The organism is Streptomyces sp. NPDC020996, from assembly GCF_040641355.1.
Lineage (GTDB): Bacteria > Actinomycetota > Actinomycetes > Streptomycetales > Streptomycetaceae > Streptomyces.
Window position 1 is genome coordinate 1 of record NZ_JBFADM010000016.1, and the last position, 56,225, is coordinate 56,225.

The window sequence follows — 56,225 nt, forward strand, 5'->3', positions numbered from 1 at the left end:
CCCCGCGTCGGCCGTTGGCTGGTGGCCCTCTCCCGCAACCCCGTGGGTCCGCACCCGCCTCCGCCGCCCGGCCCCCCCCGCTGCGGGGGGAAGCACCTGAGCGATCTGTTACGACGGGGGAATCGCGTCAGGCACTGCGGGGGGTGGCTGAGATGGTCCGTGGATTGGGGGTTTCCGGTTCCACCAGCCGATGGTCTCGTCGGTCGAGGTTCACAAAGATCATTCCGTACCGGATGGCACACCGTACGGGCTGCGGCGCCCCCCGAGGCCGCCGCAGACACAGGTACGCCCTCACGTCCTCGTCCTCGTCCCGCGTGACGACGACCGGCTCCCCGAAGACGGTCACCATCAGCGAGTCACCAGGATGAGGAATCGCGGTGACCAGGTCGATGAAGTGCCACCCCGAGCGATAGGCGGTGGCCATTTCGCGCCGGAAGGACCGGTCGTCGGGTGGCGTGGTCATGCGTCCGCGCCCGCCGGAATCGACCAGCCGACGTCCTGGGCGCCGTCACCGCCGGTGACCACCCAGCCGACGTCCCCCGAGCCGGCGGCCGAGATGTCCCAACCGACGTCCAGCGCGGCGGTCTTCGCGCCGGCGGGGCTCGACCAGCCGACGTCAAGAGGACCGGCCGCACCGCTGGCCAGCGCGACTACGAAGGCAGTGGCAAGCACTGAGCGAAGCATTCTCTTATTCATGGTCGGCTTCGTCCTCACTTGATGGCTTCCTCTCCCCCGTGAGACAAGACGATGGCTCATTCAGGCACGTCAATGCCACACAGGAGATGCATCATGTTCCTGCACGTTCAGGACCCTGGGGGGTGGAGATTTGCCAACGAAGAGCACAAAACCGACACATCCTCATGGCATCACCGATCTGTGTGCCGACGGCTCCCGTCTCTACGCCAGTGCTCTCAGTTCCGGACGTATCTCCCGCGGCGAGGTCGAAAGCGCCCCCTGTCTGCTCGAGTTCGCCCTGCTCCACCCCGATCCGGACGACGCGGGCTGGTTGCGCCCGGTTCCGCCCTCCGTCGTGCTCGCCCAGCAACTGCAGCCCCTGGAACGGGAGATACAGGACCGACGGCGCCTCACCCTGGATCTGGCGGACACCTTCCAGCCGTTCCTGGACATCAGTGCCCAGAAACCGGCGACCACCCACGCGATCACCGTGCTGGAGGGCATCGACCGCATCCACGCGGCGCTCGACGTGGCGATCGCCGAGGCCCGTACCGAGGTCCTGACGGTACAGCCCGGCGGCAGCCGGCCGGAGCACATCCTCAGTCAGGCCCTCAAGCGCAGCAAGCCGCTGATAGAGCGGGGCATCTCCATGCGCACGCTCTACCAGCACACCGTGCGGCACAGCCAGAGCACCTACGCGTACATGGACCAGATGGCCGGCGCCAAGGTCGAGATCCGCACCCTCGAGGAGCTCATCGAACGGCTCATCATCTGCGACACCACCGTGGCCTTCATCCCGGCCCAGGACGACCGCCAGGTCGCCCTGGAACTGCGCCACCCCGGCCTCGTGCAGTACCTCATCAGGGTCTTCGAGCAGCTCTGGCAGCGGGCCACGCCGCTGCTGGAGGAGGTGCCCTACGAGTCCACCCCGGAAGGCATCACCGGCGTCCAGCGGTCCATAGCCAAACTGCTCATCGAGGGGCACGTCGACGAGGCGATCGCCCGCCGGCTCGGCATGAACGTCCGCACCTGCCGGGCCCACATCGCCAAGCTGGCGGCCGCGCTCGGCAGCGGCAGCCGGGCGCAGCTCGGCTTCCTGATCGCCCAGGCGGGGATCCTGGACCGCGACAGCTGACCACCGACCGCCCAGGCATCAGAAGGCTCCCGGGTGACGGCCGAAACGCACCACCGGACCACGGGCGACGGACCCGAGGCCGAGCCGGGCCGGCCGGCCGGCGGCGCACCGCCGCGCGCCCACACGCACGGCGTCGAGGACCTGTGCGAGGAGGGCCGCCGCCTGCACTCCCGCGCCCTGCTGGAGGGCCGTGTGCCGCGGCGGGACGCGCGCCGGGCGGCCCCCTGCCTCATCGGCCACGGGCTGCTGCAGCCCGACCGTGAGGACGACCGCTGGCTGCGCCCGGTGGCCCCCTCCGTGGCCCTGCCCCGGCTGCTGCGCACCATCGAGGACAGCATCTCCGTCCAGCGCCGGCGCGAGGCCAGACTGGCGGACCTCTTCGAGCCGTTCATGGCCATCGACGCCCAGATCGTGCCCGGCAACGACCCCCTGGCGATCAGCGTCCTGGGCGGCCTGGAGCAGATCAACGCCGCCATCTGCGAGGCGACCGCCCGCGCCACCCGCGAGGCCCTGGCCATCCAGCCCGGCAAGCGCTCCGACGCCGCGATGGCCGCCTCGCTGCCCATGGAGCAGCGCCTGCTCAGCGCGGGCGGCCGGATGCGCACGCTCTGCCAGCACACCCAGCGCCACTCCCTCGCCGTCCAGGCCCACTACGAGCAGCTGCGGGGCGACTTCGAGGTCCGCACCCTGGACGAGCTCACCGAGCGGCTCATCGTGCTCGACCGGACCGTCGCCTTCATCCCCGCGAACGCCGACCGCACCCTCGCGCTCGAGGTACGCCACCCCGCCCTCGTCGGCTACCTGGTGACCGCGTTCGAGCGGCTGTGGCGGCCGGCCACACCGATGCTGCCGGAGCCGGCCGGGCTGCCCGCCCGCGGCGGCGTCACCCCCCGTCAGCACGCCGTCGCCGCCCTCCTCGTCGAGGGCCACACCGACGCCGTCATCGCCGAGCGGCTCAGCATGAACGTGCGCACCGTCCGCGTCCACATCGCCAAGCTCGCGGCGACGCTGGGCAGCGAGAGCCGGGCCCAGCTCGGCTACCTCATCGGACAGTCCGGGATTCTCGACCGCGAACGGTGACCGGGGCGGCGCCGGGCGGCCGGCGGGGGCCGTCCAGGCCCACCTGGGCGATGCGCACGCCGAGCTGGGTGCGGCTGGCCGCGCCGAGGGTCTCGGACAGCCGCGCGATGTGCGCGCGGCAGGTGCGGACGCTGATGCCGAGCCGCTCGGCGATGACGGCGTCCTGGTGACCCTCCGCCAGCAGGGCCGCGATGGACTGCTCCCGGTGCGAGATGCCCTCGATGCCGGTGTCCGGCAGCGGCGCGGTCAGCGGGATCGCCAGCCGCCACAGGCGGTCGAACACCGTGCCCAGATAGCCGACCAGGGCCGGGTGGCGCAGTTCCAGGGCGAGGGTGCGGTCGGCGTTCGCGGGGATGAAGGCCACCGTGCGGTCGAAGAGGATGAGCCGGTCGATGACCTCGTCGAGGGTCCTCGCCTCCACCGCGTCGCCCATCAGCTCCAGGTAGTTGAGCAACCCCTGGCCGTGCCGCGCCACGTGCGTGTACAGGTCCCGCATCCGCACGCCCCGGCCGCGCAGCGCGAGGGCCCGGTGCAGGCCCTCCGTCAGCTCGTGCTCCGGGCGGATGCCGCCGGGCTGCACGGTCAGCACCTCGGTCGTGCACGCCTCGGTCGCCTCGTCCATGGCGGCCTGGATGCGCGAGAGGCCGTCCAGGACGCGGATCGCCGAGCCGCCCGAGCCTCCCGAGCCCTCGCGCGACGCCGTCGGCACGGGCGGGCCCAGCCCGGCGTACCGCTCGACGGCGGCCACCACCGCGCCCACCCGCCGCTGGCTGGCGCTGACTTCGTCGTACACCCCGCGCAGCAGCCGGGTCATGACCTCCTGCGGGGAGGTCGGCACGAGCCAGTCCATGTCGTCGGGGTCCGGGTGCAGCAGCGCCAGTTCGAGCAGGCAGGGCACCGGTCCGGCGTCCCGGCGGGGCACCCGGCCACGCCGTACGGCCCGGGAATACACGCGATCCCCGGCCTCGCACAGTCGGTCAGCACCGTGTGGATGCTCGTCCGTCCCGTGCCCGGCCATCGCCCGTTCCACCCCCGGTTCCGCCGTCTTCCGCAGCGCAACTATGCGCGGACCGAACCGGCTCCGCAACACGGCTCCGGCACGGGTGACCGCCGGAAAGCACCGGTATGCACGCCTATGACCAGGGCTTCTTCCGTACGGTTGCAACAAGCTGATGCCGCTTCCGCCGGACGCCGCTCCACCGGGGGCGGGAGCGGCCCGCCCGGGCGGGCCCGAACGGGCGTGAGCGGACCGGAGTTGGCCGGATATCGCCGTGGCGTCAGTTCAGGCCGATGGCGGCGCAGGCCGACTTGTACTTGCCGGTGCAGATGTCGGAGATCTTGTAGATGCCGTCCGCGACGACGGTGGACCTGATGTTCTTCTTCGTCAGGGCGGTCACGGTGACGAGCTGCGCCGGGATGTCCTTGTCGGTGGGGCTGTCGACGGTGTCCTCGGTGAGCGCGTCGAACTGGATCTCGTGGCCCTGGACCTTGGCCACCGCCATCTGCGCGGCGGCCGCCGCCTCGTCCGGGTAGGACTTGTACACGCTCATGTACTGCTCACCGGCGACGATCCGCTGCACGGCCGCGAGTTCGGCGTCCTGGCCGGTGATCGGCGGCAGCTTGGTCACCCCGGCGTTCTCCAGCGCCTTGACGATGCCGCCCGCCATGCCGTCGTTGGCGGAGTAGACGGCGGCGATGTTGTCCTTGCCGATCGCCTCGATCGCGGCGGTCATGTTGGCCTGGGCGTTCTCCGGCTTCCAGTCCTTGGTGTCGTAGGACTTGGCGATCGTCACCTTGCCGTTGAGCTCGGACATCGCGCCCGACTTGAACTGCTTCGCGTTCGGGTCGGTGGGCGAGCCGTTCATCATGACGATCTTGGCGGAGCTGTCGGCCCCGCTGCCCAGGGCGTCCAGCAGGGAACGCCCCTGCACCTCGCCCACCAGCTCGTTGTCGAAGGAGATGTAGGCGTCGATGGGGCCCTCGGCGAGCCGGTCGTAGGCGATGACCGGGATGCCGGCGTCCTTGGCCTTCTTCACCTGGGCGGCGATCGCGTGCGAGTCGACGGCGTCCAGCAGGATGATGTCGACCTGGTCGTCGATCATCCGCTGCATCTGCGCGGCCTGCTTGTCCGCGTCCTGATCGGCGTTGGCGTAGGAGACCTTGCCGCGGTTGCCGGTGAGAGCGGCGACCTGCTTCTTGATGATGGGGTAGTCGAAGCTCTCGTACCGCGTGTTGGCCTTCTCCGGGAGCAGCAGACCGACGGTGACATCGTTGCCCTTGGTCGGACTCGCCGTGCTGCCGCTCGACGACGCGCCCAGCACCCCGCAGGCGCTCAGCGACACGGACAGGGCGGACGCGGCCACGGCTATGGCGGTACGACGCATGGGGCTGCTCACTTCTGATGCTTTCCGGACATGGGCGCACCCTTGCGACCCAGGTGTCTGAAAAGACAACGCTTCCCCAACCCTCAGCGTCAAGCCGAACCACTTAACGAGTGCGCAACACCACGCTCCGCTTGCGCTGTGAAGACCCGGCACATCGGCCTCCCCAGCCTGTTCACAAACCCTCCATGCAACGGCGGACCACGAGAAGGCAAAGATCCGCACAACCAACCGCTTTCCTCGCGAGTCGTGATCACGGCAGCCCTTATCAACCGTTCCCCGTTCGAGCAGAGGACCGAATGAACCCAGCCAGCCGCACGACCGTCGTGGCGGCCACCGCCGTCGTGCTCGCCACCGCAGGTGCCCTGCTCACCGCCGCCGCCCCCGCGTCCGCCGCGACGAGCTGCGCCTCCCCCGTCTACCAGCGGCAGTTCTACGCGAACACCACGTTCTCCGGCACACCGAAGAAGACGGACTGCGACTCCGCGGTCAGCGAGAACTGGGGCACCGGCGCGCCCGCCTCCGGCCTGCCGTCGAACTACTTCGGCGTCCGCTGGACCGTCACCCGTGACTTCGGCTCCGGCGGCCCCTTCTCGCTGCCGGTCTCCGCCCAGGACGGCATCCGCGTCTACCTGGACGGCGTCCGCAAGGTCGACCTGTGGAAGAACGTGTCGACGACCGTGAAGAAGACCGCCGACATCACCGTCCCCGCCGGAAAGCACACCCTCCGCGTGGACTTCGTCAACTGGACCGGCCCGGCGAACGTCGCCTTCTCCTATCTGCCGCGCACCTCCGCCACCGTGGACACGGTCAAGCCCCTCGCCCCGGCGGGCACTTCGGCCGCCTACGACAGCGCGACCGGCAAGGCCAAGCTCAGCTGGGCGAAGAACAAGGAGATGGACCTCGCGGGCTACCGCGTCTACCGGCGGCTGAAGGGCGCCTCGTTCGGCGCCACCCCGCTCGCCACCACCACCTCCGCCTCCTACACCGACAGCACCCTGCCGGTGACCGGGGCGACGTACTACTACGAGGTCCGCGCCTACGACAAGGCGGGCAACGTGTCGACGGGCAGCGCCGACCAGCCCGTCACCACCGCCGACCGGGTCGCGCCCGGCGTGCCCACTGTGGTGAGCGCGAGCGGCGAGGTGACGCCGACGGGCGGCACGGGCGGGCTGAAGGTCGCCTGGAAGCAGGTCGCGGACGCGGTGTCGTACCGCGTCTTCCGGTCGGCGGCCAAGGACGGCGACTACACCGCCCTCGGCAGCACCGGCGCGCTCTCCTACCTGGACACCTCGGCCGCCGAGAGCACCGTCTACTACTACCGCGTGTCGGCCGTCGACGCGGCCGGCAACGAGTCCGCGCGGTCCGCGCCCTGGGGCGGCCAGATCTGGGACAACGACCCGCCGCCGCTGGTCACCGGACTGACCGTCACCCCGACCGAGTACGGCTTCCATGTGAACTGGGACAAGAGCCCGGCCACCGACCTGAAGTACTACCGGCTCACCTGGGGCGAGCTTGTGGGCGACGAGGGCGAACAGGCCTGCTACGGCACGGGTTCGGACTACCTCACCCCGGATGCCGTCTCCTACGACCACGCCACGCTCCCGGACGGCGACGAGGTCTGCTTCTTCATCGACGCCGTGGACGACGACAACAACTCCGCCAACCAGTGGAACGGCCCCGCCTGGGCCGTCATCGCGACCGAGCTCGACATGACGCCGAGCGTGCCCACCCCGGAGGGCTCGCCGCTGAAGCTGACGGCGGCCTCCGCCAAGGCGGGCGTCTCGCTGTCCTGGAACGCCGTCTCCGGCGCCACCGGCTACCAGGTCTACCGCTGGAACCCGCGGACCGAGGCGTACGAGAAGCTGGCGGCCGCCACGTCGGCGACCTCCTACCAGGACACCGCCGCCGCCAGGGGCACCACCCACTTCTATTGGGTGACCGCCCTGTACGCGGACGACACGGAGTCGGCGCCCGGCGCCGACTGGGCGGTGACCGCGCCCTGAACACGCGGAAGGGGCCCGGAGATCCGGGCCCCTTCCGTCACGCGCCTGCGGGTCAGTCCCCGTCGGTCCGGGACTGCTGCCGCTTGGGCCGCCACACCACCAGCGCGCTGGTCTGCTGGACCTCCTGGTAGGGAACCAGGTCGCGCCGGTAGGAGGCGTGCACCGCGGCCTCGCGCTGCTGCATCGCGGCCGCCGCGCCGTCCAGGGCCGCCTGCAGTTCCGCGACGCGGGACTGCAGGGCGGCGACCTGGTTCTCCAGTTCGATGATCCGCTTGATGCCGGCCAGGTTGATGCCCTCGTCCTGCGACAGCTGCTGCACCTGGCGGAGCAGTTCGATGTCACGGGCCGAGTAGCGGCGTCCCCGGCCCGCCGTGCGGTCGGGGGACACCAGACCCAGACGGTCGTACTGACGCAGCGTCTGCGGGTGCAGACCGGACAGCTGTGCGGCCACCGAGATGACGTAGACCGGGGTCTCCTCGGTCAGTTCATACGGATTGCGTCGACGGCCGTCCATCTCGTCATGCTCCCTTCGCGGCCTGGAACAGCTCCGCCCGCGGATCCTCACCCGCGGTCGCCTCGCGATACGCCTCGAGCGCGTCACGAGCCTTCCCCGTCACGTCCTTGGGGACACTCACCTCGACGGTGACCAGGAGGTCGCCGCGGGTGCCGTCCTTGCGGACCGAGCCCTTGCCGCGGGCGCGCATGGTGCGCCCGTTGGGCGTGCCCGGCGGCAGCTTCAGGGTGACCGGCGGTCCGCCCAGGGTGGGCACCCTGATCTCGCCGCCGAGCGCCGCCTCCGCGAACGTCACCGGCACGGTCACCGTCAGGTTGTCGTCCTTGCGGCCGAACACCGGGTGGGCGCCGACGTGCACGGTGACGTACAGGTCGCCGGCCGGGCCGCCGCGCTCGCCCGGCGCGCCCTTGCCGCGCAGCCGGATGCGCTGCCCGTCGGACACCCCGGCGGGGATGCGCACCTGCATGGTCCGGGAGGACTTCGCCCGGCCCGAGCCGTTGCAGACCTCGCAGGGGTGCTCCGCGATCAGGCCGCGGCCCTTGCAGTCCGGGCAGGGGTCGGTCAGCGAGAAACCGCCGCCGGAGCCCCGGGCGACCTGGCCGGTGCCCACGCAGGTCGGGCAGACCCGCGGGTTGCCGTTCTTGTCGCCGGTGCCGGAACAGGCCCGGCAGGGAGCCTGCGAGGACATCCGCAGCGGGACGGTCGCCCCCTCGATCGCCTCGGTGAAGCTGAGGGTGACCTCGGTGTCGATGTCCTGGCCGCGCCTGGGCTGCACGCGCGTGGTGCCCGAGCCGCCGCGGTTGAACAGGCCCCCGAACACGTCGCCGAGACCGCCGCCGAAGCCGCCGGCCTGGCCGCCCTGGGCGCCGCCTCCGAAGAGGTCGCCCAGGTCGAAGTTGAAGGAGCCGCCGCCCGCGCCCGGCCCCGGGCGGAACCCGCCGTTGCCGAAGAGGGCGCGGGCCTCGTCGTACTCCTTGCGCTTCTTGGGGTCGCCGAGGACGTCGTTCGCCTCGGAGATCTCCTTGAAGCGCTCCTCCGCCTTGGCGTTGCCCTTGTTGGCGTCCGGGTGGAACTCACGGGCGAGCTTCCGGTACGCCTTCTTGATCTCGGCCTCGGTGGCGTCCTTGGGGACGCCGAGGACCTTGTAGTAGTCCTTCTCGATGAAGTCCTTGGTGCTCATCCTCGACGTCCCTCCTTCCCGGTCGGTTCAAGCTCAGCCCTCGTCCGGGCCACCGCTCTCCTTGTCGTCGGCCGCCTCCGTCGTCTCCTCGGCCTTCACGGTCTGCGCACCCGGCTGCGGCTCGGCCACGGCCACCCGCGCGGGGCGGATGGTGCGCTCGCCGATGCGGTACCCGGGCTGCAGGATCGCCACGCACGTCGTCTCGGTGACGTCCGGCGCGTAGCTGTGCATCAGCGCCTCGTGGATCGTCGGGTCGAAGGACTCGCCCTCCTTGCCGAACTGCTGCAGACCCATCTTCGCCGCGACGGTCTCCAGCGACTCCGCGACGGACTTGAAGCCGCCGACGAGTTCGCCGTGCTCCCGCGCGCGGCCGATGTCGTCGAGCACGGGCAGGAGCTCGGTCAGGAGGTTCGCCACGGCGATCTCCTTGACCGTGACCCGGTCGCGTTCGACACGGCGGCGGTAGTTCTGGAACTCGGCCTGGAGCCGCTGGAGGTCCGCCGTGCGCTCTTCGAGCGCCTTGCGCACCTGGTCCAGCTGGGCCGTCAGACCGGTGATCTTCTCTGCGTCCCCGGCCGGGGCCGCCTCCTCCTTGGGGGCGGCGGCCTTCGGCTCGGCGTCGTCGGGGGTCGCGCCGGAGGGGACGTCGGGCTTCTCCTCGAAGCCCGGGGTCTCCTCCGTCACGCGGCACCGTCCTTGCGCTCGTCGTCGACGATCTCGGCGTCCACGACATCGTCGTCGGCCCTCGGGGCCTCGGCGCCGCCCGCGGCGGCCTGCGAGGCCTGGGCGTCGGCGTACATCGCCTGGCCCAGCTTCTGGGACACGGCCGCGACCTTCTCCGTGGCGGAGCGGATCTCGGCGATGTCCTCGCCCTTGAGCTTCTCCTTCAGCTCCGCGACGGAGGCCTCGACCTCGGTCTTGATCTCGCCGGGGACCTTGTCCTCGTTGTCCTTGAGGAACTTCTCGGTCTGGTAGACGAGCTGCTCGCCCTGGTTGCGGGTCTCGGCGGCCTCGCGGCGCTTGTGGTCCTCCTCCGCGTAGCGCTCGGCCTCCTCGCGCATGCGGTCGACCTCGTCCTTCGGGAGCGAGGAGCCGCCGGTGACGGTCATCTTCTGCTCCTTCCCGGTGCCGAGGTCCTTCGCCGTGACGTGCATGATGCCGTTGGCGTCGATGTCGAAGGAGACCTCGATCTGCGGGACGCCGCGCGGCGCCGGCGGCAGACCGGTCAGCTCGAACATGCCGAGCTTCTTGTTGTACGCCGCGATCTCGCGCTCGCCCTGGTAGACCTGGATCTGCACCGACGGCTGGTTGTCCTCGGCCGTGGTGAAGATCTCGGAGCGCTTGGTCGGGATCGTGGTGTTGCGCTCGATCAGCTTGGTCATGATGCCGCCCTTGGTCTCGATGCCGAGGGACAGCGGGGTGACGTCGAGCAGCAGGACGTCCTTGACCTCGCCCTTGAGGACACCGGCCTGGAGCGAGGCGCCGATGGCGACGACCTCGTCCGGGTTCACACCCTTGTTGGCCTCCTTGCCGCCGGTCAGCTCCTTGACGAGCTCCGCGACGGCGGGCATACGGGTGGAGCCGCCGACGAGGACGACGTGGTCGATCTCGTTGATGGAGATGCCGGCGTCCTTGATGACGTTGTGGAACGGCGTCTTGCAGCGCTCCAGCAGGTCCGCGGTCAGCTGCTGGAACTGAGCCCGGGTGAGCTTCTCGTCCAGGTGCAGCGGGCCCTCGGCGGACGCGGTGATGTAGGGCAGGTTGATCGAGGTCTCCGTGGAGGAGGACAGCTCGATCTTCGCCTTCTCCGCGGCCTCACGCAGACGCTGGAGGGCCATCTTGTCCTTGGCCAGGTCCACGCCGTGACCGGACTTGAACTGCTGCACCAGGTAGTCGACGACGCGCTGGTCCCAGTCGTCACCACCGAGGTGGTTGTCACCGTTGGTGGCCTTCACCTCGACGACGCCGTCGCCGATCTCCAGCAGGGACACGTCGAAGGTGCCGCCGCCGAGGTCGAAGACGAGGATCGTCTGGTCGTCCTTGTCGAGGCCGTAGGCGAGCGCCGCCGCGGTGGGCTCGTTGACGATGCGCAGGACGTTCAGGCCCGCGATCTCGCCGGCCTCCTTGGTCGCCTGGCGCTCGGAGTCGTTGAAGTAGGCCGGGACGGTGATGACCGCGTCGGTCACCTTCTCGCCCAGGTAGGCCTCGGCGTCCCGCTTCAGCTTCTGCAGGATGAACGCGGAGATCTGCTGCGGGTTGAAGTCCTTCCCGTCCAGCTGGATCTTCCAGTCGGTGCCCATGTGGCGCTTCACGGACCGGATGGTCCGGTCCACGTTGGTGACCGCCTGCCGCTTGGCCACCTCGCCGACGAGCACTTCACCGTTCTTGGCGAAGGCGACGACGGACGGCGTGGTCCTGGCGCCCTCGGCGTTGGTGATGACGGTGGGCTCGCCGCCCTCCAGAACGCTGACGACGGAGTTAGTCGTGCCCAGGTCGATGCCGACCGCACGTGCCATGGTTGCTTCCTCCAGCTGACTTGAGTGGATCGGACTCAAGTGTGCCTGACGCACAGCGCTGGGTCAACAGACCTGAGTCAGGCGGACTCAACTCTTATCCGTTCCTGACACGCAACCGCCGCGTGACCTGCGAAGACGACGTGACCTCCGGCACCCCTCGCGGCCCCCGCACCCCGTACACGGGGACGCGCAGCAGCGCGAGAACGGCGACGATCACCCCCGCGGCCACCCAGAACACCCCGGACTCCGCGAGCCCCAGATGGGTCAGGACACCGACGAGTACCCCGGCGAGGGCGCCCACGCCCAGGACGACGGTCACGCCCTGGGCGGTGAGCCCGAGCCGGCGCAGCCGGTGCCCGAGATGGTCGGGGCCGCCGCGCGACAGCGCCCGTCCGGCCAGCCGCCGTGACAGCACGACGAGGAGGACGTCGGCGCCCGCGACCGCGGTGAGCGCGAACAGCACCCCGGCGCTGGAGCCGAGCCCGTGCCCCGTACGGGTGAACACCGCGGCCGCGGCCGGCAGGAACCCGGTGAACAGCGACCCGCAGGCACCGAGCCCGACCCGCGCGGGAGGCCAGTTGTGGATGAGGAACCCGGCCAGCGCGGCGGCCAGCACGCTCATCAGCAGGGCGACCGCGTCCATCACCTCGGCGGCGGCGCAGGCGGCCACCCCGAAGGCGGTGAGCACCCCGACCGTGCCGGCCAGCGCGTCGGCGTGGTCGAGCGCGCGGAAGGCGAGGGCGACGAAGGTGATCCAGCCGACGGCCAGCAGCCCGCCCGGCACCCCGGTCTCGTCGTACGGCACCACGCAGGCCGCCGCCACCGCCGTACCGGCGGCCACGAACCGCGTCCTGACCCGCCGCACGTCCGCCACCAGGCCCAGCGCGGCGACGGCGGCCGCGGCGGTGAGCAGCCTGTCGAGTTCCGGACCGAGCGGTGCGGCCCCGGTCCACCGCCCGGCCGCCGCCACCAGGCAGGTGCCCAGCACGAGCGCCGGTCCGCCGGCGGGCGGCACCGCCCGCCGCCGCCGCGACCCGGCGGGGCGGAGCAGCAGGGCGGGTCTGCGCAGCAGGGCGGCGAGCGCGGCGGTGAGGAGCAGGGCGGTGGTGGCGGCGGCGATCCCATAGAGCACGGGTCCAAGTTAGAAGCTGATGTCACAATTTGACGTGAATAACACGATAAGAACTTTCCGCGACCCTCAGCGCAGGACTTGAGGAGCGGAGGCACAGGACCCGAGGAGCGGAGGCACAGGACTTGAGGGGCGGAGGCACAGGACTCGAGGAGCCGAGGTGCAGGACTCGTGGAGCGGGGAAGGTGAGGCGACCCTCAGTGCGGTCTTAAGGCGACCCTCAGCGACACAGATCACCGAACGCCCGGCTACATTGCGACGGAAGATGGGGGTAGTCTCAGACGGACTGCATAAGTTACCGCTTAGTAATACCGCTCAGTAATCTCCCTCGCAGGCCCGAGGAGCCCCGAAATGCAACTCGCCGCGATCATCGTGTCGCTGGTACTCGCTGTGGTCGGCGTCGCGCTGTTCGGCCGCGCCATCGCGCAGATCTACCGATTCGTACGGCTCGGCCAGGACGTCCCGGCGGGCACGCGCACCAACGACTGGACCGCCCGCACCGCCACGGTGATCAGGGAGTTCCTCGGCCACACCCGGATGAACCGGTGGGGCGTCGTCGGCGTCGCCCACTGGTTCGTCGCCGTCGGCTTCTTCTCCCTGGTGCTGACCCTGGTCAACGCCTTCGGCCAGCTCTTCCAGGCCGACTGGACGCTGCCGGTCATCGGGCACTGGCTGCCGTACGAGTTGTTCGTCGAGTTCATCGGCACCATGACCACGCTCGGCATCCTCACGCTGATCGTGATCCGCCAGCTGTCGCTGCCGAACCGGCCCGGACGCAAGTCCCGCTTCGCGGGCTCCAACTTCGGCCAGGCCTACTTCGTCGAGTCCGTCATCCTCATCATCGGCCTCGCGATCATGACGCTGCGCGGCCTGGAGGGCGCCCTCGCCGACGTGCACGGCTACGAGGCCGCGTACTTCGCTTCGTACCCCCTGGTCCTCGCCTTCAAGGGCCTGAGCGTCGGCGCGCTGCAGAACCTGATCTACCTCACCGCGATGGTCAAGATCGGGACGTCCTTCGTCTGGATGATCGTCGTCTCGCTGAAGACGGACATGGGCATCGCCTGGCACCGCTTCCTGGCGTTCCCGAACATCTGGTTCAAGCGCAACGCCCGCGGTGAGACGGCCCTCGGCGCGCTGCTGCCGATGACGAGCGGCGGCAAGCCGATCGACTTCACCGACCCCGGCGACGACGACGTCTTCGGCGTCTCCCAGGTCGAGCAGTTCTCCTGGAAGGGCCTGCTGGACTTCTCCACCTGCACCGAGTGCGGCCGCTGCCAGTCGCAGTGCCCGGCCTGGAACACCGGCAAGCCGCTGTCGCCGAAGCTGCTGATCATGTCGCTGCGCGACCACGCGCACGCCAAGGCGCCCTACCTGCTGGCCGGCGGCGGCAAGACGATGGAGGGCGAGGAGAAGGCGTCCGAGGAGCAGCTGGCCGGCGTCCCCGCCGCCGCCCTCGCGGAGGCCGAGCGGCCGCTCATCGGCACCGCCGAGGAGAACGGCGTCATCGACCCGGACGTGCTGTGGTCCTGCACCACCTGCGGCGCCTGCGTCGAGCAGTGCCCGGTCGACATCGAGCACATCGACCACATCCTCGACATGCGCCGCTACCAGGTCATGATCGAATCGGCCTTCCCCTCCGAGGCGGGCACGATGCTGAAGAACCTGGAGAAGAAGGGCAACCCCTGGGGCCTGGCGAAGAAGCAGCGCCTGGAGTGGACCAAGGAGGTCGACTTCGAGGTCCCGGTCGTCGGCAAGGACATCGAGGACCTCACCGAGGTCGAGTACCTGTACTGGGTCGGCTGCGCGGGCGCCCTGGAGGACCGCGCCAAGAAGACCACCAAGGCCTTCGCCGAGCTGCTGCACATCGCGGGCGTGAAGTTCGCGATCATGGGCGGCGACGAGAAGTGCACCGGTGACTCCGCCCGCCGCCTCGGCAACGAGCCCCTCTTCCAGGAGCTCGGCATGGAGAACGTGGCCGCGCTGAACATGGCGTTCGGCGAGGAGACGGACGACGAGGGCAACGTCACGCCCGAGTCGAGGAAGCCGAAGTCGGCGAAGAAGATCGTCGCCACCTGCCCGCACTGCCTCAACACGATCGGCAACGAGTACCCGCAGCTCGGCGGCGACTACGAGGTCATCCACCACACGCAGCTGCTGCAGCACCTCGTCGACGAGGGCAAGCTGATCCCGGTCACCCCGGTCGAGGGCATCATCACCTACCACGACCCGTGCTACCTGGGCCGCCACAACAAGATCTACACGCCCCCGCGCGAGATCATCGGCAAGGTCCCGGGCCTGCGCAACGAGGAGATGCACCGCCACAAGGAGCGCGGCTTCTGCTGCGGCGCCGGCGGCGCCCGGATGTGGATGGAGGAGCGGATCGGCAAGCGCATCAACAACGAGCGCGTCGACGAGGCCCTGTCCGTCAACCCCGACATCGTCTCCACGGCCTGCCCGTTCTGCCTGGTCATGCTGACCGACTCGGTCAACGGCAAGAAGAACGACGGCAAGGCCAAGGAGTCCATCCAGGTCGTGGACGTCGCCCAGCTCCTCCTCGACTCCGTCAAGACCCCGCTCGACCCGGCGGGCGAGGCGGAGCCGGAGAACGAGCCGGAACCGGAGCCGGTGAAGTAACGGCCCCTTCCGCCGGACAGCGCCCCGACGCCGCCGACGCCCCCGAGCCCCGCACTCCGCGGGCCGGGGGCGTCGCCGTGCCGGGGCTGGTGCCGGGGGCGTCGCCGTGCCATGCCTGGGGGCCACCCCGGGGCTGTCGCCATGTCCGGGACGCGTGCATCATGGCCCAGGCGTTGTCGACGGTGCCGGCGGGCAGAACGGTGCACGTGCGAAGAAGCGAAGCGGCTGCCACGTCCGCACTGGGCTGTTTGCTGATCTGTTCACTGGGCTGTCTCCTGCTGCCCCTCTCCGCCTGCGGCCCCGGCACCGACGCCGGCACGGCCCACCCCCGCACGGGTCGCGGACGCACCCGCCCAGCTCCGTCCCCCCGCGGCAAGAGCAGCGAGACCGAGGACGACTTCAACGGCGACGGTCACCGCGACCTGGTCCCGGACAGCCTGGTGAAGGCGCAGAGCCAAGCCGACGACGCGGGCATCGGCATCGGCATCGTCTACGGCAGCGCGCACGGACTCGGGCCGGACGCCCGGCAGCTCATCAGCCCCGCCAAGTACGCCGCCCGCGTCGAGGGGCAGCTGACCGCCGTCTTCGACGCGGAGGCGAGCTGCGACCTGGACGGCGACGGCTTCACCGACCTCGTCGTCTCGACCGACCCGCCCTACGACGGCCACGGACAACCCCCGGTCCCCCTCCAGATCCTCTTCGGCTCCCCGGACTGCCTGACCCACGCCGTCCCCTCAACGTCCCCCTCACCGTCCCCGGCCGCGCCCGCTTCGGCAACGACTGGCCCGACCAGCCGGTGTGCGGCGACTTCGACGGCGACGGCGCCCAGGACCTCGTCCTGCACGCCACCGGCGGCCGGCTGAGCTACCTGCGCGGCCCCTTCACCCACCTGGGCGTACCGCACGCCGCCGGTGCTCCGATCCCGTCTCCGGGCGAGGTCCCGGCCGGCCCGGCGGCCGACGTGAACCGCGACGGGTACGACGACCTGGTGGTCCGCGCCGCGGAGGGCAGCGCGCCACCCTGGCCTCCCCGGCTCGATGCTCGACGCCGCCGACTTCGACGGCGACGGCCTGAGCGACCTGGTCTCCAGCGGCTCCCGCCTGCGCGTCTTCCGGGGCCGCGCGACGGGCCTGACCACGGCGGGCACGGTGACCGTCGAGCCGACGGCCCACGGCACCAGCCGCGTCCTGACGGCCGGCGACTTCGACGGCGACGGCCGGGCGGACTTGGTGGTGCGCACCCACCTCGGCGAGACGAAGGACACGGTCGCCGTCCATCCCAGGCAGAAGAAGGGCCTGCTGGCCACCGAACCGTCGGTCACCTTCTCGACCTCGCAGTTCCTGGCCCGCTGAAAACACCGCACCGACCTCTCAGGACCCCGTTCTCCGCCTCGCCCTTACGGGAACTCCCGGAAACCGCACGGGCGATCACCGGGGAGGTTCCGTAAGGGATGTCACAGCTCGGCCGCAAAGCCGGGCCCGGAAGTCCGGGTCCGGCACGCCACTCTCCCGGACCAGGTACGTTCGAAGGCGTGGCTGGATTCAGGAACGGACGCGGCGGCCGGAACCACGGCACCCCGCACACGCGACCGCAACAACCCCCGTACGGACAGCAGGCGCCGCAGGGACCGTCGTACGGCTACCCCCCGCCGCCCCAGCCGTACCCGGGACAGCAGGGACAGCAGCAGTACGGCAACGGCGGCCACGGCGGCCACGGCGAGCCGGAGTACTTCGGCGACGGCGCCCCGCACGCGCCGCAGGGCGCCTACGACCCGTACGCGGCCAACAACCCGGGCCACACCCAGGCCTTCTCGATCGACGAGGCCTATCACCAGGGCGAGACCTACCGGGCGGGCTCGGCCCCGGCCCCCATCGGCCCGCGCCTGCACTGGAAGGAACTCCTGCGGGGGATCGTCTTCTCCCCCAGCCAGACGTTCCTGCAGATGCGCGACTACGCGATGTGGGGCCCCGCCCTCACGGTGACGTTCCTCTACGGCCTGCTCGCCGTCTTCGGCTTCGACGGCGCCCGCCAGGACGCGATCAACGCGACCCTGTCGAACGCGGTCCCGATCGTCCTGATCACGGCCGTGGCCATGGCGCTGTCGGCCTTCATCCTGGGCGTGGTCACCCACACCCTGGCCCGCCAGCTCGGCGGCGACGGCGCCTGGCAGCCCACGGTCGGCCTGTCGATGCTGATCATGTCCCTCACGGACGCCCCGCGCCTGGTCTTCGCCATGTTCTTCGGCGGCGACGCGACCTTCGTGCAGGCCCTCGGCTGGGCAACCTGGGTGGCCGCCGGCGCCCTGCTGACCATGATGGTCAGCCGCTCCCACGACCTGCCCTGGCCGAAGGCCCTGGGCGCGTCGTCGATCCAGTTGATCGCCCTGCTGTCGATCGTGAAGCTGGGCACGTTCTAGCGACGACGTCCCGGCGACGGCCGGCAGGCCGTTACCTGACGGGCGGGGATCCCGCAGGAGCCCACCGTGGACCGTCCACCGTGGACGCCACGCGCCCCCGCCCTCGCCGGGCTGGAGAACGAGCCGTCGGCGGCCCTCAGCCTCCGGTCTCCGCCTCCCAGCGCTCGGGTCCCACACCCCGCCAGTCGATCCACGGCACCCCGACGACCTCCGACGGGTCGATCTCCAGCCCGGCTCGACGGAGGAACTCGGCGACATCGGCCAGGTTGTGCGCCAGCCCGAGGATCTCCCCGTCCACGCGGACGCGCCGGCCACCCGTGGGCGACGGCGGATGCACGATCACGCGAATGGACCCGGCCATGCCTTCAGGATCGTCCCGGACGTACGCCCCCGCATTCCAGTCCGACGCACCACTCGAATCGCTCATGAGTTCGATTGAAACACCATGCGGATTCGACGTCGAACCGACGAGGACGACCGAGGCCGCGACCGCCGCGACTCCCCGGCTCAGTCGGCTTCCGTGTTCACCTTGGGCGCCCCGCCCGACCTGTGTACCGGCGGCAGGACAGACCACGGGAAGTTGATCCAGTCATCGGTCCGCTTCCACACGTACTCGCACTTCACCAGCGAGTGCGGCTTCTCATATATGACGGCGCTGCGCACCTCGGCGACGGTGTCGAGGCAGAAGTCGCGCACGAGCTTGAGCGTCTTGCCCGTGTCGGCGACGTCGTCGGTGATCAGCACCTTCTTGTCGGAGAAGTCGATCAGGTTGGGAACGGGCGCGAGCATGACAGGCATCTCGAGGGTGGTCCCGACGCCCGTGTAGAACTCGACGTTGACCAGATGGAGGTTCTTGCAGTCGAGGGCGTAGGCGAGCCCGCCGGCCACGAACACCCCGCCGCGGGCGATGCTGAGCACGACGTCGGGCTCGTAGCCGTCGTCGGCGACGGCCTGCGCGAGTTCGCGCACGGCGACGCCGAACTGCTCGTAGCTCAGGTTCTCCCGCTGGGCGCTCACACCTGCGTCCGGTGGAAGTTGAGGTAGGAGCGGGAGGCGGTGGGCCCGCGCTGGCCCTGGTACCGGGAGCCGTAGCGCTCGCTGCCGTAGGGGAACTCGGCCGGCGAGCTGAGCCGGAACATGCACAGCTGCCCGATCTTCATGCCGGGCCACAGCTTGATGGGCAGGGTGGCGAGGTTGGACAGCTCGAGCGTGACGTGCCCGGAGAACCCGGGGTCGATGAACCCGGCGGTGGAGTGCGTCACCAGCCCGAGCCGCCCGAGCGAGCTCTTGCCCTCGAGCCGCGACGCGAGATCGTCGGGCAGGGTGATGACCTCGTACGTCGAGGCGAGCACGAACTCTCCGGGGTGCAGGATGAAGGGCTCGTCGCCCTCAGGCTCCACGAGCCGGGTGAGGTCGGCCTGCTCGACGGAGGGGTCGATGTGCGGGTACCGGTGGTTCTCGAACACCCGGAAGTAGCGGTCCAGCCGCACGTCGATGCTCGACGGCTGCACCATGGATTCGTCGTAGGGATCGATCACCACCCGCCCGGCGTCGATCTCGGCCCGGATGTCCTTGTCTGAGAGAAGCACGCCCCGAGGATACGCAAGGCGCGCGGACCGGCCACAACCGGACGACCCACGCGCCTGCGTCACTGCTCTACCGCTGCCTCTGCCGCCTCGTCAGCCCCTACCGCTTCCCGAGGCTGACCGGCACCGCGCTGCGGAGCCTGGCACACCGAGGACACCTCACGAGCCGGCCGGGGCCGAGCCGTCCGGCCTGCTGCATCGGGAACGTAGCGGTGCTGAACACGTGCCCATCGGCACAACGGACGACGGTGCGCTCCATCAAGTCCTGAAGTCCCTTCCCCAAGAGCCGCGTCTGGCTGCTGCCGCCTGACGCCAAATGCCACATTACGGGATCAAAGGAACGACTCACCAGGCGGCACTCCGGCCTCACCCGGCCCCTCTCCCACCCCACCACCGTACGCCCCAACTCCCGCCCCTCGCAGCCCAGTCCCACCCCCGCAACCGCCCCGAAACGCACCCAGGCCCCCGGCTTCAACACCGGGGGCCTGCGATGGGGTAAAGTGACGATGCGTTCCGACACCGGTCCGACCGGCGTCTTACGCGGGTGTAGTTTAATGGTAGAACATCAGCTTCCCAAGCTGAGAGCGCGAGTTCGATTCTCGTCACCCGCTCCACGTAAAACCCCCAGGCCAGCGGCCCGGGGGTTTTCTGTTGTCTAGACCGGTGCGCGGGTTGCGCACCACAACCGCACCATAAGGACTCGGCTACGTCCCAGTGGCCTCCTCCCTGTGGTGCGCGGAGTCGCCCGTGTGGTTCTTCGCACGCTCGGCGCGCACCATCTCGTCGAGTCCAGCCGCCAGCTCGCGCTGCCGCTCGTCGTCGGAGTGCTGATAGATCAGTGCGGCCTTCTCCGAGGACTGCCCGGCCCGGACCATGGTGTCTTTGAGCGTCGCGCCGGAACGCGTCGACAGCGTGTGTCCGGTGTGACGAAGGTCGTAGAAGCGGAAGCCGTCCGGCAGACCCGCTGCCATACGGGCACGACGCCATTTCCGCCCGAAGGACGTACGGCGGAAGGCCGCCCCCTTCTCGCCGACGAAGACGAGGCCATCAGGCCCCTTCTCCGCGTACCAGGCGAGGTGACGTCTCACGTCCTTCTCCAAGAAGGACGGAAGGACGACGAGACGAGCACCCGCGTCGGACTTGGTGACCCCCGGAGCACGCTTCCCGTTGGTGCGCTCGGGCTCAGCAACACGGACCCGTATCACGAGGTTGTCCAGGTCGACGTCTCGCCGCCGAAGGCCGGCCAGTTCCTCGGGCCGCATCGGACCGTACGCGCCCAGGTAGACCATGAGACGCCAACGGATGCCGATGGCTTCGGCAAGCGCGTCGACCGGGGCGACGGTGGCGATCCGACGCTCAGCCGCCGACTCCTTCCCCGCGCCCTTGATCCGGCATGGATTGCGGCTGATCAGGTCGTCATCAACGGCTGTCTCCATGATGCCTTTGAGCAGCCTGTACGCCTTGGCAACGGTGGTCTTGGCACTTGTTGCCCGCAGCCGCTCAGCACGCCATTCGCGGACGCGAGGAGCGGTGATCTCGTCCAGGTCGAGCGCGCCGAAGGTCGGGAGGATGTGGAGCCGTAGCAGGTGGTGATAGAGGTCCACGGTGCGAACGGCCAACTCCCGTTCCTCGACCCACTTCTCGGCGTATTCGCGGAAGTTCACGGCGCCCGCGTCGGGAGAGCGCCAGTCTCCGCGGCTGAGATCTGCCTCAACCTGCGAGAGCCAGATTTCAGCGTCCTTCTTGGTCTCGAAAGTCTCCGGTGCACGGACTCGCTCACCGTCAGGCGCGAGATACGACGCCGTCCACTTCCCAGACCGGTACTGACGCACGGCCCCGAAACGGCGCCGTCTGCCCTTCTTGTTGGCCATCAGGCAGCCCTCCGCAGTCCGACGCGGCGGAGTCGAATCGGCTCCACGGTCCGAGAGGCCAGGTACTCGTGAAGGGCGCTCTCGGGGATGCGGACGTGTCGGCCGACCTTGACGTACCGGATGCGCCGCTCCTCAATGAGCCGCCGGGGGAAGCGGGCGGTCGTGCCCAACAGCTCGGCGACCTGGTCCACGGACAGGTAGCGGTCGTTCATGTGGTCGGCTCTCCTTCCGTTCCGGGGGCAGGTTCGAGGGACGCGGCAAGCCAGGTCTCGCCCGCGCTGAGGCCCGTTCCGGCGAAGAAGAGCAGTCCGGCCGTGGAGACGTTGGCCCCCAGAGACGCCGTCAGGGCGACGAGGAACCAGCACCAGGCGGCCGGCTTCGGCCCGCCGGAACGGAGCCGGTGCCAGGCGGCGACGAGGAGCAGATCGACGGAGACGGGATAGGCCCACGCCTTCCATCCGTTCTGCCCTGCGGCGGCGGCGAGGTCGTGCAGGTGGGCGAAGGACAGGGCCCCGGCGATGACGGCTTGGACCAGGACCGCGTCCGCGCGGAGAACGGGCCGGGTCATCAGGACGACTCGCCGCGGCAGTCCCGGCCGTCGTCAGGGTCCTCGTCGGACAGGAAGGCGCCGGGCGGCGGCTCCGGAAGGGACACGGCCAGGGACGGGGTAACGGCGTTGACGAACGCCTCGTCAGCGCCCGACATGTCGGCGTAGAGGGCGAGTTGGCCGAGCAGGAAGACGGTCCGCACGAAGTCCTCGCAGTCGGGGCACATGGCAAGTGGTCTCCTTCTTTCAGGCATGGCAGGGGTAGGGACTTGGCGCGGAACGGCCGCGCCGGCCGCGGGGCGGGGGCGGTTACTCGGTGACCGGCTGGGGAGAAGCCATCGGTCCGGACGCCGCCTCTACGGGTGCCGTCGGGACATGCGGGCGGAAGGGCGAAAGGGCCGGTACATCGGGGGCGAAGTGGGCCGCAGCACGGCAGGTGGCCGCCGCGTCGGCGAGGGAGAGGTTCGGGGTGCGGATGCGGGACCAGCCGCCCGAGGTGTCACCGACGACGGCCAGGCCGGGCCGGTCGGAGGGGATGGAGCAGGCTGCCCAGACGGCTTCCGGGGCGATGTCCCCGAGCGCCATCTTCGACGAGGCTTCGTCGTTGACCCGGTGACAGACGCGTCCCGTGAGCTGTGCGCGGAGCATGGTCGCGCCCTTGCCCAGCTCGGCGCCGAAGCGTTGCCCGCACACCTGGAGGTAAATGCCGGCCGCGCGGCCGAGCTGGGCAAGGCGGATGAGCTGGGTGACCATCTCGTCGCGCCGTTCCTCTTCCTTCCGCGTGGCGACGAGGAAGAGTTCCGCCACCTCGTCGACGAACAGCACGAGGGGCGCCGGACGTTCAGCCTCCGGCAGTCCCCAGATGTCCGAGGTGATCAGTTCGTCCGGGGTGCCCGGGGCGATGCCCTGCCGGGCCTTGATCAGGTCGTATCGGTCCTCCATTTCCTTGACGAGGACGGGCAGTAACTCGGCCGCCTGGTCGGGGTCGGTGGCCAGCGCGGACAGCCGGGCGGCGAACGGCGACAGTTCGACACCGCGCTTGCAGTCGATGCCGACCAGGACGACCGGCTGAGTGGCCAGCCCGGCGAGCAGGTTCCGCAGGTACATGGACTTGCCCGACAGCGTGGCGCCGAGGACGAGTTCATGCGGCACGGCCCGGTAGTCACGGACGTACGCCGTCGCGTCCTCCCGCAGGGCTACCGGGACCCGGAGCAGCCCCAGGCCCGTACGAGTGCGGGGCATACGCACTTTCCGGAGGACGTCGAAGCCGACGAGGCGCAGTTCGACGACCCCGGGCTTGACGTCCCGAACGTGAACGGCGTGGACGCCCCAGGCGTGCCGCAACCGTTCAGCCGAGGCCGCCACGTCCGCCGGTTCCTGTCCGGGGGCCAGCCGCAGCCGCATGCGCAGCCCGGTCGAGGTGGGACGGATGAAACCCCGGCGGGGCGGGACCGGCCGGACCTCCCGCCGGGTGGTGACCCGTATGGCCAGGGCTCGCCAGCGCGGAGGCTCGACGGTCAGGCCGCAGGCGTCCATGGTCGAGGAGTACGAGGCCAGCAGCCGGGCCACCGACACCGGCAGCCCAACCGTGGACCAGTACGCCGCGGGGTGAGCGTGCCGGACGTAGGCCGCGCCGCCTATCGCGGCGAGCGACCCGCCCAGCTCGGCCACCGTCACCAGGTCCGTCACGGCGATCAGCCCGCCTGGACCATCGGGAAGGCGCCCGGAGCAACGGCGGTGGCCCGGTAGGCGATGCCGTGCCGCTGCTGCCCGTTGAACACGCTTTCCCACGGCCGGGCCACCAGACCCGGCAGCGAGACCGGGGCACCGACGGTCAGCCCCTCCGTCACCCCACTCTCGGGGATGGTGACCTGGATCAGCGACGACTCGCCCTCGTCGATGTAGACGACGCCGACGGTCATCAGTGCCTCGCCGCTCACGGCGTCCTTGGCGATCTCACCGGTCTGCCGGTCACGCACCTTCGGTGCCGGCGCTTCGGTGAGCAGGATCGTGGCGGTCGAGGCGTCAACGCGGATCACACGCACTGAGATGTCTCCTTCTGAGTCGGCCAACCCACACCTGACAAGTTGACTTAGCAAGTTGGAAGCTAGAGATGGCAAGTTGACTTGTCAAGCTTGATTCGCGGGCAAGTTGAGGAGCCGTCAGACGGCTCAACTCAAGCGGTAGGTGTCTTCCAGTTCCTGCCGGTCGGCAGGAAGGAGCACGTCAGAGACTTGCAGCGCCTGCCCGGACGCGTCGCAGGCGATGACGAGAATGCTCAAGACGGGGACGCCGTCCGGCAGCCCCAGCAACTCGACTTCGGCAGTATCGGGCAGCCGCGCGGACACCCGCTCCGTCACATGGTCGAAGCGGACCTTCTTGCGCGCCTCCAGGTGCTCGCGCACGCCGGAGGCCAGCGCGTCACCACCGGCCAGGTCGGTTCCCTCGACGAGGCCGGCGGGGAAGTACGACGAGACCAGCTCGGCCGCTTCGCCGTCCTCCTCGACCAGGAAGCGGCGCCGGAGCACGTTGGCACTCTTGGGAAGCCCTAGGACCGAGGCCACGCGCGCGGGGACCACCACTTGGCCGACGTCGACCAAGCGCCCGGGGGTCTGCGACTCGTCGCGCACCAGGGCTTCGAGGCCGCGCCGGTCCTTTTCCTCGACGACCGCGGGGCGCCCGCGCACGATCGTTCCGTATCCCTGCCGGGACTCCAGCCAGCCGTCCCGTTTCAGCAGCTCCAGCGCACGTACGACCGTGGGTCGGGACATCCCGAACGCCTGCACCAGTTGGTTCTCGCTGGGAACCCGCGTGCCTGGCGCGTACGTGCCGTCCTCGATGCGACGTTGGATCGTCTGCGCGAGGCGCACGTACTTGGGTGCCTCCACTTCATACGCCATGAACGCCGCCTGTCGAGATTGGCCAAGTCAACCGGTCAACCAGACTAGCGATAATCCCAGGACGGCAGTAGAAGCGGGGCATTCCTGGCTCACGAGGGCCAGGCATCGGCCATCACGAAGGAAACCACCGTCCCACCGAAGCGACTGGGGCCCGAGTGCCACGACTCGGCGATGGAGTCGACGAGAAGCAGCCCCCGCCCGTGCGCGTCGTCGGCATCCGGCCGGCGCAGGCGAACGCTCGCAGGGAATCCCGGGTTGTGCACCTCCACACGTAGTGAGGTGCCCTCCCGGAACCATTCCACCCGTACGCGCCACTCCTCGTCCGCGCGCCCGTAGAGGATCGCGTTGGTCACCAGCTCCGAGATCATCAGCGTGCAGTCGTCGACCGAGCAGGCCGGGTTGTACGGCGCGATGAACTTGCGGAACCAGCGCCGGGCCCGGGGTACGGACTCCGGGGTCGGACATAAGGTCATCGCTCCCAGCCGCGGCGAGTCCTCGCAGGGGTAGCGGTCGATCACGTAGGTCATCCGCGCTCACTCCTTGCCGCTGCCGTCGCAGTCGAGGCAGCGCCGCTTCGATGTGGCACGGGTGCGGTCGTTGGCGGCGGCGAGGGCCACCGACGTACGCGAACTGACACGCTTCCAGCCGCGCCCCCGGCATCCCCGGCAAGCTAAGCGCGTGCCCTGATCCGGCCGCTGAACCATCACACCCGTGCCCCCTTCCCGTAAGTGGCCTTAGCCACTTTGTGGATAGTGGCATTAGCCACTTGCCGCACGCAAGCCGTTCGCGCGAACTGCCTCCCCATCAGGCGAGGGGATAGCCCTGTTCGAACGCCCAGCGGTGCGGCGGGTAGGTCGCTTCGGAGAACTCCAGCGGCCGGTCCTGGAGGTCGTAGACCACGTGGTGGACGATCAACACGGCCGAGTCGGCGTCCAGTTGCAGATCAGATGCTTCTTCGTCGGTGGCGGTCCGGGCACACATGCGGTCTTCGGCGTAACTGCCCTTCCGCCCTGTCATGTTCTCGACGTACATCAGCGTCCCCTCCTGGATCCGCTCGGGCTCCAGGAGCTTGGGTGCACGCTGGCCGACGTCCGGCGCGAACCACGACGTGGACAGGGTGATGGGACCGTCCTGGTTGTTGGTCACCCGCCGACGGTGCACCGCCCGCCGGTCCTTCGCCAGCCCCAGCGCCTCAGCGACGTGATCGGGTGCGTCCATCCACCCGGCGGAGGTGATCACTGCGTACTCGCCGGGCGTGTAGATCTTCCCGGTCTGGCGAGCACGGCCGTACAACTCACGTGCCCGGCGGTTGACTTCGAGACTACGCACATAGGTCCCCGACCCCTGGCGCTTCTCGACGAGCCCCTGATGGCTCAGCGCCTCCAGCGACCGGGCGGCCGTAGGCCGGGAGACCTTCCAGTCCGCCGCCAACTGCCGTTCCGAGGGCACCTCGTCCCCCGCCCGCAGGTCACCCCGAAGGATCTGATCACGGATGTAGTGCGCGATCTGGAGATACTTCGGCTGAGCCTCCTCGATCTGCGGCATGTCCCCTCCTCACCCAGGTGGCTATGGCCTCCAGCCACTATAGGGTGAGTGGCCAATACCAGAGCCCGTAATGTGGGGCACATGACGCGGTTGATCGTCGCAGCAGGAGGAGGGGGCGACGCTGTCGCCGCCGCAATGCTTCACGCCGCCCTGTACGGCGACGACGACCAGGCGGTGATCCTCACCTATGCCTGGGACCGCCTCATCGTCGACCCGCTCCCGGGCCCCCGAGGAGCCGACAGCTTCACAGGGCTGGAACCTCTCACTCGCTCCGTCTGGTCAGTGCCGGCCACGGCCCAGCCGATCGCACCGGCAGGATCCACCCTCCCCTGGCTCGCGGCAGAGGTCCCCCAGACCTTCGCACTGCTCGACCCGCACCACGGCGCCGAAGGCCTCACACGCCAACTCGAAGAACTCGTGGACCACTTGGCCCCCAGGTCGATCGATCTGCTCGACGTCGGCGGAGACATCCTCGCCCAAGGCGACGAACCCACGCTCAAGAGCCCTCTCGCCGACGCACTCACGCTCTCCGCCTGCTGCCAGGTCGATGCCCCGATCCGCCTGCTGATCGCAGGCCCAGGACTGGACGGCGAGGTCTCACCCGACGACCTGCGCCCCCTGCTGGGCAGGCTCGTCCACACCTTCACGTCGAAGGACGTGGAGGCGATCAGCACCGTCCTGGAGTGGCACCCCTCAGAGGCAACCGCGATGCTCGCCGCAACGGCCCGTGGAGTCCGCGGCATCTGCGAGGTGCGCGACGCCGGCCTCCCCGTACTCCTCACCGACGAGGGCGCCACGGTCCACGAAGTCGACCTTGACGACGCGGTTAGCCGCAACAGCCTGGCCCGCGCCATCATGACGACCGCCACCCTGGACGAAGCGGAGGCAAACAGCCGCGAGATCTGCGGCTTCTCGGAAGTCGACTACGAGCGCAACAAGGCAGCCTGGCTCACTGAGCGACCGCTGACGAAGCTCGACCCTGCCGACGTGCTGCCCCGACTCGACCAGTTCCAGACCGAGGCCCGAGCCCGCGGAGTCACCCACACGACCTTCCGCCGCATCACCGAGGCCCTGAACCTCAGCGGCTCCCAGCGCGAAGAGCTACGCAGTCTCTTGATCAGTGCACGTCCAGAAAAGTACGCAGCACCCCTCTGGCGCATCGCATGACCGGGGACGGTCCGCGGTCGTCAGCCGAATCACTGGACCCTGCCAGCGTCCTCGCGGACACGGACTGGTCCTCCTTGGAACACGGCCGCGGCTCAGCCACGGACTCGCCCGTGATGCTTGCCGCCCTGCTGGACTCGGACCAGAGCGTGAGGACCGGAGCCCTCCGGTACCTATCCGACACGCTGCACCACGGGAACACCCTGTACGACGCGACAGTGCCCGCGGCACGGTACGTGGCCGCGATCCTGCCTGATCCGCGAACGACTCGCGCAGTCGACAAGAAGGAGTACGACTTCCCCGGTTGCCTACGCGCCGAGTTGCTGGCCTGGATAGCGTCAGTTGCGAGAGAGGTCACAGACGCAGTCGAAGCGGCGTATCGGCAAACCGAGGACCCCCTGCACGACTGGCCGCCGGCCGTAGCCGTCCAAGGCCTGCGACCACTCCTGTTCTCGGCCTCCGTGCCCTACACCGAGGCCACTGACCGGCACGTACGAGAAGCAGCCTTGGCAGCCTGCATCCCACTTCTCGACGATCCGCGGTTGCTGCACCACCGACGGCGTCTCGCGCCCTTGGTCCGAGCAGTCTTGGGCACCAGCGAGTTCTGGCAGCGCCGCGCACTCGCCGTCGACGCCCTCAACACCTGGGGCGAAGACTCATCAGGCCTGGAACGCCCTCAAAGCCCCCTCCTGTCATGGGCCGACGGCTGCAGCCAAGAGCCACCGTTCTGACCGAGGACAGGGCCCTGCCCTACGAGTCCGGCGACTGCTGAGTTACAACCTTCTTTACGGGTTTCAAGGCGGCTCGCTCCGCTCCCCGCGCGCGGCACGGCCCCCGGCCGGGCCTGCGCTCCTGTCTCCGCCCCGCTCCAGCCCGGCCGGCGCCCGTGCCGCGCTCAGGGCATGGAGCCGCCTGATGTCAGAGAAGGGGTACGTCGTAGCTGGGGCGGTCGGCTCCACGGCTTTAGAGGTCGTTCTCTTTCCGAACCTCATGTGTGTTTTCTGCTGGTCAGGCGTGAGACCGCTGTTGTCGCGGGAGATTCGTTCCGTTGCTGGCCGAGATGTCGTGGGGGTGGCGGGTGCCATCGATGCGGGCGGTTCTGGAGACGCGGCGGAAGGCCGCGGCGGTGCGGGTGGAGGAACTCGAAGCCGAGCTGGAGCGGGTTCAGACGGCTCTGGTGGAGGCGGAAGAGGTGCTCCGGCGCCGGGTGATCGGCCTGGAGCAGTATCTGGAGGCGCTGGCCGAGGCGGACGCGCCCGCCGTGGTGACTGACGGATCCTCACAGAAAGGGCCGGTGGGACCGCGCCGGGCGGTGCCCCACCGCCAGGATGCAGCTGGCACCGAGGTGCTGTCGGTGGACTACCAGGCGTTGATGGCCGCTGCCCTGGAGGCGGGAGCCGATGGGCTGGGTGCCCGGCGGGCGGCGGTGGTGCTGGGCTGGGACAGCGCGTCCGCCTCCCGCGTCGAAGGCGCGAGGGCTCGGCTGAAGCGGCTGGTGGAACGAGGCTGGCTGGTGGAGGAGAAACCGGGCCGGTTCATGCTGCCCGCGCCGGAGCAGGAGGCTGCTGGTGCCGGGCGGCCAGGCGGCGGCTCATGAGCATGGTCATCGACCACAGGACGACGGCCTCGCTGGTGTCGGGGCGTCGCTCGTAGTCACGGACCAGGCGGCGGCTGCGCAGGAGCCAGGCGAAGGACCGTTCCACGACCCAGCGGCGGGGCAGCACCTGGAAACCCTGGACATCGTCGTTGCGGCGGACGATGTCCAGGACCACTCCGAGGTGCTGGTCGGTCCAGTCGGTGAGATGGCCGGTGTAGCCACCGTCGGCCCAGATCCGTGTCAGCCGCCGGAAATGGTTCTTCGCTGCGGGGAGCAGGAGGCGGGCGGCGTCCCGGTCGGTCTTGGAGGCCGGCGTGACCAGCACGGCCAGCAGAAGCCCGAGGGTGTCGGTGAGCAGGTGCCGCTTGCGCCCGTTGATCTTCTTCCCCGCGTCGAAACCCCGCGTGGCGTGGGCGACGATGGCGTCCGCCTTCACCGACTGCGAGTCCACCACACCCGCACTCGGCTCCTCCTTGCGACCCTCCGAGCAGCGGACGGCCCCGCGCAGCCGGTCATGCAGCTCTGCCACCAGCCCCGTATCCCGCCAGCGGGCGAAGAAGGCATACACCCGCGGCCAGGGCGGGAAGTCGCACGGCATCGCTCGCCACTTGATGCCGTTGTCCACGACATAACGCACCGCATCAACCATCTGCCGGTGGCAGTAGCCCTCCGGCCGACCGCCCCGGCCCGCCATCCAGGCGGGCACCGGCAGTAGCTCCCGCACCAAGTCCCACTCCGCATCACTCATGTCCGAGGCGTACCGGGGCCGACGTTCCGGCCGGTCGGCCGCGTTTCCGAACCGATGGGCGAGACAGTCACACCCAGGAGTGGGCGAGCTGGACTCGGCGACCACGACCACGCGACACTTCGACACCAGGGCCTCTTGCTCCTCGCTGGACTCGACAACCGCGAGCTACCAAGAGGCCCTTCTTCCATGCGCCTGCCTCGGTCAACTCACTCGAACCAGGACCGCGTTCGAACCTGATCGACTCCACGAGCGGATAGAGAACGGCCAGTTACGGAGCCACTTTGGCGCGAGCCTCGCAGATCATGGCCCCAACGTCGTGCTTTACCGGGCAGGTCCACAGACCGCCCGACGCGCCGCAAGCTTACGGGGCCATGATCACTCGCGCCAAAGCAGCGCCACCCCAAAGCCGCTCCACCGACCTCCTACTTATTTCGCCCCGTTCCATTGAGGAAAGAATGGATTGCTGACACCAATCCCTCAACGAACTCTAAGGTGCCAGTTACATCCTCACTCTTGATCTCATTCTGATCATATGGGGGAACTGGGCTAATATCAGATTCATGGGCGATAGCATTTCTGCGTGCCACAATCAGTTTGAGTTCCTGCTTAATATCCGACACTGGACGACCAATCGCTTGGGCGACCTCATTCCATAATTCACCATCGCTGACAAGGCGAATTGCGTCTGCTATCTTGTCGGGAGCCTGGAACGAGAGAAACGAATGGCGTGAGCGAACCACCTCGTCAAGCCACGCCACGCCCCCTTCATCCCTAAACCTCAAGACCGCTGACAGAGGAACTTGGAACCTCAGCATCGCAGTTGGGGAACTACCATCACTGAAGTGCTGTAGGAGCCTTACGCGCACTTCCTCGTGTACGTACCTGTCCAGGGCGCTAACAGCCTGAACAAGTGCCCCTCGCAACAAATCATCAACCTGTAGGGCGCCCGTCACCTGCGCGCTCAATGCTGTTGCAGTACCTGCAGTATGCCGAGCTGCTCCCATGTGCCTAAGAAACTCTTCATACGCAGCGCTTGGCACGATTATTCTCCGTCCAACTCGGTCGGAGCCTCCACAGGCTCAAGGGTTCCCACGGACTCTCCACGGCCAGAAGCCACAAGGTTCTCAATCCGAAGTGCCAGCTCGGAAAATTCCTCGTGGAACCTCTCGGTGGAGTCAATATTAGTCTCCAAGACGAAGCCGACGTTGGGAATCTGATCGGCGGTGAGTGCAAACACCGGAGTGCTATGCTCCTGAGAAACACCAATGAGGCTGTTGAAATCGGCAATGTATGCAAGTGCCATATCTTGACCAATGCCAGCCGCAGTGTACGCCTCACGCGAAAGCGCCTGGCCGCTCTTTTCCAAAGCTGGCCGCAAGTTGGCCTTGAAGGCCGCTCCGATTTCGTCAATCCAGCGCTGGAAAGCTGCCGCTGGCTTACCTGCTCGTGGCCGAAATCGCTGCACGATCGTACCGAGCACCTTAGCCTGACGATTTGGAAATGGGTAAGCAGCTTCCGAAAGAATCTCCATCGCGGCGGCCTGGGAAGCCCACCTCCTCCATCGCGGCAACACCCGGGTCAGGGAGTCGATGGCCATAACGGAAAAGAAGTCTGGAGCGACAGGAACAATCACGTAGTCGCTGATACCTACCAAGTTTTGATTGATCGCCCCCAAGCCCGGACTCATGTCGATCAGTACATAATCAGCCCCGATTGACTGCGCCGTGACATCAATGGCATAAGAAAGGCTCCCAGGGACATTCTGCAGCGCCTGAATTGAGCCTGAAAGTTCCTGGGCGATGCCGAGCGTTACTTCATACTCCGCGAGCCGAATGTCGCCAGCCATCAAGTGAAGGCCGGCACGGCCCGGTACTTGAACCGTCTCGACTGCTTCGATAGGACGCGGGCGCCCTTCAAATGCAGGGGCTACCGCCGAGCGAATAGTTGAGTCGCCGTGATCCTTGTAAAACGCTTCGAGTTCCCCCGAACCCCTGAACCCCATAACCATGCCGGTAAGATTGCACTGGGGGTCGGTATCGACCATGAGGACCGTATGGCCGCGCTCGGCAAGCATCCAACCAACATGGAATACGCTCGTCGTCTTGCTGACTCCACCCTTGTGGTTGAAGAAGGCGATTCTAGTCAAGCTCTCCTGGTCATCAGTCATAGAGAACACCATGCCAGAACTCGTGCCACCCTGCATGCACTTTGCGTGTATTCGTTCGGTGCCCCGCCATCGAGCTAATCTTCGTGACCAGGTCAGAGCTGCGTAGCAAGCCTGACCATGCATGCCCTCAAGAAGTCGGGGCACATGGCATACCGCCGCACCGGCCACCTTAAACCGCGAGCCAGTTCGTGAGCACCAAACTTTAGGGAGCGTCGGTCAACTGCTTCAGTTTCCATCGTGCTGCCTCAAGAATATTCCCAAGGTCACGCACAAGAGCAGAGAGCTTTTGAGGATCTGACGGTAGAAACTCGTTCAGGTCAGCAGGTATCTCGTCGGTTTCAACGCCATGGGCCTGCAAGACCGGTTGAACCACTCGACGAAAGGAACTGTCACTGCGAAGCAACACAATCGCAGCGGCTAAATCCTTTTGGCTCCTTAGATAAGCGGTTGATACACCAGCAGCTCTAGAAACAGCAGCGAATGTGACAGATCGACCGGATCGATAGACTTCCAGGAATCCTTTTTCTGCGGCTTCTCGACTATTTCTTGCTTTACGCGCTGCTGCCGCCTTCAGTGCAGCCACTTGCCGCGCGCGGCCGCTGTGCACAGTCACCTCCAAAAGAGCCAAAAGCCTCTTGCTCCGCTAGGCTCGCCTGCGAAGCTCTATCACGTTACTTAGCGACTCTACCTCTCGAACACGATGCCTTTCCGCTCGCGCGACGGCTGGAGCCGGCCGTTGGCCGTTGAGGACCTCCTGCATTAGATCCTCCGCCCAGTTCCCACTTATTGAAGAAAGCAGGCGAGCGCTAGGCTGCTCTTCCAAGCCCCGCTCGACCATAACCGCGATCAATCGCGGACGCTCAGGCGAAAAGTAATTCCATCCCGGCTCTTGGACTTTCCAGGTGACTTGCGTGTGAGGATCCCGCCGAGCGGATAGCTGCTTGAATAGGCCAGTTGCCCGCGCTTCATCCAGCAAACCATTGTGGCGACCATGCATGATCAGTGAAGATAGTGACATATGCCAGCGCTGCTTCAGCGGAAGAAGATTGCTTAGAGTTGCCGCAGAGGGCCATTCATCCTCTAGTGCTCCCGACGGAAATAGGAATTCATTGGCGAACCTGTTCGCTTCCTCTTCAGCATCACTGGGAATGATCCCGTGATGCATCACGAGATGTCCCAACTCATGCGCAATTGACCACCGAGTGCGCTCCCAGGAATTTACCGGCCTTGCCACAATCAAAGGCTCGTCATGGAAGTCGCCAGCCCAGACCGAAAAGGCGTCATGTTTCGCATCGGGCATACCCACATCGGCCACTACGATTGGAATTCCGGCGCGCTCCACCGTATGCATTACATGCGGAATTGGCTCACCTTCAGGAAGGTCGAGCGCCGACCTGGTAATCCTGGCAGCGTCTTCAGGGCTAGTCCCTGCTGGTAGCCCGATTGGAATGCGCAAGGGCGGGTGTGTTGCATGCTCAGCAAGACATTGCCAAAGCTCTTGCACCATTTCAGCGAAACTTGTCAGCGCATCAACTTCGGCGATTTTTATAGTCTTCTTCGCCCTCAGGAGGAGCGAGCCTCTGTGAACGGGCAAGCCGCCAGGAGGTGTCAGGAAGAAGTCGTGAGGGAACCTAAGCCGCGCCGCAAGAGCACGGAGTCGCATCACGGGCATTCCCGTTGAAACGGACCGCTCTAGCGCTGTCCAAGCCGAGGGCGACATACCGAGCATTTGCGCAAGAGGTTTGATTGGGCTGCTGCGGATCGTCCTAGCCTGACGGACTCGGTACCCATAGACCTGAACCGTGTCAGTCACAGCAGCCCACCTCTTCCTCTTGTTCCTCGGGAGCTACGCCCCGGTAACCGTATCCCCCGCCCCCTCCGCCGACTGCGGCACCTTGCGGACCACGTCTTCGAAGTCGTCCCCGATCGCCGGCGGCACAGTGGGCCGAGCGAGTCCGACGGCACCATCCGCCCCGAGGTCGATCGAGACAGCAGCAAAAACGGTCGCCAAGTCCAGATCGTCGAGGTTGTCCACGATCAATGCAGAGAACTCGCCCAGCGTCTCCCCCGCACCAAGCGACCAGACCAGGACGGGGGATAGCCCTCCAGGCAGCCCGTCGCCACCCAAAGGTGCGTCGAACAATAGTTCCTGCACCCCACGCTGCGGAACCTGACCCGGCCATTCCGCGACGGAGGGCACCACCTTGATCTTCCGCAAAGGGAGTTCGATACCCGTACCGCGCTCGATGAGGCGAACGCCTCGATTGCGCACCTGTCGGACGATGAGCGTGCCGGCACAGAAATCGACACTCTCCGCAGCGCGGAGCCCGACTCGATTGCGGACGTTCATGCCGACAACCTCGCCCGGCAGCGGCCCAGGCTTGGGGCAGACGGTGCGCTCGATGGCGACAACCTCGGCCAGGGCTTCCTCCGTGTACTCCCGCAAGCGGGCCAGAGTCACCTGGTTGCGCTGAACATAGTTGTCCAGCCACGGCTGTGGGTTCATGCCGAAAATTTTTGAGGTCAACCCACATCGAAGTCAAGCTCCACCTTCCGTCCCGAAGACGCTGATTCTATGGCATGAAGGTATCCACCAGCGGGGAATCCGTGGCGAATTAATTACGCCTCAGCATCCTGCGCAACGGCGCATGGCAACTTAAAGTTACGACTCACATGCCTAACGTGACATTCGACAGTCGTGAGGCGGAGCACTGGAAGGAGGGGCGGAGCTCGGTCTGGACATCGACGACACGCGGCGGATCGGGCAAGTGCTCGCGTGGCTGGGTCCCGCCAAAGCGGCGAGCCACCCTGACGACCGTCACCGCCCGTGGATCAGATGGACGACGCCAAGGGCGCCGATCGCCTTTACCCATCTGGCGAGGAGTAAGCAGTCGGCCCCGCCCCACCGTCTCAGTTTCCGTCTCATTCAGCCGCGTTCACGGGCGTTCAGACGAGACCGGCACATGCCCATCTCGATGGCCGACTGCACCTGAACGCAGGTGAACGCCCCCGCACACACCCCGAACCCCCACCACCACAGTTGGAAAGCCTGCGCATGGTGCGGAGGCCGCTGACCGCCCTGCAGATGTTCAGCCGTCGCTGTCAGTACCGAGCTGTACGGTCCCGTCCATGGCTGAGAGACCGACTACGAGCTGGCGTCACGGCATAGCTGAGGAAGCCGAGGAGCTTGCCGCCGGCACCCTGGACCCCGAGTGCGCTTGCATGGCGGCGCTGTTCCCCGAGGAACTGCTTACGGCGACCGACGTAGTCCTCGACACGTTCGAGGGCGAGCTTCCTGGACTTGGCGAGGCCCCTGACGAGCAGGTCTTTGCTGTTGTGGAACGCGTCGTCCTGGCCCTCAATGCGGTGGACGACGTCCACAACGGCAGCGCCTTCGAAACCGACGAACGCGAAGAGCTGTGCGACTACATCGACGAGTCGCTCACCGAGCACGGCGTCGATGTTGTCGCCCTGACCGCCCGCCATGGCCTCGGCCGGTACCAGCTCACGGACAAGTGGCGGAAGTGGTAAGGCGGCTCACGAACACGATCCGCCGGACATCGCACGACTGCGCACCACAAGCGCACCAGATCGAGCGGGGAACAGCGGGGAATCACAGTGAAAGTGGCCAGGCCCGACGATACCGCTCACCGGCCGTCCGCCCAGGTCAGCGTCCGAACAGGCCCGAAATGACCGCAGCTTCCCAAGCTGAGAGCGCGAGTTCGATTCTCGTCACCCGCTCCAACGCGAAGGCCCAGGTCAGGCACCTGGGCCTTGTTCGTTGCCGAAGGCTTTCCATACCCGCGCGGGTGCTTCCGCGAGTTCTGAAGCGCGCCGAAGAGCTGTCCGTGTCGGGCGGCAAGAGCGGTCGTCGGCTCAGGCCACGGTGTACTCCGCGTCTCCGAAGTCCGCGACCACGCGCAGCCGACCGCCCAGCGCTTCCACATAGGCTCGGAGTGTCGCGACCTCGGCCCGGTCCAGCTCGCCGTGCTCGATCGCGGAGACGCGAGGTGCCGAGACTCCCATGGACGCGGCGACCTGGCGCTGGGTCAGCGCCTGTTCACGTCGGACCTCTGCAAGCTTGTGAGCGCGCACCTCCGCGGTCAGCCTGTCCATGGCCGCCTGCTTCTCCTGAGCCGAACGCACCGGCAGCCCAGCGGCCTCGCGCCGCTCGCGCGCCTTGCGCTTGGTCTCCTCCCAGCCGACCGTGCTCATTCGTACTCCCTGGTTTCAAGATCAGTCACATGCGCCTGGTAGCGCTCCTCGGCGATCGGGATGTTGACGTCGTACCAGCGCTGCCAGTTTCCGGCCTTGTCGCCGGCCACCAGCAGCACGGCCCGGCGCACCGGATCGAAAGCGAAGAGGATCCGGATCTCGCTGCTCCCGGACGAACCCGGTCTCAGCTCCTTCAACTGGTGGTTGTCGGCGCCCTTGATCCGGTCGACCAGCGGACGACCGAGCGTCGGACCCACGGCCGCCAGCATGTCGATGGCGTCTTCCACCTGTTCGGCGCTGTCCCAGTCCTCCTCGGCCAGAACCTCGAACCACGCCGCGACCTCCGCAACGAGGACCACTTCCCATTGAGCCACGGGCCTCACGTTAATGCAAGCGTTAACACGGGCCGTGCTGAAGCGGTCGACGGCCGCAGACCTCGTCTCGACCCGTACGGCGGGTGAAAGTACCCACCCGGTGCGGTCGCAATGACCACCCCCGGGTCGCTCTCCGCGACGGGGCACCGAGCTCGCCGCGATCGGCCAAGCGCCGCTTGCGGCTCGGCGCCCCTGACGCATGCCCATAGCGTGCCCGTAAGAGCGGACAGCCACGGTAAACAGCAGTGTGATCCAGCGCGCCGACGGCCCAGTATCAGCTGCGTATGACCAGGTCGGAGGCCACGGGGTCGGACAAGCGCCGTCGCTTCCCGAGCTGAGAGCGCGAGTTCGATTCTCGTCACCCGCTCCATGACAAAACCCCCAGGTCGATGACCCGGGGGTTGCTTGTTGCCCAGACCGGTGCAGGGTTCGCGCACCACAACCGCTCGGCTGGCTTCCGGTGCACCCGTCCTTGTGGTGCGCGGCGTCCTCGTGCTTCTTCGCACGCTCTGCCCGCACCACCTCGTCGAGCCCGGTCGCCTTGAAGCCATCGGGGTCCCTCCTGGAACCGGACCAGAGCGATGCCGTGGTGATCAAATCGTGGCCGCACCGCGTACAACCGCGAACAGCCCTCCCCTGTCCCACAGTTACCGCTGGGGATGAACCTCTGGCCGTCGCGCCCACGCGCTCGGTCCAGACTGCAGGGGAAGGACGGGCTCGAAGATGGGGAAGACGATGTGGAGCGCGGTGGTGGCCGGTGGAGCGGCAATCGTGTTCACAGGGGTGGCTGCGGCGCCGGCCGGGGCGGCGGAGGGCGGGGTCTCGTTCAGCCGGGTCACGGTGAACAGCGGGAAGCCGATCGTGATCGGGGTCAAGGAGGAGGTCGAGGTGCGGGCGGCCTTCCGGATGACGACCACGCTCAAATACGACTTCGGGCCGAAGGTGTTCCCCTACCGAGGGAAGCTCGACACGGGGGACAGACTGTACAGCTCCGTCATAACCAGCGACTGCGAGGTCGTGGACAGGGCGAAGGGAGTCTGCGACTTCGACGAATGGCTGTACATCGACCCGCGGCACGTTGACTTCGGGAACGAGGACGCCGGCACCTGGAAAACTGCCGCTCAGGTCTTTCTCGCCGGTGACGCCCAGGACACCGACGACCTGAACCTCCCGTTGCAGGTCAAGCGGGCCACACGCGTCACCGTCAACGCCTCGCCGGAGCCGGTCGCGGCAGGGAAGACGATCACCGTGACCGGACGGGTCACACGGGCGAACTGGGACACCCACACGTACCAGGGGTACGCGGGCCGCACGGTGAGCCTGCAGTTCAAGGCGGCGGGCGCTTCCTCGTACACGACGGTCAAGAAGGTGACGTCGAGCAGTACGGGGGCGCTCGGGACCACGGTGAAGGCCACCGGGCCGGGGACGTGGCGGTGGACGTACTACGGGAACTCCACCTCTGGGGCGAAGTCGTCGACCGGGGATTACGTCGCCGTGCGGTAGGCGACGTGCGCGGACGTCTCCCTCGCAGAGGCGTCACCACAGTGCGTGGCGCACAACCCTGAGAGTGCTGCCCTGGCAGGCTGGCCGAGCAGCGCTCTCAGTCACGGGAGCTCTGGCCAGGCGTGCCAGAACCGTGCCAGGTCGTGCGGGGAACACCGGGCGTGCGGGGAGTCTGTGCACGCGCGCGACCTCGATCGACCACCCAGGTCAGGGGCCGTGGGCGGTGGGATTCTGAACCTCCGGCGTCGTCACCGCCGTGAAGCAGACCACCGTCCCCCCGAAGCGGCTGGGCCCGCAGTGCCGCGAGTCGGCGATGGAGTCGGGCAAAAGCAGCCCCGCCCGTGCGCGTCATCGGCACCCGGACGGCGCAGACGGACGCTCGCCGGGAAACCGGGATTGCGCACCTCCACGCGCGGCGAGGCGCCCTCCCGGAACTCCCAATCAGCATGAGTCAGTTGCGCACGCGTCACACCCACAGTTCTACCGGGTCCATCGGGCCCCGAAGCCGCACGGGTTCGCAACCCGATAGATGTGGGGTCTCGCCGTTCGTGACATGCCGATCTTGCGTGACCTGGGCGTTCTTGACTGTCTCAAGGCCTTGTCACCCGTGATCTGTCTCACATCCGTGGCCTTTCCTCGCCAGGGCGAGGGTGAGATCAGGCGGCTTGCCCGTGTCGGCCGAGTACACCACGCTGAGCCCCGAGCACGAGGATCCGGCGAGCCCAGATCGCGCACCGATGAGTTTCCCGCGCCGCGCTGGTCCATACCGCTGGACACCCACGGACGGAAGGCTGGGCCATGCGGAAACTGGTCTACGGCATGAACCTGACCCTGGACGGCTACATCGCCGCGACCGGCGACGACATCGGCTGGAGCGGACCGCCGAGCCACGAGCTGTTCCAGTGGTGGCTCGACCACGAGCAGGCGAGTGGCCTGTCACTGTATGGGCGCAAGCTGTGGGAGACGATGAGCTCCTACTGGCCGACCGGCGACCAGCAGCCCAACGCCACCCCGGCGGAGATCGAGTTCGCGCGGATCTGGCGGGAGACGCCGAAGGTGGTGTTCTCCTCGACGATCGACAAGGTCGACTGGAACACCCGCCTGGTCACCGGCGACGCGATCGCCGAGATCAGCCGGCTCAAGGCCGAGGACGGCGGCCCGATGAACATCGGCGGCGCAACGCTCGCCGGGGCGGCCATGCGCGCCGGGCTGATCGACGAGTACGCGATCGCCACCCATCCGGTCCTGGTGGGCGGCGGCACGCCGTTCTTCACCGCGCTGGACAGCTGGGTGAACCTGAACCTGGTGGAGACGCGGACGTTCCCCGGCGGCGTGGTCCTGACCAGGTACGAGACGAGGCGCTGAGCAGCACCCGACACGCCCGGCAGGGCACCAACAGACGTGAACAGCGTGCACCTGCCCCGGATGCGGCGACGGGTGAGGCGCGGCCTGCCGGCGTCCGGATGAGCGACAGTCGCCACGGCGGAGTTCTTGGTGCTTGCCGATCGCGAGCCGGGCGAATGGCGGGTTGGTCCGTCGGAGGTCGTCGTCCGCTGCCGTCTGCAGGATGGCTACAGCCGCCGGTACGACGTGGCGACCGTCGTGGCGCGCATTGCCTTGAGCCGCTCGGCTCGCCATGTGCGAACGGAGGGCGGCGTGATCTCGTCCAGGTCTCTGCCACCGAAGGCCGGCGTGAGGTGCAGACGCAGGAGGCCGTCGTAGCTGTCGACCGTGGTCGGAGGTCGTGGGGCGGTGCCCGAACGTCTCACGCGCCAGCCGCCGCGTGACTGTGCCGCGCACCGCGCCAGACTTGGTCACGCTGGGCTCCGTCGACCGCCTACGACCGGTCGATCCGCTCACCGGCGCGTCTCCGGCCAGTGCCATGACCGCATGGTTCGCCGGGTCGGTGGTGTGGTCTTACGGTTGGATGGACGGTGGCGATGTCCGGTCCGACTGCTGACTACCCACCGGCTAGCGTGCCCTGACGTTGCGTCAGCAGTTCTGGCAGCACTCGGCTTCCGGTACGTGAAATCGCCCCGGCGGCACCGGGGCGGGTGAGTCCAGCCGTCGCTGCGGCGGTACGGTGTGCGGCAGTCGATCGCGCTTTCTACGATCGTTGACCCACAAGGGGGTTTCATGGAACACCGCCGCCCGCGCCACCGTCGTAGGACGATCGCCAGAGCGGTCGGCTCGGCGGGTGTGCTGGCCGCCCTGGCGCTGGGTGTGGGGATGACACCCGCGATGGGCGCCGGGAAGACGTCCGAAAGGCCTGCGGCCACCGGGTTCTCGGCCGACGAGTCCGACCCGACCAAGCCCTGGGCGCCCGAGAACGACGAGCTGCCGCTGCGCGGCAAGTCCGTGCGCGCCGGGGCGCTCACGTCCGCCCGCGCGGCCCAGTCCCCGCTGCAGCTCACCATGCCCGCGCCGACCGGAAAACACAGCGTGGGCATGGTCGGCCTGCACCTCGTCGACAAGTCCCGTACGGATCCGTACGTGTCCGGCCAGACCCGCGAGTTGATGGTGTCGCTCTGGTATCCGGCCGCCTCCACGTCCGGGCACTACCGGGCGCCGTGGATGCCGTCGATCTCCGGCGCCCACTTCCTCGCCTCGCGCTGGCTGTCGCCGCAGCAGGTGACCCTGCCGAAGACCGCGGGCCATGTCCTCGCCCCGGTGAAGACCTCGCTCGGCAAGCTGCCCGTCCTGCTGTACTCGACCGGGCTGCACTCGGACCGCGCGGTGGGCACCGTGCTCGCCCAGGACCTCGCCAGCCGCGGCTACCTCGTCGTCACCGTCGACCACACCCACGACGCCAACGAGGTGCAGTTCCCCGGCAACCGGCTCGAGGTCAACAGGATGCCGGCGGGCACCCGCTCCTCCGACACGCTCAAGGTGCGCGCGGCCGACATCAAGTTCGTCATCAACGCGCTCGGCAAGATCAGCAATGGCGGCAACCCGGACGCCGGCCACGCGACGCTCCCGTCCGGACTGTCGAAGTCGGTGGACACCACCCGTATCGGGATGTTCGGCTTTTCGCTGGGCGGGGCGGCGGTCGACACCGCCATGCAGCTCGACAAGCGGATCGATGCCGGTGCCAACCTGGACGGCCAGTTCTTCGGGACGGCGCCGAGCAAGGACCTGGACCGGCCCTTCATGCTCTTCAGCTCCGCCAACCACAACCGCAACAACGACAAGTCGTGGCGGACGCTGTGGTCGCACCTGAAGGGATACCGGGTCGACATCAAGCTGAAGGGTGCGGCGCACCTGTCGTTCAGCGACTACGAGTACCTGGTGCCGCAGTGGGCGGGCCTGCTCGGGATCTCCCAGACGCAGATCCAGCAGCAGTACGGCACGATCGACCCGAACCGGGCGGTGAAGATCCAGCGCGTCTACCTCGCCGCCTTCTTCGACCAGCAGCTGCGCAAAAAGCACAGCAGCCTGCTCGACGGGCCCAGCAGCACGTACCCGGAGATCTCTTTCGTGCCCTGACCGGACAGCTGACCAGACAGCCGACCGGACAGCCGACCGGACAGCCGAAGGGTGGGCCTGTTCGCGGGTCCGCCCTTCGGCGCGCGGGGAGACGGTCCCGCGTGTGTCGCCGCCGCCGCACAGGGGTCCTGTTGCCTGTGCGGCAGATGAGGCGAAGGTGTGACGGTTGTGTGACCGCCGGGCGGCTAGACTGCTCGACCGTCGAACATTCGGGCGCCCGGCGCCAGGTTGAGGAAGGACCCGCTGCCCTGCCCTCCGCACCCCGGGCGCCACGCCGGCACCGCATCCGCCGCCGCGCCGATATGCCGATGCTTGGCGGAGTGCGCCCGCCGATAGCCTCACTCGTCGCACTCCTGCTGGTGGTCGCCGCCCTGACCGTGATCGGCCTCGAGGGCGTCCACACCGCTGGCATCCCGCAGGCCGTGCTGGACGGGGAGCAGCAGATCGCCGCGGACAGCGCGCTGTCGATGCGCACCGCGATCGAAGCCGAGGCGAGCACGGTACGCCGTACGGCCAAGGCGTACCAGGCGACGAGCGCCTCGACCCCCACGACCGCGCTGAAAGCGCTGACCCCCGACAAGAAGGCGGTCCTCGGCCGTGCGCTGCTCGACGCGCGCACCGGCAGACTGCTGGCGACCGGCGGCCGGACCGTGCCGCTGGCCGGGGTGGACGCCGTCAGGACGGCGTCCGGGCACCGGGAGATCCCGCCCCGGCTGGCGACGTCGGGCGGGACGCGGCAACTGCTGTACTTCGCCAGGGTCACGCTGCCCGCGCAGGACGACCCCGACCAGGACCAGTTCCAGCCCCCGAGCCGGACCGAGCGGCAGTGGCTGCTGGTGGTCTCCGAAGCGCTCCCCGCCCTTGCGGCGTACGGCGACGGACGCGCCGCCGAAGTGCTGGACGCGAGCGGAGCGGTGCTCGCCACCGCGGTACACGGCACGGCGTCGCCGGCCGCCGCCGACCGCGGCCTGCCCGCGGCGGCGGCCCGCGCGGCGCACCGGTCGGGGGGTGACACCGACGCCTCGGGAAGCCTGCTGGGCGCCGCCGCCGGCAGCCGGCGCACGGTGGCCGGCTGGGCCCAGGTCGCCTCGGCGACCGGTTCGGGCGAGACCGACGGCCTCGGTCTGGTGGTGCTCACCTCCCGTGCGGTGCCCGCCACGACCACCGCCGCCGACTACTCGGGCTTCGCGCTCAAGGCAGCGGGGGTGCTGGCCGTGGTCGCGCTGCTGCTCGGGCTGACGCTGTACTTCTGCGTACAGCGGCCGCTGCTGCGGCTGTATCTGTCCGCCGGCCGCCTGGCCCGGGGCGCGGCCGGGGGCGGGCCGGCCGCGACGGAGGAGCTGTACCGGCCGGTTCCGGTGCACGGCTTCGGGGAACTGGCCCGGATCGGGCGGGCCCTGGAGTCACTGCGCGGGCAACTGCTCGGCGAGAGCGGCCCGCAGGAGTTCCCGGCCCGGCGCGGACCGGGCTACCGTGCGCTGGCCGTGGCCGGCGTGCTGGTGGTGGCCTGCTGGGCGGTTCCGATGATCTTCGTGCTGAACCGGGCGGACACCGCGACCGCGGTTCCGGCCGCGGTCCTCGCCGACCAGCAGGCGCGGACCGAGATCGCGACGCAGCGGATCCGGCAGTCCCTCGACCAGTCGTACACCGACCTGAGCACCGCGGCCGCGAGTCTGCCGGGCAGGAGCCGGGCCGACCAGACCGAGGTCCTGCGGAAGTCCCTCGCCGACCACGAGCAGTACCGCTCGCTGTATCTGCTGGACCGCTCCGGCCACATCACGCTGAGGGTGGGCGGCTCACCGCTGCGCACCCTCGTCCACGTGCCGAGCGGCAGCGGGATCACCAACGTCAACACCTCGGGCCGGATGCCGGTGATCGCCGCCTATGCCCAGGTCCGGGCCGTCAAGGGCAAGGCCCCGGCGGCCGGGGTGGTCCTGTTCGGCGAGATCGACGTGAAGGCGCTCAACTCCATACTGCCCAGGCCGAAGCTGGGCAGCGTCTGGGTGACGGACCGCCACGACAAGGTGCTGGCCGCGAGCGTGGGCTACCTCGCCTTCCAGTCGCTGCCCGACTCCGCCCTGACCCGTCTCGTCCGCGCCACCCAGAGCGCCCCGGGGACCGCGGGCACCGCGACTTCGGCGGTCCACCACACGTCCTCCGGCCCATCGGTCGACGCCGCCGCGCCGCTGGCGCAGAAAGGCCCGACAGCCAGCCTCGGCTGGCACGTGGTGACCGCGGAGCCCGCGGCGGCGCTGCAGATCCCCGCGGTGCAGGCCGAGCAGCGCACCATGCTCGCCGGCATCCTGGGCCTCGCCATGGGCGCGGCCTGCCTGGGCTGGCTGCATGTCGTGGTGATCCGGCCGCTGCGCGCGGTCGCCGTGCTCGTCGGGCGACTCGCCGGCGGAGACCGCCGGACCGTGCTGTATCCGGTCAACCACGACGAGATCGGCTCGGTCACCCGCAGCCTGGAGCTGGTGCGCCAGGCCCTGGTGGAACGCGACCGGGCGGCCAGATCCGGTCACGCCGCCGGGCCCGCCCGGTCCCCGTACGAGAACACCTTCCAGCGGTAGTAAGGACGGAACCGACGTGGTCTTCCTCTATGTCATCGTCCTGCTGTGCTGCGCCGGGCTGTGGATCGCCGGAATCCTGGAGCAGCGGCGGCACTTCGCCTCGCTGGAGCAGATACCTACACGGGTGCTGGTCAACGGCATCCGCGGCAAGAGCTCGATCACCCGGCTGTGCGCGGGCGCGCTGCGCGGCGGCGGACTGGTCACGGTCGCCAAGACCACCGGCACCGCGGCCCGGTTCATCCATCCGGATGCCACCGAGGAGCCGGTGTACCGCAAGTTCGGCATCTCCAACATCGTCGAGCAGATCGGCATCGTACGGCGGGCGGCGATCTACCGGCCGGACGCGCTGGTGATCGAGTGCATGGCGGTGATGCCGGCCCTGCAGGAGATCAATCAGGAGAAGCTGATCCGTTCCACGATCGGCGTGCTGTGCAATGTCCGCGAGGACCATCTGGAGGAGATGGGGCCGACGCTGGACGACGTCGCCCGCTCGCTCTCCCGCTCGATGCCGGTGGGCGGGATCTGTGTGACGGCGGAGAAGGACCGGCTGCACATCCTCCAGGAGGAGGCCGACAAGCGGAACTGCCGACTGATCGCGGTCGATCCGGAGTCGGTGACCGACGCCGAACTGCGCGGCTTCAGCTGGTTCACCTTCAAGGAGAACGTGGCGATCGCGCTCGCCGTCGCCGAACTGCTCGGCGTGGAGCGCCAGACCGCCATGCAGGGCATGTGGGACGCGCCGCCCGACCCGGGCGTGCTGTCGGTGGAGCGCTACCTCACCCCCGAGGGCAAGCGGCTGCGGTTCGCCAACGTCTTCGCGGCGAACGACCCCGAGTCGACGCTGATGAACGTCAAGCAGCTGGAGGATCTGGGCGCGATCAGACGGCCGCTCAACGTGGTCATCAACTGCCGCCCGGACCGGGTGGAGCGCAACGGCCAGATGGGCACGATCGTCCCCGACCTCCTCGCCGAGACGGTGTTCCTGATCGGCCACCCGACCAAGAGCGCCCGCGACGCGATTCCGGACGGCTTCACCGGGCGGGTGGTGGATCTCGGCGGCGACCGCCGGGACCCCGAGGAGCTGACCGCGGCGATCCTCGCGGAACTCGGCCCGTCCTCCTCGCTGGTGGCGATCGGTAACATCCACGGCCAGGGCGAGCTGTTCCTGGAGTGCCTCGCCGAGCTGCCGCTGGACGAGTCCCCCGAGGACCCGCTCGACGCCGTTCCCGGCGGCGACGGCCTGGACCAGGAGACCATGCAGTTCGCCATACCCCGGCCGAGGGTCTCGGTGGCCCGGCCGCCCGAGCCGGAGCCGTACAGCTGGGTGGCGCCACTGGAGACACCGACGTACACCTTCCGCATCCCGGAGCAGCGCGAACTCGCCCGCCGGGCAGCCGCCCGCCAGGGCCGGCCCGACGACCGGAGCACCCCGGACGACCCGCGCCACCCCCACGACCCGTCCCAGTTCACGAGGAACCCGTGATCCCCGCCAATCTCAACGCACAGACCGCCGCGCTCGGGATCGCCCTCGGGCTGGTCTTCTCGCTCGTCTGCTATCTGACCACCAACCTCTCCCCCGGGGGGATGATCACCCCGGGCTGGATCGCCCTCACGCTCGTCACCGATGTGCGGATGGCCGGGCTGATGGTCGGCGTGGCGGCGGTCACGTACTTCCTGACGAAGCTGGTGCAGCGCACGGTGATCCTCTACGGCAAGCGGCTGTTCGCCGCCGTGGTGCTGTGCGCGGTGCTGATGCAGACCACCGTGATGCTCGCCCTCAACCACGAGTTTCCGCTGCTGTACACGTCACAGACCCTTGGCTTCATCGTCCCCGGCCTGGTCTCTTACCAGATGACCCGCCAGCCGCCTGCGGCCACGGTCATCACGACCACGGCGGTGACCCTGGCCACGTACGTGGTGCTGGTCTCCGGTCTGTTGATCGGCGCCCTGCCCACCAGTTGACCCGCTCACCACCCGCTCACCCAACAGTTACAGGAGGACCGGCCATGCACTCCGACCCCGCGGGCAGGCGAAGCCGCCCGGCTCGCCGCGCCGTGTTCCGGACGATCGCGGGCGTGGTGGCCGCCGGGGCGGTGGGCGGGTACGCCTGGGACCGCCTCGGGCACGGCGGCGACGACCGTGACGGCGCGGCCGACGGCGCGGGCTCCGGCCCGAGCGCCGGGTCCACCCGGCCCGACGCCTTCGAGCGGCTGTCCGACCCGGACCGCACCGTGGTCCGCGCCGCCGACGGCGGGACGCTCGCCACTTTCACCGACGGCGCCCGTACGGCCGTACTCACCGGTCCCACCCGCACCTTCAGCGAGCCGCGGACCACCGAGGCCAAGGTGACCACGGACGCCTGGGTGCGGGTGCTGCCGCACACGTGGCAGCGGGGCATGGAGAAGTCCGCCTGGTTCAAGAGCTGGTTCCGCAAGGCGCTCGGCGACACCAGCCCGGACGTCTTCGCGGTGGCGTTCCAGTACAGCAGCGCCGGGGCGCCCGACAAGCGCAACGCCGACGGCGTGCGCTACGCGGGCACCGCGCACTTCGGCCCGCGCAACGCCGCGGTCAAGAACCCGCTGGACTTCGCTTACTACGACGAGAAGTCCGACTTCTACGACTATCTGGGGATCGAGTGGGCCTTCCCCGACGGCACGCGCGTGCAGCCGGAGAAGGCCCGCTACGGCGATGTCGACTGCTCCGGCTTCCAGCGTCTGGTGTGGGGCTACCGCATGGGCATCCCCCTGCACAACACCAACACCAAGGGCGCCGGTCTGCCGCGCCGCGCCTACGCCATCGCCGCCTACGGTCCCGGCCGCACGGTGATCCCCCACACCGGCACGCGGCAGGCCACCGACCTGGACGCCCTGCAACCCGGCGATCTGGTCTTCTTCGCCATCATCAAGGACCGGCCGGACTTCATCGACCACGTCGGCATGTACATGGGCCTCGACGACCAGGGCCGGCACCGCTTCTACTCCAGCCGCTCCGCCGCCAACGGCCCGACCATGGGCGACCTGTCCGGCCACGCGCTGCTGGACGGCACCGACTTCTACGCCCGCGGCTTCCGGGCGGCCCGCCGCCTGTGACTCCGCCGCGTGTGATGTCGCCGCGTTCGATGTCGCCGCCTGTGACTCCGCCGCGTTCGATGTCGCCGCCTGTGACTCCGCCGCGTGTGCACCGCCGCTTCACCTGACCTGCTGATCCGAGGACCACTGCCATGACCGCCACCCCCGCCGCCCAGGCCACCGGAGCGCAGCGAGGCCATCGGGCGGCGAACCGCCGCTCCCGCCGGCCGAAGGACGCCCCGCGCTGGGAGCATCCGGCCCTCGCCGCGGTGCTGGCCGTCGCCACGGTGCTGTACTCCTGGGGCATCGGGCACGCCGCGCTGCACCCCTTCTACGGTGCGGCGATACGCTCGATGGCCGGCAGCTGGCGGGCGTTCTTCTTCGGCGGGCTCGACACCGCCGGCTCGATCAGCATCGACAAGCTGCCCGGCGCCTTCTGGCCCGACGCCGTCTCCGTCTGGCTCTTCGGCCCGCACACCTGGGCCGCCGCGCTTCCGCAGGTCGTCGAGGGCGTGCTCACCGTATGGCTGTTGCACCGGATCGTACGGGCCTGGGCCGGTCCGTTCGCCGCGCTGATCGCCGCGCTGGTGCTCGCCCTCACCCCGGTCACCGTGGCGCTGAACCGTGCCACCATCCCGGACACCGCGCTCACTCTGCTCCTGGTGGCGGCCGCCGGAGCGCTGCAGAAGGCGGTGCGCACCGAGCGGCTGCTGCCGCTGATCACCTGCGGTGTCTGGGTCGGGCTCGCCTTCCAGGCGAAGATGCTGCAGGCGTGGCTGGTGCTGCCGGTCTTCGCCGCCGTGTATCAACTCGTCGCGCCCGGTACGCCGTTGAAGCGGGCTCTGCGCGTCCTGGCGGGCGGGGCGGTCGCGCTGGCGGTCTCCTGCTCCTGGATACTGATCGCCTGGGTGACACCGGCCGCCGACCGCCCGTACCTCGACGGAACGTCAGACAACAATCCGTTCGCCCTGGTCTTCGGTTACAACGGCCTGAGCCGCTTCAGCAGCGATGCCACCGCGTTCGGCGCCGTCGCGGGGACCGCCGCCAGCCGCACCACCGGCAACACCGGCTGGGACATGCTGATCAACCACACGGTCGGCCCGCAGGTCGCCTGGTTCCTGCCGCTCGCCGTGCTCGCCGCGGTCCTGGGCGTCGTCCGGCGCGCCGGGCGACCGCGAACCGACCTGCCGCGCGCGGGATTCCTGATGTGGGGCGGCTGGCTGGCCGTGCACACCGTGGTGTTCAGCGTCTCCAACGGCAATCACGCCTACTACACGGCCGTCATCGCCCCGGCGCTCGCCGCGCTGGCCGGTGGCGGCCTCGCGCTGTTCCGCTCGGAGTACGAGGCGAAGTACGAGGCGAAGTACGAGGCGAAGTACGAGGACGAGCCGCAGCCGGCGGCGGAGCACGATGCGGCCGGCCGGCGGCACCTGGTGCTGCCGGCGGCGATCGCGCTGACGGCGGCGTGGGCGCTGGTGCTCGACTGGCCGACCCGATTCGTCTCCTGGCTGCTGCCGGTCGCCGTGATGCTCGCGCTGTGCGGCGTGGTGGGCCTGTGGAGCCGCGGGCCGCGCACCTCCCCGCGGCTGGTCCACGCCGCCCTCGCCGCCGGAATCGCGGCCACCCTGGTCGTACCGGCCGGCTGGGCCGTCTCCAGCCTCGACCCGCTCTACGCGGGCGCCACCACCTCGCCGATGGCCGGTCCGGTCGGCAAGTCGTACTACGAGCATCCCCACCGCGCCCCGCGGAGGAGAGGGCTCGGCCGGCCCAGCGCCCGCGACACCGCCCTGCTCGCCTACCTCACGGCGCACCGCCACGGCGAGAAGTACCTGCTCGCCACCCAGGCCGCCTACACCGCCGAGCCCCTGCTGCGCGCGAAGTCCGAGCCCATCCTCGTCATGGGCGGCTTCACCGGCGGCACCCCCTTCCCGACCGCCCAGCAGCTCGGCAGCCTCGTCACCGCCCACCAGCTGCGCTACGCGCTGCTCACCACCCAGCGCCCCACCACTCCCGCCACCACCTGGGTGAAGTCCCACTGCACCCGCATCCCGCCCACCGCCTACGGCCTCCGCACCGACGGCAGCTTCGCCCTCTACGACTGCGCCCCCAAGAGGTGAGGCGCCGCCTGCGAAACCGGTGTACAGGCCCGTGCCCCATGCGTGCCGGCGTGCCCGCAAGACCGGACGACCACGGTGAACAACGGCACAGAGCAGGCTGACACTGCTGCCGCGGCAAGCCCGTCGAGCCGGTGCAGCAGCGCCTCATGCAGCCGGCCCCACGCCCCGGCCCGCGACCGGACCAGGGGCCGCTGACTGCATGACCCGCCTGGGTACGCCACGACGCTGCCCTCCGCTCGCGGACGGCACCTTTTTGAACTGGTGTTCGTATCGCTATGGGCGGAAGGGCGCCGGGCGCCTCACCGGTGCGGAGCCGGTGCGAGGTTCTGCGGCTGCTGTTTCCGGGTGAAAGTTCGCGACACGCGTCAAGAAGTACTGGCCGCCTGTCAAAACTCTCTCCGACAGATCACGCGCCGTACTCACGCACGTCCGTTCTCTCGGCGTGGCCGTTCGACAGGGTGCGGTGACGGGCAATGCTTCGCAGCCACGAAGGCCGCGACGTGGAGAAGGAGTTCTCGTGATTCCCCCCTTGCTGGGCCGAATGGCTGTCGCCACGCTGGCCCTCCTCTTCTGTGCGGGACCGGCCGGAGCGCACGCGCAGTCCGCCGCTCCGGCCGCACCGGTCCCCGCGCCCCGGCCGATGGTGCCCGATCCCACGTCCCTGCCGGACTTCCACCTGACGTGGGATCCCGACCCCCGCGCCTCGAACATCCCCGCGCTGCCGTACCCGCGGCTCACGCCGGGTCAGCTGATCAGCAACAGCAACAACCTCGATCACACCGCCACTCAGAAGTGCTCCGCGGCCAACAGCCCGCTCGGAGCACTGCGCAACGCGGTCGCGGCCGCCGACTGGTACTGCTTCGACAGCGTGGACTCCGCATCGTCCACCTGGACCCCGCAGGGCATGAGCGGCAGTGAGGACGCGTTCCCCGCGGGCACGGTCAACGGCCGTCGGGTACTCCTCAACTCGTGGTACGGGCACGCGCCGAACCAGAGCACGCCCACCCGCTCCCGGGTCAGCTTCCTCGTCCCAGGCACCCCCACACGCTACGTGCACGTGGAACTGGTGCAACTCACGCCCGGCCAGACCCAGTTCAGGTCGCTGCCGACCCACGCGGGCGGCATCGTCTGGCACGAGAACTTCCTCTACGTGGCGGATCCGCGCAGGGGTCTTCTGGTGTTCGACACCCGGAACATCCTCGACCTGGGCCGGACCAACGACCCGAGGGCTCCGGGCAGCCGGTTCGTGCTGCCGGAGGTCGGTCTGTGGTCCACCGGGACGGGAGGGGTGTCCCCCCAGGCCTGCAACAGGGGCAATCGCGCCTGCTACGACTACGTCTCCCTGGACCGGTCCGCGTCCAGCTGGCAGTTCATCACGGGTGAGTACTGCAGCCGGCGCCAGGGCGGGATGCTGGTGTGGTGCGACTCGCGTCTCGCGCGGTGGCGGACGAGCGACATCACGTCCCGGACCGCCGGCAACACCATCCACGCGCAGGAGGTCTTCAAGCAACCGGTCACCAACGTGCAGGGCGGCGTCTCGTACGACGACCCGGCCGCCGGCGCGCGCCGCTGCTACTACTTCGACAGCAGCCGGGGCGAGGACAACCTCGGCTGGCTGGTGACGGACCGGCCCAGCCGGCAGCCCACGTACCAGCAGGGCGGCGTCGGGCTCCAGGATCTGTATGTGATGAGGTCGAAGCAACAGTTGTGGACGGTCACCGAGTGGCCAGGGCTCGGCAAACGCATCATCTACGGCGTCAAACAGCCCAGCTGCCCCTGACGCCCAGCCTGCGGTCCCGGCACGGGGACCGCACGCCATGACCGCTGCGGGGCCGGGCCGTGCCGGGGCCGGGATGCCGGAACCCCTCGCCAGGCCCCGCCTGCGGTTCCCCCCTCGCCGCCGCCGGTGAAAAAAGGGTCGGCAGACGGGAGGCGGGCACGAGACAATACGGATCATGGACTACGGCGTACGGGAACCAGCGCGGCTCGGACAGATCGGGCTGCCGGACGGCAGGCTCCTGGGCTGGGCGGAGTGGGGGCCGGCCGACGGCGCTCCGGTGCTGCTGTGCCCGGGGGCGGCCACCAGCAGGTGGCTCGCTTTCGGCGGCGGCGTCGTCGACGCGGAAGGTGTCCGGCTGGTCAGCGTGGACCGGCCCGGCCTCGGCGCCTCCGACCCCGCCCCCGGCCGGACCCTGACCGACTGGGCGACCGACATCCGGCACTTGGTCCAGGAGCGCGCCCTGCACGCGCCGTCGGTGGTGGGGTTCTCGCAGGGGGCGCCGTTCGCCCTCGCCCTGGCGGCACACGGTCTGGTGAGCGCGGTGGCCGTGGTGTCCGGCAGCGACGAACTCGCCCATCCTCGCTTCGCCCAGTCGCTGAACCCGCAGGTGAGGGGCCTGGTGGACGCCGTCGCGGCCGACCCCGCCGCCGCTGAGGCATCCTTCGCCGATTTCGGCAGCGCCGAAGCTCTGTGGGATCTGATCGTCATGACGAGCCCCGAGGCGGATCGGGCGGTCTACACCGACCCGGTCTTCCAGCACGCCTTCCGGCGCGCGATGGACGAGGCGTTCGGCCAGGGCCCCGCGGGCTATGCCCGTGACACCGTCCTGGCGATGGGCCGCTGGCCGTTCGACCCCGCCGGCATCGCCGTCCCGGTCGACCTCTGGTACGGGCAGCAGGACACCAGCCCGGTCCACTCCCCGGATCTGGGTGAATCGCTCGCCCGGATGATCCCGACGGCCACCCGGCACCTGCTTCCCGCCGCCGGGGGATCCCTGCTCTGGACGCACGCCGACGCCGTCCTGCGCACCTTGCTGGCCCACGTCCGGTGACGTAGGGGCGGGGACTCCGTCTCCCGGGGGAGCCACGTGCGGCCGCGACGCGGCTGCCGGGCGCAGGCGTGCCGCGTCGGAGCGGGGCACGCCTGCGCGGCTCACATCGAACAGCGTCTCAGCGGTCGGAGTAGCTGAGATCGCCCACGGTCCATGCGCTGACGTCCTTGATCGCGACCCGGTACATGCCGCCCGTCTCCGGGATGCCGAGGCTTCCCTGGAGGATCCGGGCGAGGTGGAAGTGCAGGTGCGTGGGCGCCTCGCCACGGCCGGGCCGGTTTCCGCGTGGGCCGCGGGTGAAGACGTTGGAGAACGGGCCGAGACGTTCCGAGTCCTTCAGCACCTCCGCCACCCGCTCCCGCCACACGGCCTCGGGAGCCAGCCGGCCGGTGATGACGGCGCCGCCGACGACCACGGTCAGCGACATCTGATTGCTTCGCTCGGACTCCACAGCGGCGGAGATGGCGACAAGCAGCTCATCAGGGTTCGACATGACAGCAGAGCTTATGCGGCCCGCCCGCGCCAGTACCGCCCTCGGGGCCGAAGCGGTCGCGTGCGCGGCGGGAAACGGCTTCCGCGAACCGGTGAGGGCCGATCGCGACAGGGTTCTTCCTCCGCCGGAAGAGTGAAAACTGTCTTTGCCGGAGTAGATTTTTGGCTTCGCTGTGGGTACGCTTCTTCTCGTAGACACGGTCGAACGAGACCCGACAGACACGAACTGCCGGGTGACGGAGTACGAAACACGCAGGTCAGTGCGGCTCTCGAGCCTCGGAGCCAAGGTTTTCTCAGGACGGCGACGGGACTGAGAGCCGCACTGGGCGGCTCGCACCTCAAGGAGCCGCCGACAGCAGTACCGGTTCACACAGTGGTTGGTTCAGGAAGAAACGGAGGAACAGACGCCATCAGGATCGCCCGGTCCGAGAAGCGCCGAAAAACACTCGGCCCGGGTACCGCAAGACCCCGGAATGGATGGTGGTCCCCGGTCACGCAGCTGCGATCCCCCGCTCCGCCCTGCTGGGCCGGGTAGCGGAAAAGAGAAGGTCGGCAGAGCAGTAGAGAGCCGACAGATGGTGTTGTATTTCCTTCGGGGCCCTGGTGCCGTACGGGCACCAGGGCCCCTCGACGTGACATCGCCGAGTCCCTGCTCGGGCTGGAACTTCGGCAGCAGGACCGCTCGCGTCAGAGCGGCAGGTCGTCGGGGAGCACCCGGAATGCCTTGTGGCGGCCCAGCGGGCGTACGGCGCGGAAGTCGCGTCGGTCGAGGGTGAGGATCGCGTCCGTGTCGTAGTCGGCGGCCAGGGCCACGTTCACCGCGTCGGCCAGATCGAGGTCCAGCGAGTGGTAGCGGAGACGGACGGACTGGGCGGCGCCCAGATGGCCCTCCGTGACCTCCGGCATGACGATGCGGCCTCGGCTCACCCACCGCCGGAGGTCGTCGACGGCACTGTGGGCGGCCTCCCGCCCTAGCTCGCGCGTGGCGACGTGGTCCAGTTCCGCCAACAGGAGCGGAGACATGACGAGAAGTCCTGCGGACATGATCGCTTCGTTCGCCGCCCCGTGCTCCGGGTGCGCCGAGTCGAGGGCGGCCAGGAGGCCGGACGTGTCGGCGATGACAATGATCACGCGGCGGTTCCGGATCCCGGGTCGGCCTCGCCCCGGACGGCGTCGGCGACCGCGTCACGCACCTCGGTCCTGGACAGCGTGCGGCCCCGCCCTTCGAAGGTGCGGGAGAACAGCGGCTCGTCCCAGACGCGGTTCGCCATGGCCGCGAGATGGATCCCCTGACGGATGATCTCGGCCTCGCTTATCCCGCGGCGCTTGGCGGCTTCCTTGATGATCGCCAGGTCCTCGGGGTCGGCATAGACGTTGGTGCGCTTCATCGACATGTACCAACGGTAGTCCATGTACCAGCTCGGTGTACGTCGTCGTACACCGGCGGGGATCCCGGCCCGCCCGCGCCCGAGGCCGTCGCTCAGATCACCGGCCATCCGCGGCGCTCAGTCCGTGGGCGGCGGCGGGCGGTCACCCGGGTCACCGGGACGAACCCGGTCCCCTCGGGCAACCGCTCCAGCGGGCGTTCCACGCCGCCGCCGAGCCAGTGCCCGCGCTGGAACGCCTCGGCCATGGCGCCGAGGTTCAGCTCGGCCGACGGCGTGACCCTGCCGCCCCTGCGCAGCCCGTCCTCGGTCAGCTCCACGCGCCGCCGGAGCGGGTTCCACGAACGCTCGGCATACAGGGCCCCGCTCACTGCGACCCCCGTCCGCCCACTACTTGCTGACGGCGAAGCGCATCAGGGCGTGTTCGTCGCCCTGCTTGATCTTCCCGGTCACGTTGATGACCTCGAGTTTCCAGCCGGCGCCGTGCCGCACGGCCTTGGCCACGGCACAGCCGTTGTCCTGCGTGAGCAGGCTGGGCCAGATGTCGGCGACCTGCTGCGAGCTTCCCCCCGTCGCGTCGTAGACCTTGAAACTGACGTTGCGCGCCTTCTGGAAGGAACTGCCCCGCTTGAACGCGGCGGCGACGAACACGATCGACGTGATCTGCGGCGGTATGTTGGCGAACTCGACGGTCACCGTCTCGTCGTCCCCGTCCCCGTGCCCCGTCTGGTTGTCGCCGCTGTGGACCAGCGAACCGTTGCCCATGGGGTTCAGCGAGTCCAGACCCGCGAGGCGTACCGGGTCCGTGCCCTGCATGGCGATGGCGATCAGGTCCAGGTCGGTGCCCTGCTTGCGGCGCAGCTTGCCCAGCACGCCGCCGCTGGTACCGGCCGTGGGGTCCCAGGACACGCCGATGGACAGATGGGTCACTCCGTCCAGGTCCGCCGGACCGTCTTCCTTGGTGAGCGTGATCATGTTTCGGCCATCCCTTTCAGACGTCTACCAACATGCAGAGTCTGCCGGGGCCTCCGGCGGTTCCCTCCGGGGCCCCGGCACGGAAAGGTGACCGCACGTCTCGGAGGGGATCCCAGGTCGCCCCTCCAAGGCGGGGGCCGGGGAACCGACACCGCGCCTTCTCCACGCACCTACCGCAGGTGAACGCCGCACAGTTCCTGATCGACACCAGCGCGCTCGCCCGGCTTCTGCGGGGCGATGCCGAGCAGTTCGGATGGGATCAGGCGGCGGCAGCCGGGCTCATAGCCACCTGTCCCCTCACCGAGCTGGAGTTCTTCAACAGTTCACGTTCTGCCGCGGACCGTGCGCGAGGCGTCGAGGATCTGCGCATGCTTTTCGGCTGGGTACCGGTCGACGACCGCGCCTACGACCGTGCCCGGCAGGTTCAGGAAATACTCACCCAGCGCGGACAGCACCGCAGTGCCGGGGCCGTCGACCTGGTGGTGGCCGCCACCGCCGAGTTGCAGGGGCTGACGCTGCTGCACCGCGACCGGGACTTCGAGTGCATCGCCGCCGTCACCGGTCAGGCACTCCAGTGGTACGGGCCCGAACCCGGCAAGTAGCGGCAGGGCCGACGGGCTTCACCGGCCGGGGCGGGTGCCGTGACGGCCCCGTGGCGGCGGGGCGTGCCGCGGACGAGCCGGGGTCCGGGGCCGCCGGGGAGGCAGGCGGGCGGGTGAGGAGGCCGGGAGGCCTTCTCCCGCCGGCCGGCGCCGGCCGGCGGGAGATCGGTCCGGAGGGGGTCAGCCGTCGGTCGCCGGGGTCTGCTTGATGTCGTCGACGACGGACCTGGTGATGATGGCGCTGGTGAACATGACCGTGCCCGGCTTGATCAGGGCATCCGCGCCGGTGCCCTGGCGGACCTGGACCGTGCGTTCGCCGAGGAACACGTGGGTCTTCGGGTCGAAGATCCATTCCTCGCGCTGGCCGCTGGTCTCGTCGAGGCGGGCCACCGCCACACCGTGCCGGCCCGCCGCGTCGACGGCGTCCCGTACGACGACGACGCCGGGGATCTTGGCGGCCGCCTTGAAGAGGGCGGGGTAGAGGTCCGCCGGTGGGTAGCTCTCGCCGAGGAGGTCGCCGATGGTGGTGAACGCCTCCTGGTCGGGGGAGTTGCCCTGGCCCTTGGTCTCCTTGTAGATCTTGGCCAGCAGCTTGTCGGGGTCGGCGGGGAGCTTGGTGAGGTAGTCGTACGACGGGCTGTTCAGGTCGGCCTTCGGGGTGTTGCCCTGCTCGTCGGGCAGGCTCAGCGTCTCGCCCTCGGGGCTGTCGTTGACCGCGGGGTCGATCAGCCAGCCCTTGGTGCCGTCCGGCGACATCCACACCTGGCGGCGGTGCAGGGCGTGGCTGGCCAGGCTGGTCTTGTCGTTGACGACCTT

Annotated in this window: 53 protein-coding genes, 1 tRNA gene and 4 pseudogenes (1 of these 58 running past the window's edge); 21 read left to right on the forward strand and 37 right to left on the reverse strand. The window is 69.0% G+C overall.

Annotated features, from left to right (window positions below; all coding sequences use genetic code 11):
• Positions 1 to 127 precede the first annotated feature (127 nt).
• Positions 128 to 463 carry a hypothetical protein gene (locus AB0G63_RS14095; RefSeq protein WP_360749285.1) on the reverse strand — a complete coding sequence of 112 codons (336 nt, stop codon included), beginning with the start codon at positions 461 to 463 and terminating at the stop codon, positions 128 to 130.
• Entirely contained in the window at positions 460 to 672 is a 213-nt protein-coding gene (locus AB0G63_RS14100) for a hypothetical protein (protein WP_360749287.1), read from the reverse strand. The genes AB0G63_RS14095 and AB0G63_RS14100 overlap by 4 nt, the downstream gene beginning before the upstream one ends.
• A 154-nt stretch (positions 673 to 826) precedes the next feature.
• Between AB0G63_RS14100 and AB0G63_RS14105 the strand changes: the two genes are divergently transcribed.
• Both AB0G63_RS14105 and AB0G63_RS14110 read left to right on the forward strand, forming a co-directional pair.
• A complete protein-coding gene (locus AB0G63_RS14105; protein WP_360749289.1) occupies positions 827 to 1,810 on the forward strand; it encodes a helix-turn-helix transcriptional regulator in 984 nt (327 codons plus the stop codon).
• 141 nt (positions 1,811 to 1,951) lie between these two features.
• The gene (locus AB0G63_RS14110) at positions 1,952 to 2,890 is read left to right on the forward strand and encodes a helix-turn-helix transcriptional regulator (protein WP_360749611.1); all 939 of its coding nucleotides are present in this window, start codon (positions 1,952 to 1,954) and stop codon (positions 2,888 to 2,890) included.
• Here AB0G63_RS14110 and AB0G63_RS14115 read toward each other — a convergent pair.
• Entirely contained in the window at positions 2,853 to 3,908 is a 1,056-nt protein-coding gene (locus AB0G63_RS14115) for a helix-turn-helix transcriptional regulator (protein ID WP_360749292.1), read from the reverse strand. The two genes, AB0G63_RS14110 and AB0G63_RS14115, sit on opposite strands and share 38 nt — an antisense overlap.
• A 259-nt stretch (positions 3,909 to 4,167) precedes the next feature.
• Positions 4,168 to 5,274, reverse strand: a complete 1,107-nt coding sequence (locus AB0G63_RS14120; RefSeq protein WP_360749295.1) for a substrate-binding domain-containing protein — start codon at positions 5,272 to 5,274, stop codon at positions 4,168 to 4,170.
• 296 nt (positions 5,275 to 5,570) lie between these two features.
• Here AB0G63_RS14120 and AB0G63_RS14125 point away from each other — a divergent pair, with 296 nt between their 5' ends.
• Positions 5,571 to 7,277, forward strand: a complete 1,707-nt coding sequence (locus AB0G63_RS14125; protein WP_360749298.1) for a PA14 domain-containing protein — start codon at positions 5,571 to 5,573, stop codon at positions 7,275 to 7,277.
• 52 nt (positions 7,278 to 7,329) lie between these two features.
• On the opposite strand, the gene AB0G63_RS14130 is transcribed toward AB0G63_RS14125, so the two are convergent.
• The 5 genes from AB0G63_RS14130 to AB0G63_RS14150 form a co-directional block, all read right to left on the reverse strand.
• Entirely contained in the window at positions 7,330 to 7,791 is a 462-nt protein-coding gene (locus AB0G63_RS14130; RefSeq protein WP_360749300.1) for a helix-turn-helix domain-containing protein, read from the reverse strand.
• Positions 7,792 to 7,795: 4 nt separating this feature from the next.
• Positions 7,796 to 8,971: a molecular chaperone DnaJ gene (gene dnaJ / locus AB0G63_RS14135; protein WP_360749303.1), complete on the reverse strand. Its 1,176-nt coding sequence runs from the start codon at positions 8,969 to 8,971 to the stop codon at positions 7,796 to 7,798.
• A 33-nt stretch (positions 8,972 to 9,004) separates the two neighbouring features.
• Positions 9,005 to 9,655, reverse strand: coding sequence for a nucleotide exchange factor GrpE (grpE, locus tag AB0G63_RS14140; RefSeq protein ID WP_360749306.1), 651 nt, complete (start codon positions 9,653 to 9,655; stop codon positions 9,005 to 9,007).
• Positions 9,652 to 11,487, reverse strand: a complete 1,836-nt coding sequence (dnaK, locus tag AB0G63_RS14145) for a molecular chaperone DnaK (protein ID WP_360749309.1) — start codon at positions 11,485 to 11,487, stop codon at positions 9,652 to 9,654. Before dnaK ends, grpE begins: the two co-directional genes overlap by 4 nt.
• A 94-nt stretch (positions 11,488 to 11,581) precedes the next feature.
• Positions 11,582 to 12,619: an MraY family glycosyltransferase gene (locus AB0G63_RS14150; RefSeq protein ID WP_360749312.1), complete on the reverse strand. Its 1,038-nt coding sequence runs from the start codon at positions 12,617 to 12,619 to the stop codon at positions 11,582 to 11,584.
• Positions 12,620 to 12,967: 348 nt separating this feature from the next.
• Here AB0G63_RS14150 and AB0G63_RS14155 point away from each other — a divergent pair, with 348 nt between their 5' ends.
• The 3 genes and pseudogenes from AB0G63_RS14155 (at position 12,968) to AB0G63_RS14165 (ending at position 17,666) form a co-directional block, all read left to right on the forward strand.
• Complete coding sequence (locus tag AB0G63_RS14155) at positions 12,968 to 15,250, forward strand: (Fe-S)-binding protein (protein ID WP_360749315.1); 2,283 nt, start codon at positions 12,968 to 12,970, stop codon at positions 15,248 to 15,250.
• 251 nt (positions 15,251 to 15,501) lie between these two features.
• Positions 15,502 to 16,602: pseudogene (locus AB0G63_RS14160) on the forward strand (VCBS repeat-containing protein).
• Between the two features lie 98 nt (positions 16,603 to 16,700).
• Positions 16,701 to 17,666, forward strand: a complete 966-nt coding sequence (locus AB0G63_RS14165) for a Yip1 family protein (RefSeq protein WP_360749317.1) — start codon at positions 16,701 to 16,703, stop codon at positions 17,664 to 17,666.
• Positions 17,667 to 17,802: 136 nt separating this feature from the next.
• Here the strand turns inward: AB0G63_RS14165 and AB0G63_RS14170 are convergent, their stop codons facing one another.
• The 3 genes from AB0G63_RS14170 to dcd form a co-directional block, all read right to left on the reverse strand.
• Complete coding sequence (locus tag AB0G63_RS14170) at positions 17,803 to 18,027, reverse strand: hypothetical protein (protein WP_360749320.1); 225 nt, start codon at positions 18,025 to 18,027, stop codon at positions 17,803 to 17,805.
• 146 nt (positions 18,028 to 18,173) lie between these two features.
• Complete coding sequence (locus AB0G63_RS14175) at positions 18,174 to 18,683, reverse strand: phosphoribosyltransferase (RefSeq protein WP_360749323.1); 510 nt, start codon at positions 18,681 to 18,683, stop codon at positions 18,174 to 18,176.
• Positions 18,680 to 19,255 carry a dCTP deaminase gene (dcd, locus tag AB0G63_RS14180; RefSeq protein WP_360749327.1) on the reverse strand — a complete coding sequence of 192 codons (576 nt, stop codon included), beginning with the start codon at positions 19,253 to 19,255 and terminating at the stop codon, positions 18,680 to 18,682. Before dcd ends, AB0G63_RS14175 begins: the two co-directional genes overlap by 4 nt.
• Positions 19,256 to 19,792: 537 nt before the next feature.
• Here dcd and AB0G63_RS14185 point away from each other — a divergent pair.
• Positions 19,793 to 19,866, forward strand: a tRNA-Gly gene (locus AB0G63_RS14185).
• Between the two features lie 90 nt (positions 19,867 to 19,956).
• On the opposite strand, the gene AB0G63_RS14190 is transcribed toward AB0G63_RS14185, so the two are convergent.
• From AB0G63_RS14190 to AB0G63_RS14230, 9 genes and pseudogenes are all read right to left on the reverse strand, one after another.
• Positions 19,957 to 21,123 carry a site-specific integrase gene (locus tag AB0G63_RS14190; RefSeq protein WP_360749330.1) on the reverse strand — a complete coding sequence of 389 codons (1,167 nt, stop codon included), beginning with the start codon at positions 21,121 to 21,123 and terminating at the stop codon, positions 19,957 to 19,959.
• On the reverse strand, positions 21,123 to 21,335 hold the full coding sequence (locus AB0G63_RS14195; protein WP_358279009.1) for an excisionase family DNA-binding protein: 213 nt from the start codon (positions 21,333 to 21,335) through the stop codon (positions 21,123 to 21,125). Before AB0G63_RS14195 ends, AB0G63_RS14190 begins: the two co-directional genes overlap by 1 nt.
• Before the next feature lie 89 nt (positions 21,336 to 21,424).
• Positions 21,425 to 21,691 (reverse strand): annotated as a pseudogene (locus AB0G63_RS14200) (DUF2637 domain-containing protein); the annotation flags it as partial.
• Entirely contained in the window at positions 21,691 to 21,897 is a 207-nt protein-coding gene (locus AB0G63_RS14205) for a hypothetical protein (RefSeq protein ID WP_360749333.1), read from the reverse strand. The pseudogene AB0G63_RS14200 and the gene AB0G63_RS14205, both read right to left, overlap by 1 nt.
• 82 nt (positions 21,898 to 21,979) lie before the next feature.
• The gene (locus tag AB0G63_RS14210; RefSeq protein ID WP_360749336.1) at positions 21,980 to 23,359 is read right to left on the reverse strand and encodes an FtsK/SpoIIIE domain-containing protein; all 1,380 of its coding nucleotides are present in this window, start codon (positions 23,357 to 23,359) and stop codon (positions 21,980 to 21,982) included.
• Positions 23,360 to 23,364: 5 nt separating this feature from the next.
• Positions 23,365 to 23,715 (reverse strand): hypothetical protein, encoded by a 351-nt coding sequence (locus AB0G63_RS14215; protein WP_351889176.1) that lies wholly within the window; start codon positions 23,713 to 23,715, stop codon positions 23,365 to 23,367.
• Between the two features lie 126 nt (positions 23,716 to 23,841).
• A complete protein-coding gene (locus tag AB0G63_RS14220; protein ID WP_360749339.1) occupies positions 23,842 to 24,570 on the reverse strand; it encodes a GntR family transcriptional regulator in 729 nt (242 codons plus the stop codon).
• An 89-nt stretch (positions 24,571 to 24,659) separates the two neighbouring features.
• A complete protein-coding gene (locus AB0G63_RS14225; RefSeq protein ID WP_360749341.1) occupies positions 24,660 to 25,097 on the reverse strand; it encodes an ATP-binding protein in 438 nt (145 codons plus the stop codon).
• A gap of 277 nt (positions 25,098 to 25,374) precedes the next feature.
• Positions 25,375 to 26,115 carry a GntR family transcriptional regulator gene (locus tag AB0G63_RS14230; RefSeq protein WP_360749344.1) on the reverse strand — a complete coding sequence of 247 codons (741 nt, stop codon included), beginning with the start codon at positions 26,113 to 26,115 and terminating at the stop codon, positions 25,375 to 25,377.
• 81 nt (positions 26,116 to 26,196) lie between these two features.
• Between AB0G63_RS14230 and AB0G63_RS14235 the strand changes: the two genes are divergently transcribed.
• Positions 26,197 to 27,282 (forward strand): DUF1152 domain-containing protein, encoded by a 1,086-nt coding sequence (locus tag AB0G63_RS14235; protein WP_360749347.1) that lies wholly within the window; start codon positions 26,197 to 26,199, stop codon positions 27,280 to 27,282.
• Between the two features lie 1,084 nt (positions 27,283 to 28,366).
• Positions 28,367 to 28,876 carry a hypothetical protein gene (locus AB0G63_RS14240; RefSeq protein WP_360749614.1) on the forward strand — a complete coding sequence of 170 codons (510 nt, stop codon included), beginning with the start codon at positions 28,367 to 28,369 and terminating at the stop codon, positions 28,874 to 28,876.
• On the opposite strand, the gene AB0G63_RS14245 is transcribed toward AB0G63_RS14240, so the two are convergent.
• The 6 genes from AB0G63_RS14245 to AB0G63_RS14270 form a co-directional block, all read right to left on the reverse strand.
• The gene (locus AB0G63_RS14245) at positions 28,815 to 29,624 is read right to left on the reverse strand and encodes an IS5 family transposase (protein ID WP_360749350.1); all 810 of its coding nucleotides are present in this window, start codon (positions 29,622 to 29,624) and stop codon (positions 28,815 to 28,817) included. The two genes, AB0G63_RS14240 and AB0G63_RS14245, sit on opposite strands and share 62 nt — an antisense overlap.
• 422 nt (positions 29,625 to 30,046) lie before the next feature.
• A complete protein-coding gene (locus tag AB0G63_RS14250; RefSeq protein ID WP_360749617.1) occupies positions 30,047 to 30,628 on the reverse strand; it encodes a HEPN domain-containing protein in 582 nt (193 codons plus the stop codon).
• A 38-nt stretch (positions 30,629 to 30,666) separates the two neighbouring features.
• Positions 30,667 to 31,791, reverse strand: a complete 1,125-nt coding sequence (locus AB0G63_RS14255; RefSeq protein ID WP_360749353.1) for an AAA family ATPase — start codon at positions 31,789 to 31,791, stop codon at positions 30,667 to 30,669.
• 202 nt (positions 31,792 to 31,993) lie between these two features.
• Positions 31,994 to 32,374, reverse strand: a complete 381-nt coding sequence (locus tag AB0G63_RS14260) for a hypothetical protein (protein WP_360749356.1) — start codon at positions 32,372 to 32,374, stop codon at positions 31,994 to 31,996.
• Positions 32,375 to 32,434: 60 nt separating this feature from the next.
• Positions 32,435 to 33,133: an ImmA/IrrE family metallo-endopeptidase gene (locus AB0G63_RS14265; protein ID WP_360749359.1), complete on the reverse strand. Its 699-nt coding sequence runs from the start codon at positions 33,131 to 33,133 to the stop codon at positions 32,435 to 32,437.
• A gap of 504 nt (positions 33,134 to 33,637) precedes the next feature.
• Positions 33,638 to 34,297 carry a hypothetical protein gene (locus AB0G63_RS14270; protein ID WP_360749363.1) on the reverse strand — a complete coding sequence of 220 codons (660 nt, stop codon included), beginning with the start codon at positions 34,295 to 34,297 and terminating at the stop codon, positions 33,638 to 33,640.
• A gap of 623 nt (positions 34,298 to 34,920) precedes the next feature.
• On the opposite strand from AB0G63_RS14270, the gene AB0G63_RS14275 reads away from it, so the two are divergent.
• Positions 34,921 to 35,322: a hypothetical protein gene (locus tag AB0G63_RS14275; protein ID WP_360749366.1), complete on the forward strand. Its 402-nt coding sequence runs from the start codon at positions 34,921 to 34,923 to the stop codon at positions 35,320 to 35,322.
• Positions 35,323 to 35,667: 345 nt separating this feature from the next.
• Here AB0G63_RS14275 and AB0G63_RS14280 read toward each other — a convergent pair whose 3' ends face one another.
• Entirely contained in the window at positions 35,668 to 36,006 is a 339-nt protein-coding gene (locus AB0G63_RS14280) for an XRE family transcriptional regulator (RefSeq protein ID WP_073951158.1), read from the reverse strand.
• On the reverse strand, positions 36,003 to 36,389 hold the full coding sequence (locus AB0G63_RS14285; protein ID WP_360749370.1) for a type II toxin-antitoxin system RelE/ParE family toxin: 387 nt from the start codon (positions 36,387 to 36,389) through the stop codon (positions 36,003 to 36,005). The genes AB0G63_RS14280 and AB0G63_RS14285 overlap by 4 nt, the downstream gene beginning before the upstream one ends.
• Before the next feature lie 714 nt (positions 36,390 to 37,103).
• On the opposite strand from AB0G63_RS14285, the gene AB0G63_RS14290 reads away from it, so the two are divergent.
• Positions 37,104 to 37,883 (forward strand): hypothetical protein, encoded by a 780-nt coding sequence (locus tag AB0G63_RS14290; RefSeq protein WP_360749373.1) that lies wholly within the window; start codon positions 37,104 to 37,106, stop codon positions 37,881 to 37,883.
• Between the two features lie 207 nt (positions 37,884 to 38,090).
• Here AB0G63_RS14290 and AB0G63_RS14295 read toward each other — a convergent pair.
• Positions 38,091 to 38,326 (reverse strand): annotated as a pseudogene (locus tag AB0G63_RS14295) (ATP-binding protein); the annotation flags it as partial.
• Between the two features lie 355 nt (positions 38,327 to 38,681).
• On the opposite strand from AB0G63_RS14295, the gene AB0G63_RS14300 reads away from it, so the two are divergent.
• Positions 38,682 to 39,248 (forward strand): dihydrofolate reductase family protein, encoded by a 567-nt coding sequence (locus AB0G63_RS14300; protein WP_360749376.1) that lies wholly within the window; start codon positions 38,682 to 38,684, stop codon positions 39,246 to 39,248.
• A gap of 159 nt (positions 39,249 to 39,407) precedes the next feature.
• On the opposite strand, the pseudogene AB0G63_RS14305 reads toward AB0G63_RS14300, so the two are convergent.
• Positions 39,408 to 39,619 (reverse strand): annotated as a pseudogene (locus AB0G63_RS14305) (site-specific integrase); the annotation flags it as partial.
• Positions 39,620 to 40,019: 400 nt separating this feature from the next.
• Between AB0G63_RS14305 and AB0G63_RS14310 the strand changes: the two are divergent.
• From AB0G63_RS14310 to AB0G63_RS14345, 8 genes are all read left to right on the forward strand, one after another.
• A complete protein-coding gene (locus AB0G63_RS14310) occupies positions 40,020 to 41,369 on the forward strand; it encodes a hydrolase (protein WP_360749379.1) in 1,350 nt (449 codons plus the stop codon).
• A gap of 320 nt (positions 41,370 to 41,689) precedes the next feature.
• Complete coding sequence (locus AB0G63_RS14315; protein WP_360749381.1) at positions 41,690 to 43,939, forward strand: HAMP domain-containing protein; 2,250 nt, start codon at positions 41,690 to 41,692, stop codon at positions 43,937 to 43,939.
• Between the two features lie 16 nt (positions 43,940 to 43,955).
• The gene (gene pgsB / locus AB0G63_RS14320) at positions 43,956 to 45,422 is read left to right on the forward strand and encodes a poly-gamma-glutamate synthase PgsB (RefSeq protein WP_360749385.1); all 1,467 of its coding nucleotides are present in this window, start codon (positions 43,956 to 43,958) and stop codon (positions 45,420 to 45,422) included.
• On the forward strand, positions 45,419 to 45,901 hold the full coding sequence (locus tag AB0G63_RS14325) for a poly-gamma-glutamate biosynthesis protein PgsC/CapC (RefSeq protein WP_360749388.1): 483 nt from the start codon (positions 45,419 to 45,421) through the stop codon (positions 45,899 to 45,901). Before pgsB ends, AB0G63_RS14325 begins: the two co-directional genes overlap by 4 nt.
• A 44-nt stretch (positions 45,902 to 45,945) precedes the next feature.
• The gene (locus AB0G63_RS14330; protein WP_360749391.1) at positions 45,946 to 47,028 is read left to right on the forward strand and encodes an NlpC/P60 family protein; all 1,083 of its coding nucleotides are present in this window, start codon (positions 45,946 to 45,948) and stop codon (positions 47,026 to 47,028) included.
• Positions 47,029 to 47,159: 131 nt separating this feature from the next.
• Positions 47,160 to 49,124, forward strand: coding sequence for a glycosyltransferase family 39 protein (locus AB0G63_RS14335; RefSeq protein WP_360749394.1), 1,965 nt, complete (start codon positions 47,160 to 47,162; stop codon positions 49,122 to 49,124).
• Between the two features lie 541 nt (positions 49,125 to 49,665).
• Positions 49,666 to 50,904: a hypothetical protein gene (locus AB0G63_RS14340; RefSeq protein WP_360749397.1), complete on the forward strand. Its 1,239-nt coding sequence runs from the start codon at positions 49,666 to 49,668 to the stop codon at positions 50,902 to 50,904.
• Positions 50,905 to 51,079: 175 nt separating this feature from the next.
• On the forward strand, positions 51,080 to 51,955 hold the full coding sequence (locus tag AB0G63_RS14345; RefSeq protein ID WP_360749400.1) for an alpha/beta hydrolase: 876 nt from the start codon (positions 51,080 to 51,082) through the stop codon (positions 51,953 to 51,955).
• A 118-nt stretch (positions 51,956 to 52,073) separates the two neighbouring features.
• Here the strand turns inward: AB0G63_RS14345 and AB0G63_RS14350 are convergent, their stop codons facing one another.
• The 5 genes from AB0G63_RS14350 to AB0G63_RS14370 all read right to left on the reverse strand — a co-directional run bounded on the left by AB0G63_RS14350 (position 52,074) and on the right by AB0G63_RS14370 (position 54,807).
• Positions 52,074 to 52,448 carry a hypothetical protein gene (locus tag AB0G63_RS14350; protein WP_360749403.1) on the reverse strand — a complete coding sequence of 125 codons (375 nt, stop codon included), beginning with the start codon at positions 52,446 to 52,448 and terminating at the stop codon, positions 52,074 to 52,076.
• A 686-nt stretch (positions 52,449 to 53,134) separates the two neighbouring features.
• Positions 53,135 to 53,578, reverse strand: coding sequence for a PIN domain-containing protein (locus AB0G63_RS14355; RefSeq protein ID WP_360749406.1), 444 nt, complete (start codon positions 53,576 to 53,578; stop codon positions 53,135 to 53,137).
• The gene (locus AB0G63_RS14360) at positions 53,575 to 53,841 is read right to left on the reverse strand and encodes a CopG family transcriptional regulator (protein ID WP_360749409.1); all 267 of its coding nucleotides are present in this window, start codon (positions 53,839 to 53,841) and stop codon (positions 53,575 to 53,577) included. The genes AB0G63_RS14355 and AB0G63_RS14360 overlap by 4 nt, the downstream gene beginning before the upstream one ends.
• Before the next feature lie 86 nt (positions 53,842 to 53,927).
• The gene (locus tag AB0G63_RS14365; protein ID WP_360749412.1) at positions 53,928 to 54,203 is read right to left on the reverse strand and encodes a hypothetical protein; all 276 of its coding nucleotides are present in this window, start codon (positions 54,201 to 54,203) and stop codon (positions 53,928 to 53,930) included.
• Positions 54,204 to 54,222: 19 nt separating this feature from the next.
• Positions 54,223 to 54,807, reverse strand: a complete 585-nt coding sequence (locus tag AB0G63_RS14370) for a TerD family protein (RefSeq protein WP_360749415.1) — start codon at positions 54,805 to 54,807, stop codon at positions 54,223 to 54,225.
• 179 nt (positions 54,808 to 54,986) lie between these two features.
• On the opposite strand from AB0G63_RS14370, the gene AB0G63_RS14375 reads away from it, so the two are divergent.
• Complete coding sequence (locus tag AB0G63_RS14375) at positions 54,987 to 55,409, forward strand: PIN domain nuclease (protein WP_360749418.1); 423 nt, start codon at positions 54,987 to 54,989, stop codon at positions 55,407 to 55,409.
• A 180-nt stretch (positions 55,410 to 55,589) separates the two neighbouring features.
• Here AB0G63_RS14375 and AB0G63_RS14380 read toward each other — a convergent pair whose 3' ends face one another.
• Positions 55,590 to 56,225: the 3' portion of a CU044_5270 family protein gene (locus tag AB0G63_RS14380; protein ID WP_360749421.1), read on the reverse strand. The gene runs 489 nt beyond the window's last position; the window shows 636 of its 1,125 coding nt (coding positions 490-1,125); the start codon falls outside the window, past its right edge — the gene reads right to left on this strand; its stop codon occupies positions 55,590 to 55,592.

Excerpts from the sequence above, each read along its gene's own strand:
- AB0G63_RS14095 (WP_360749285.1), bottom strand. The coding sequence starts at position 463 with ATGACCACGCCACCCGACGACCGGTCCTTCCGGCGCGAAATGGCCACC.
- AB0G63_RS14115 (WP_360749292.1), bottom strand. The coding sequence starts at position 3,908 with ATGGCCGGGCACGGGACGGACGAGCATCCACACGGTGCTGACCGACTG.
- AB0G63_RS14120 (WP_360749295.1), bottom strand. The coding sequence starts at position 5,274 with ATGCGTCGTACCGCCATAGCCGTGGCCGCGTCCGCCCTGTCCGTGTCG.
- AB0G63_RS14125 (WP_360749298.1), top strand. The coding sequence starts at position 5,571 with ATGAACCCAGCCAGCCGCACGACCGTCGTGGCGGCCACCGCCGTCGTG.
- AB0G63_RS14130 (WP_360749300.1), bottom strand. The coding sequence starts at position 7,791 with ATGGACGGCCGTCGACGCAATCCGTATGAACTGACCGAGGAGACCCCG.
- dnaJ (WP_360749303.1), bottom strand. The coding sequence starts at position 8,971 with ATGAGCACCAAGGACTTCATCGAGAAGGACTACTACAAGGTCCTCGGC.
- dnaK (WP_360749309.1), bottom strand. The coding sequence starts at position 11,487 with ATGGCACGTGCGGTCGGCATCGACCTGGGCACGACTAACTCCGTCGTC.
- AB0G63_RS14155 (WP_360749315.1), top strand. The coding sequence starts at position 12,968 with ATGCAACTCGCCGCGATCATCGTGTCGCTGGTACTCGCTGTGGTCGGC.
- AB0G63_RS14165 (WP_360749317.1), top strand. The coding sequence starts at position 16,701 with ATGTCACAGCTCGGCCGCAAAGCCGGGCCCGGAAGTCCGGGTCCGGCA.
- AB0G63_RS14170 (WP_360749320.1), bottom strand. The coding sequence starts at position 18,027 with ATGGCCGGGTCCATTCGCGTGATCGTGCATCCGCCGTCGCCCACGGGT.
- AB0G63_RS14190 (WP_360749330.1), bottom strand. The coding sequence starts at position 21,123 with ATGGCCAACAAGAAGGGCAGACGGCGCCGTTTCGGGGCCGTGCGTCAG.
- AB0G63_RS14195 (WP_358279009.1), bottom strand. The coding sequence starts at position 21,335 with ATGAACGACCGCTACCTGTCCGTGGACCAGGTCGCCGAGCTGTTGGGC.
- AB0G63_RS14205 (WP_360749333.1), bottom strand. The coding sequence starts at position 21,897 with ATGTGCCCCGACTGCGAGGACTTCGTGCGGACCGTCTTCCTGCTCGGC.
- AB0G63_RS14220 (WP_360749339.1), bottom strand. The coding sequence starts at position 24,570 with ATGGCGTATGAAGTGGAGGCACCCAAGTACGTGCGCCTCGCGCAGACG.
- AB0G63_RS14225 (WP_360749341.1), bottom strand. The coding sequence starts at position 25,097 with ATGACCTACGTGATCGACCGCTACCCCTGCGAGGACTCGCCGCGGCTG.
- AB0G63_RS14230 (WP_360749344.1), bottom strand. The coding sequence starts at position 26,115 with ATGCCGCAGATCGAGGAGGCTCAGCCGAAGTATCTCCAGATCGCGCAC.
- AB0G63_RS14235 (WP_360749347.1), top strand. The coding sequence starts at position 26,197 with ATGACGCGGTTGATCGTCGCAGCAGGAGGAGGGGGCGACGCTGTCGCC.
- AB0G63_RS14240 (WP_360749614.1), top strand. The coding sequence starts at position 28,367 with ATGCGGGCGGTTCTGGAGACGCGGCGGAAGGCCGCGGCGGTGCGGGTG.
- AB0G63_RS14245 (WP_360749350.1), bottom strand. The coding sequence starts at position 29,624 with ATGAGTGATGCGGAGTGGGACTTGGTGCGGGAGCTACTGCCGGTGCCC.
- AB0G63_RS14250 (WP_360749617.1), bottom strand. The coding sequence starts at position 30,628 with ATGGGAGCAGCTCGGCATACTGCAGGTACTGCAACAGCATTGAGCGCG.
- AB0G63_RS14255 (WP_360749353.1), bottom strand. The coding sequence starts at position 31,791 with ATGACTGATGACCAGGAGAGCTTGACTAGAATCGCCTTCTTCAACCAC.
- AB0G63_RS14270 (WP_360749363.1), bottom strand. The coding sequence starts at position 34,297 with ATGAACCCACAGCCGTGGCTGGACAACTATGTTCAGCGCAACCAGGTG.
- AB0G63_RS14275 (WP_360749366.1), top strand. The coding sequence starts at position 34,921 with ATGGCTGAGAGACCGACTACGAGCTGGCGTCACGGCATAGCTGAGGAA.
- AB0G63_RS14280 (WP_073951158.1), bottom strand. The coding sequence starts at position 36,006 with ATGAGCACGGTCGGCTGGGAGGAGACCAAGCGCAAGGCGCGCGAGCGG.
- AB0G63_RS14290 (WP_360749373.1), top strand. The coding sequence starts at position 37,104 with ATGGGGAAGACGATGTGGAGCGCGGTGGTGGCCGGTGGAGCGGCAATC.
- AB0G63_RS14300 (WP_360749376.1), top strand. The coding sequence starts at position 38,682 with ATGCGGAAACTGGTCTACGGCATGAACCTGACCCTGGACGGCTACATC.
- AB0G63_RS14310 (WP_360749379.1), top strand. The coding sequence starts at position 40,020 with ATGGAACACCGCCGCCCGCGCCACCGTCGTAGGACGATCGCCAGAGCG.
- AB0G63_RS14330 (WP_360749391.1), top strand. The coding sequence starts at position 45,946 with ATGCACTCCGACCCCGCGGGCAGGCGAAGCCGCCCGGCTCGCCGCGCC.
- AB0G63_RS14335 (WP_360749394.1), top strand. The coding sequence starts at position 47,160 with ATGACCGCCACCCCCGCCGCCCAGGCCACCGGAGCGCAGCGAGGCCAT.
- AB0G63_RS14340 (WP_360749397.1), top strand. The coding sequence starts at position 49,666 with ATGGCTGTCGCCACGCTGGCCCTCCTCTTCTGTGCGGGACCGGCCGGA.
- AB0G63_RS14345 (WP_360749400.1), top strand. The coding sequence starts at position 51,080 with ATGGACTACGGCGTACGGGAACCAGCGCGGCTCGGACAGATCGGGCTG.
- AB0G63_RS14350 (WP_360749403.1), bottom strand. The coding sequence starts at position 52,448 with ATGTCGAACCCTGATGAGCTGCTTGTCGCCATCTCCGCCGCTGTGGAG.
- AB0G63_RS14360 (WP_360749409.1), bottom strand. The coding sequence starts at position 53,841 with ATGTCGATGAAGCGCACCAACGTCTATGCCGACCCCGAGGACCTGGCG.
- AB0G63_RS14370 (WP_360749415.1), bottom strand. The coding sequence starts at position 54,807 with ATGATCACGCTCACCAAGGAAGACGGTCCGGCGGACCTGGACGGAGTG.